The organism is Roseivirga ehrenbergii (assembly GCF_001593005.1).
In the GTDB taxonomy this organism is placed as follows: domain Bacteria; phylum Bacteroidota; class Bacteroidia; order Cytophagales; family Cyclobacteriaceae; genus Roseivirga; species Roseivirga ehrenbergii.
In genome coordinates this window covers 115,344-173,014 of the sequence record NZ_LQZQ01000049.1, presented here as the reverse complement: position 1 = coordinate 173,014, position 57,671 = coordinate 115,344, and the positions used below count along the sequence as shown (strand labels likewise).

The window sequence follows — 57,671 nt, the reverse complement described above, 5'->3', positions numbered from 1 at the left end:
CGCCTTATATGAAAGTAACACACCAAAAGCTTTGGCTTCAGGGTCGTTAGGAATTCCAGTAAAAGAAATAGAATTCTGATGCTTTTCTGGCTGGTTATAACTTGGCAAACCATAAGTAATCACTCCAGCAGCACCATGCTTTTTCACTGCTTCATTAAAGGTTCGGCTAGGACTGCCTTCCGTCATTACCACCTTGCCTTTTAAGTCCATTCCGTTCAGACTTCCGGCAGAAACCTTTTCAACATACACCACTTCGTATTCCTTTTCGCCACCAGTGCTATACGAATAGGAAGCAATCATATTGAAATTGGTTTTAAGATTGAGCAACTCCTGATTTCCAATTTTCAAAGAGCCTGAAACAGGTTCCCAAGTAGGACGCGACATGGCTCGTTTCTCAATTCTATAGGTAAGCCGATCGGTAGATTTTGCATTTTCTTCTAATACATAACCCGCCTTTTTTAGCTTTTCTACTACATGGTAGATACTGTTGTTAAAACCTTCGTTTCCGGCCAATCGCCAGTATTGCTGCACGTAATCTACGGTCTGAAAAGCCGATTCTTGATTAAATTCGGCATCGGCCATGTTGTAGTAATTTTCTACAAACGAGTCTAACTGTTGGGCATTTGCCTGAAATACAGACAGCATGAGCCCCAAAAACAAAATCAGTGTTTTTTTCATTTTCAATTTATCAAATACCACTCTTGGTAAGGTTGTCTAATCAATAAAGCCCCAATCATCGAGCTTATTGTATATCTCTAAACAAATCCATGCATCGGTAGCGGCATAACGGATTTGCTTTTCGGTTAGCTGTTCTACTTCCCAATTAGAAGTTTGAGCAGACTTCGAAATACGAATTCCCATAATCATGCCTGCTAAGTTTCTTGCGCCTACATTTTCAGCACCAATATCAGCGAACTTCTTATTCAAATCTAAAAAGCCCTGTTGATTGAAAGGTTGCAAATTATTCAATAGGTTGAAATCGTCTTCCAAACCAATTCCAACTTTGGTAATATTAGGATTCTCCATAAAATCAACAATACAAGGCAAAAGCCCTGAATGTAATATTCTAAGCAGATATACCTTTTCGGGCGTTCCTATTTGAATAAGAGAAATTCTACGAATCTGGCCTTTTTTAAAGGTAGGTTTGGCCTCTGTATCAAAGCCTACTACATTAAACTGATTAATTTCATCCATTGCCTCCTGAATGGATTCTTCTGTGCTTGCAATGACCACTTTTCCTTTATAACCAGAAAGCGGCAATTCCATTAGCTCAGCCTTGGTTATTGATTTAGTAAAACTCATTCCGCTGCTGGTTCTTCTTCGGTCTCTTCAACTTTTGAAGGATCTATTTTTTTGATTTTAATATTGAGGTAAGCAAAAGCTATTGTCATCAATGGGCTTATTAAATTGAAGAAAGCGTAAGGTATATAAGCCCCAGTTGCAACACCCAATACGCTTGAATGATAAGCTCCGCAGGTGTTCCAAGGAATAAGTACCGAGGTTACCGTGCCCGAATCTTCTAAAGTTCTTGAAAGATTTTCTGGCGCAAGCCCTTTTTGCTTATAAATATCAGCATACATTCTGCCTGGCACTACAATGGCTAAATACTGATCTGATGCCGTACCGTTAAAGAATATGGTAGTTCCAGCTGTAGCGGTAACCAATGAGCCCGTAGAACTTACTTTTGAAATTACTGCGGCTGCAATTCGTTTTAATAAACCGGTTCTTTCCATTACTCCTCCAAAAATCATGGCCGAAATAATTAACCACACTGTATTTAGCATACCCGCCATACCTCCAGAGGTTAATAACTCATCCACCATTGCATTGCCTGTAACTACACTGATATCTCCGTAAAGAGATTTCATAATACCTACAAAAGTAACTTCCCAATTAGCACCTTCCCATCCAGCAACCGATGTAACTACTTCAGGTTGAAAAATCAACGCGAAAATAGCGCCCAAGAGTGCTCCAATCAGAATGGCCGGAATAGCGGGTACTTTCTTTAAAATCATTGCGATTACAGCCAAAGGCACTAAAAATAACCATCCGTTAATATTAAAACGTGAAGAAATGGCCGTTAGAATCTCACCCGTTTCGTTTATATCTCCACTTGCAGAACTGGTAAAACCTAAAATCAAAAACAGGATTAATGCAATGATAATTGACGGCACGGTAGTTAATGTCATGTATCTGATATGGGTAAACAAATCCGTTCCTGCCATGGCCGGAGCTAAATTGGTAGTATCTGATAATGGCGACATTTTATCTCCAAAATAGGCACCTGAAAGAATCGCCCCGGCAACCATACCTTCATTCAAGCCCAAAGCTTGACCTATGCCAATTAGTGCAATACCTACAGTAGCTGCGGTGGTCCAAGAACTACCAGTGGCCATTGAAACAACAGCACAAATAACACAAGCAGCAAAAAGAAAAATAGTAGGATTAAGAATTTGTAAACCATAATATATCATGGCAGGTACAATTCCACTCAAAAGCCATGTACCAGCCAAACAGCCAATCAACAGTAAAATAATGATGGAGGCCATGGCCGAACTGATACTTTTAACAATACCGCTTTGAATAGTGTCCCACTTAAATCCCAACTTAAGCGCCACCAAAGTAGCCACGCCAGCCGAAAGGATTAGAATTATTTGATTTGAGCCATCAAGAGAGGAATCTCCAAAGATTCTAACATTGATAAAAAGGGCTACTACTAAAAAGATAATTGGTATAAAAGCCTGAAAAAGAGTAGGCTTACTGTGAGTATTCGTCATAGTTCTTTTGAAGTCAGGATTTGAAGATAAGAAGATTTATTTTATTCGAGCATTAGAGATGCTAAACGCTGTCCAACTTTGCTTCCAATGGCAACTCCCATACCGCCTAGTCTAACTCCCAAAACAATATTTTCGCTGTGTTTTTCAACAATCGGTTGCTTGGTTTTTCCAAAAGCCATAATGCCTGCCCAAGCCATATCTACCTCGAAATTTTGGTTGGGAAGAATAATGTTCTTCAAATCTGATTTTAGTTTATCCAAGATCAATTCCCTCACCTCAAACTCGGTACTTTCTTCCCCCTCAATATCTAGGTTTCTTCCTCCTCCAAAAATGATTCTATCTTCATAATTACGGAAATAATAATAGCCTTCCTCGTAATGAAAAGTACCTTTAAAGGGGAGATTAACTATTGGCTTTGTTACCAAAACCACCCCTCTACCCGGTTTCAGTTCTGTTTCTGGTAATAATTTTCGGGTAAACGCATTGCTACAAATGGCCAGTTTTTTGGCTTTAAAACTTACCTGAGGTGTACTAACTGTTACGCCTTCTGAAGTTTCTTCAAAAGAAAGCACTTCACAATTAGTAAACACTTTAATGCCCAATTGTTGTGCGAAACTTTCGAGGGCTTTCATCATTTTACCGGTGTCGATTTGCGCCTCCAATGGGTTTTCAATAAGGGATTTAACACGAGCCTGATTAAATCCAAAAGTTTTGATCAGGTCATATCTTTCCGAATAGACCTTCCTATTAAAAATCGGCTTTAATAAATGATTTACTTTTTCAACAGCATCTAATGCCAATAAATCATTTTGAAAGAGCAATTCATAGCCTCCGTAATTTTTGAAGCCAATATTATCGTCACCTAAGCGCGAACGCAGAAGCTCCAAACCCTTCCAACGGAATTCAACAAGCTCTTGAACCTCTACCTCTGTCATTCCCTTCAAGTCATTCATAATTTCGGTAAGGCTACCAAAACAGGCAAAACCAGCATTTTTGGTGCTTGCACCAGTCGGGAAAGTACCCCGTTCTAAAATAGCTACCGACTGCTTTGGGAATTTCTCCTTAATGGCTACGGCTGTGGAAAGCCCCACTATTCCCCCTCCTATTATTATATGATCGAAATTTATAAATGATTGTCTTTCCCAAAAACTGAGCATATTCTGTGTATTTAAAGAAACTTGCCTAAATTAATTGAAAAATGTAAACCATGTTCGATCCCGCCCAACTCTTAGAAAAAGCAAAAAATTCAAAACGTCATTTATCACTTCTTAATTGGGGGCTTGCCCGAATGATTCCTTTCAACAAACCTCATGGAATTAAGATCGTATCTATTGGCGATAAATCAGTAAAAACTCTATTCCCCTACAAGCGAAGCAACTTCAATCATATTAAAGGCTTACACGCTTGCGGCTTAGCTACTGTATCTGAATTTACAACCGGTATTGTTTTACTTTCCACCTTAGATGCCAAGCAATACCGCATTATTATGCAGAAAATGGAAATGAACTATCATTACCAAGGTAAAATGGATTCGTTTGCTGAATTTTCTGTAACCGATGAGTGGCTAGAAAATGAAGTAATCCAGCCATTAAAAACTCAAGAATCTATCGTGGTGAATTGCGAAGTAAAAACGCATGATAGCGATGGCAACCACCTTACCACAGGCAATATCTATTGGCAAATTAAAGCATGGAACAAGGTTAAAACAAAAGCTTAACCACTGGTATAAAGGAAGTTTGCGACACTCTGGCTTTCATCTATCTTTCTCAAGATAAAAATTTGACAAGCCTTATGAAAAAGTTACTTCTTGCCTTATTAGTTACATCGGTTATTGTTTCCTGTAAATCCCCAAACACTTCCAACGAAGCGGGATTTATCACTTTATTAGGAAATGACACCCTTGCCGTTGAATCATTTACGAAATCGGATGATTTGTTTTCCGCAAAGGTCGTATTGCGCTCTCCTAGCATTTCTTTAAGAAAATACGATCTAACTTTTGCAAATGGCGACTTTTCAACTTTAGAAGTCACGGACTACGATCCTACTCAAGGCTTCAATGGCGCTGGAACTTTGGTTCAAAGAATGACCAGACAGCAAGACAGTTTGATAGTAGAGTCTGAAGGTAGAGAAGGAATGACCTCTAGAACAGTAGCTTTCGAAAAAGACATGCTTCCGTTTATAGATATGGTGCACTGGCCTTACGACTTAGCTTTTAATAAAGCGGTTCAAAGCCCTAACGATAGCATTAACCAAAGACTTTGGACAGGAAGAAGTTTTTCGACTTTTATAATCGCCAAAGAAGGAAGTGACAGCCTTACAATCCGTCACCCTTCTCGAGGAGTTATGGGTGTTGATATTCTTGAGAATGGAGACATTCAATTGTTAGATGCAGGGCTCACTACTAGAAAACTAAAAGTGCATAGAGTAAATACTGTAGACATAGACAAGGTTGCAGCCTCTTTTGCTGAAGCTGACAGAAATGGAAAAACCTTTGGCGAACTTTCTGGAGCTCCAGAAGAACACTTTGAATTTAAAGGTGTTGAATTTGAGGTGTCTTATGGTTCACCACAAAAAAGAGGCAGAGAAATATTCGGAGGAATTGTGCCTTGGGGACAGCTTTGGAGGACTGGTGCCAATAGAGCCACACATTTCAAGACCTCTAAAGACTTGAAAATTGGTGATCTTAATGTGCCTGCTGGGGAATATACCTTTTTCACGATCCCACAACCCGATGGCGGAACCTTAATTATCAACAAGCAAACTGGGCAAAACGGTCAGTCATATAACCAAGATCGTGATTTGGGACGTGTTCCAATGCAAATAAGTCAGCAAACAGAGGTTACAGAGCCATTCACCATTAAAGTAGAAGAATCTGAGAACGGTGGAGTTATTAAGTTAATCTGGGACCAAACAGTTTTCTCAATTGACTTTGTTATCCTCTAATGGATAGGAGGCCGAGAAATAAAAAATTAACAAAATTCAATATTATTTACACATTCAATTTTTCGGTTTTCACAAGCAAAACGAAGTTGTAAAATTACTAAAAGGGGCGCTAAGGCGCCTTTTTTTAATGATTTAGTAACGCTTACTATTTTGGAAAAGAATAATATTCTTTGTTAATTTAAATCGGCTCTTCAACCAAAAGCGCCAATTACTTGACCTAAACACCCGTGTGATGCAATCATTGAAGTTGAATCCCCTTTTTGGAGGTTTTTTCATGTTACGCAATAAAAGCCAGCGCTACAAAGTCAGCAAAAGCGATTTCTATGAAGGAAAGAACTTTTTAGCAAACCAATCCCGCCTCCTCAACCTTACTAAAAACCTAAGAAACACCAACGAATTAACTACGGATAAGAGTATCCGTTTTTACGGCATAAACTTTGGCCAGACGATTAAAGATGCTGTTCAACATTTGGGGAAACCAAATTATATTTCACGTAAGAAATCGGTATTAAAAAACCATAAAATACTCTTCTACAGAATCACTGTTTGTAATGTTAATTGTATATTACAATTCCATTTTTTAAAGGATGAGTTTTTCTTGGGTGTAATTGAGGTAAAAAACACTTCTGTTCAAATCCACAAAGAGATTACAGACTTAGTCCGAAAAAAATACAATGTAAAGCAAGAGGACTGGGTTGGAACTTTAATAGACAGCGAAGGCAATACCCTTGAAATTCAGGAAGGAATGATACAACGAATGACTTATTTTTCAGGAAGTCAGTCCATTCGAAATGAAATACAATCGCAAGTAGCAAAAATACATACATTAAAAGAAAAGCACGGTCAGTTGAATCATGACGTGATTCTTAAAATGATCTAAGAAACTTACACCTAAACACTACTCATTAAAAGAGCTGGGAGATTTTCTGGCTCTTTTTTCTTGCCCCATATTTGGGGAATGGTATTAAGCACCTATCTTTAACTTTCGGGAAAACACATTTTTTTGAATGAAAGCCAAAAAACGTAGAAGTACGCACTGTAGTAATTGCGAGAGTGCGTTGGAAGAAAGTTATAACTTTTGCCCTACCTGCGGACAGTCCAATACCGATAATAATATCACCTTTTCAATTCTGATCAGGGAGTTTTTAGATAATTACCTTGGGGTAGATTCAAAGATGGCTAATAGTATTATGCCGTTTTTATTCAGCCCCGGTAAACTCACTAACAGGTTTCAAGATGGTAAAATCAAGCATTTTATACATCCGGTAAGACTTTATTTAGTACTCAGTGTATTCTATTTCTTTGTTATTTCATACCTGCTCAGTTTCGATCTTAGAGAACTAGGTGATGATAGTTTTAGTATTCCCGCTAGGGCCGACATAGAGGAACTCCGCAACGACCCGGATTTTGCTATTCTTACAGATTCACTCAAAATAGAAGCCTTAAACGACTCGCTGGTGAGGCAATTTACTGACATAAGCAACTTCAACGTACTCTATGATTCCCTCGTAAGTAAGTATGATTCTGCTATTATAAATAGCACCCAAGTAACACTAAATGTAGTAGATCTTATTGCTACAAACGAGAATGAACATTTTCTTGATAAAACAAACCGATGGGCTAGAGATCGACACATGAGTGACGATGCTTTTATGGATTCATTAATGGGAGGAAAAGGTCGTTATAAGATTTTTAATATTACTGATACTACGAGCGGTGAAGATGCTCGACACCTTAAATCGCAAGTGAGAAAGGTTTTTAAGAATGAAGAAGGTTTCAAAGGCTTTATTCTTGGCAACCTTCCCATTATGATGTTTTTACTTATCCCACTTTTTGCGCTAGTACTTAAAGTAGTTTATGCAAGACGTAACCACCTTTATATAAAGCATATTGTACATGCGCTTCATGTACATTCCTTTGCCTACTTTATTTATGGCATCAGTTTATTAGTGATGTTCAAGCTATTGGTAGGTCACTCCGGGTGGCAAGTCACCGTTGGAATATTAACCTTTATTGGAGTAAGTACTTATGTATATATTTCCTTCTTAAATGTGTACAAACAAGGCTGGTTTAAAACCCTAGTTAAGTTTAACATTGTAGGCTTTATTTACATTATACTCTTACAGATTTTCTTCAGCTTCGAAATCTTTATGAGCTTCTGGTACTATTAATGAATAGCTTTTAAAGACTTGTAATTGGCTTCAATAATTTTATCGGCTAGTTCTTCGGTAATTGAATCAGAAATAAAGAGTGTTTCGAACTGAGATGGAGCCAAATAAACGCCATTATTAAGCATCTCTCTAAAGTATTTGCCAAACATAGTCGTATCACAAGTTTTCGCAGAATCAAAGTCGGTAACCTTCTGATCTGTAAAGAAAATACTGATCATGGAGCCAATTCTATTCATAGTATATGGCAACCCTAACTCATCAAGATTCTTCTGAAAACCTTCTTCTATTCGCTGAGTAATTTTTGCCAAACGATCATACAAACCACGCTCACTCTTAATGAGGTTCAGCATAGCTAAACCAGCAGCCATTGCTACGGGATTTCCTGAAAGTGTTCCAGCTTGATAAACTGGCCCTACTGGAGAAACAAAATCCATTATTTCTCTTTTGCCGCCATAAGCCCCCACTGGCATTCCACCACCAATAATTTTCCCTAAAGTGGTTAAATCGGCTTGCACATCAAAAACACCTTGTGCTCCTGACTTTGACAAACGGAACCCAGTCATCACTTCATCAAAAATGAGGATAATTCCATACTGGTCACACAATGTTCTCAAACCTTGTAAGTAGCCTTCTTTAGGTAGAATACAACCCATATTTCCAGCCACTGGCTCAAGAATAATTGCCGCAACCTCATTCCCTACTCTATTGAGTAAATCTTTGACTTTTTCGAGGTCGTTAAAAGGAAGGGTAAGTGTATCCGCTGCGGTTCCCTTGGTCACTCCCGGACTATCTGGAGCTCCCATCGTCATTGCTCCAGAACCTGCAGCAATCAAAAATGAGTCACCGTGACCGTGATAACAGCCTTCGAATTTAATAATCTTATCTCTACCCGTGTACCCTCTAGCCAAGCGCACGGCCGACATGGTAGCTTCGGTACCAGAGTTCACCATTCTCACTTTTTCAATGGAAGGAAACATACTGCAAATCATTTCCGCCATTTCTATTTCAGCATTGGTAGGTCCACCAAAAGAAAGCGATCCTTTCACTGCTTCAATTACAGCTGCTTCAATTTTCTCATTGGCATGACCGAAAAGCATTGGTCCCCAAGAATTAATAAGCTCAATAAAAGCGTTATCATCCTCATCGTACATGAACGCTCCTTTTGCTCTTTTAATAAAAAGCGGGTTTCCTCCTACAGATTTAAAAGCACGAACTGGAGAATTTACACCACCTGGAATAGATTTTTGAGCTTGGTCAAATAGCCTTTGACTGCGAGAACTGTTGAGCATGAGAAATTAGTTATTTGATTTTTTTACTTTCGAATCGACCATTCTTAAGATCGGAGTATACCTATTGTCGTTTGAGAGCTGATAGCTAAAGCGCTCTGTTAATTCACCTGGTACCGTTTTTACGGTTTTTAACCCTAGTTGAAAGTACTTACCATATTGATTTAGCAATCTGCCATAAGTAACCATAATATCGTAACCGATGTAGGCATCGCCTAGTCTGTCTTCTTTTTTAGGTACCGCAGAGAACCTTTTTAAATAGCGTTCCCTAAACTCCTTTACGCTCGCTTTATCATAATCAATCCAGTTAGAGCCTGTAAATACAGCTTCTACCCTTTCTAATTGTTGAAACGAAATGGATTGTTCTGAACTTAACCAGCGAGATGAGCCTACATAATAGATGGTATCTTCTCTAGCATCTATACCACTAATTACACTTGCAGAGAGCGAAGGGATATCGGAAGCGATAAAGATATGACCAATACTATCGGGCATAATACCCAATTTTTCTTCTAGAAAATCATCTCCAGAGTACTTCTCCCATTTTTTTACGCCAGCATTTAAGAGTGAGTCCATTTCAGCAACCATTCGAGCACGCCTAGCAGAATCTTTATCAACCTTGACTTTCTCTACCAACATTTGCTGAATTTTGGCTGATTCATTTGGCCTTACCATTTGTTCAATTACCACATTGAATGTATCCTTTTCTATCAACTTTCTATAAAGTTGAGCCCTTGGCTTATCTGCTTCGCTGGCATAGAATATCGCCACATTCTTATTCTTAGTCAGGTATTTTCGGGCATATTCTGCTGCACTAATGGCCAAAGACTCGTTGCTCGGGTAATACAGAAAAGCAAATGGGTTATCGATCAAGATTTCGCCATTCGAAGATAACGGGTTAATAAAATTGATCTTATTCTCTTTGGAAAACCTAACTACTTCACCAATTGGTCCTGGGTAAGCAGGACCAACTATTAAGTCTAGTTCTTTAAGCTTCGGATCAGCCAAAATAGCACGGGTTGTTGTTGCGCTCGTTTTGGTATCGAAGGTCATCAAATTGATATTGATGTTTTCTTCCGCCAACTTCTCTAAACCTAATTTCATTCCTTGGAGAAAACGAACAGGCCAATCATTCATCATTCGGACTAGACTGATAGAGTCTGATCCGTATTGAAAAGGAAAAAACAAACCAATGTTATAGACATCCTTTTTAGGAGAGAAATCTACTCCGTCAATATTTGCTTCGGGATTAATTTTGAAAGTAGTAATGAGACTATCAATCAAAACAAAGTTTCGATCCATCACATTTTCTGAAAGTAACGAAGTCAATAAGTTAGAAGCAATAATAGGATCTGGATGGTCTTTAAGCAAAGACTTTAACTGATCTCTGTCTTTTAACTTAGCTAGGTGCTCAATCTTAAGAACCTCAATTTCTTCCTTGAAATTATCATCATTTATCGATGCTAAACGGTTCAATCCAGTTTCGAACTCTCCACTTTCTAAAGCAATTTTGGCCTGCCAAAAATTAATCTCATTGGCCGACTCTGACCAATTTGGATACTTCTCTTCCAACTGTGCGAATAGCTGTTGTGCCATTGCTGCATCACCTGAATGATAAGCCGAAATGGCTTCGTAAAAACCAGCATACCTCACTAAGTCATTATCCTGATCGAGAGCAGTGATTTGCTTAAACCTCCCCATTGCCAAAGCATACTGATCTCGGTCCAACAAAGACTTTGCTTCGTCAAACATGGATTTAATATCTTGAGCGAAGGCTGAAGAACCAACAAACAATAAGAAGGTTAATACTATAAAACAGCGAGTCTTAATTATCATGTTTATTCCCATTCTATCGTAGCCGGTGGTTTAGAACTGATATCATACACCACTCTGTTTACTCCTTTTACTTGATTGATAATTTTATTCGAAATATCCTGCAAAAACTCATACGGTAAATTACACCAATCGGCTGTCATACCATCTACACTGCTTACTGCCCTAAGTGCTACCACTTTTTCATAGGTACGCTCGTCTCCCATTACACCTACCGACTGAACTGGGAGTAGCATTGCGCCTGCTTGCCATACATCATCGTACAAACCTGCTTCTTTTAAGCCATTGATAAAGATGTAGTCCACTTCTTGCAGGATAGCCACTTTTTCAGCGGTAATATCTCCCAAAATACGAATACCTAAACCTGGCCCTGGGAAAGGGTGTCTGCCTAGAATATTTGGATCGATCTCTAAAGTTTTTCCTACAAGTCTTACACCGTCTTTGAAAAGCGTATTCAACGGCTCAACTACTTTCAAGTTCATTTTATCGGGTAAACCTCCAACGTTGTGATGCGACTTTATTGTAGCCGATGGGCCGTTTACCGAAACAGACTCAATAATATCTGGGTAGATGGTGCCTTGGCCTAACCATTTTACGCCTTGAATTTTCTGTGCCTCTTGATCAAAAACTTCAATAAACACTCTACCGATGGCTTTACGTTTTCCTTCAGGATCAGAAATTCCTTCAAGGGCTTTGTAGAACTGATCTTTGGCATTAACGCCTTTTACGTTTAAGCCCATTCCTTTGTACGACTCTAAAACGCTTTCAAATTCGTTCTTTCTTAAAAGTCCGTTATCAACAAAAATACAATGTAGATTTTCGCCAATAGCTTTATGAATAAGTACGGCAGCTACCGAAGAATCAACACCTCCTGAAAGACCAAGCACTACTTTATCATTTCCTAGTTTTTCCTTAAGCTCAGCTACAGTAGATTCTACAAATACATCTGGTGTCCAATCTTGACTGCAATGAGCGATATGCACCACGAAATTTCTTAACAGCTCTTTCCCTTCAGTAGAATGGGTTACCTCTGGGTGAAACTGAATTCCGTAGGTTTCTTCATTACGGATTTTATAAGCGGCTACCTTAACACTTGGTGTGCTGGCAATTATATCGAAGTCTGCTGGCAGGTCGGAAATGGTATCTCCATGCGACATCCACACTTGTGAACCCAAATTGATTTCTTTCATCAAATCGGAATGCATGTCTACATGATTCAATTTAGCACGACCATATTCTCTGATTTCGGAAGGCAATACATTGCCTCCAAATTTCTGAGCCATAAGTTGAGCACCATAGCAAACACCTAATAAAGGCAATTTACCTCTGAACTGACTAAGGTCTAAATCAGGGGAACCTGCATCTCTTACAGAACAAGGACTCCCTGAAAGAATGACTCCTTTAATGTCGTCTGTAATGGGTGGAATATTATTAAAAGGGTGGATTTCGCAATAGACATTGAGTTCTCTTACTCTACGGGCAATTAGTTGAGTGTACTGAGAACCGAAATCCAGAATAAGTATCTGTTCAGCCATGCGCAAAAATAATACTCAAGTCGACTAATCACTAATAAATGACAAGTAATTGTGTCGCATCTTTTAAGTAGAAAAGATTAAGATAAAGATGAACCGTCCGTATTGCCAATTGGAAACAACTTCCATAACTTGAAACTGATGACACCACATTAAATTCTATTCAACACTACAAAATAATGAGCGGATATTCTGGCACCCCACTGGCTAAAAAATTAGGAATTAAGGAAGGCTTCAAAGTCATGCTCGTAAACCCACCTGACTATTACAATAGTCTATTTGAAAGCCTACCTGCTAACATTGAGTTTATTGAGGATCAAAGTGAAGTTCAGGTCGATTTTATTCATTTTTTCACCAAGTCTGAAGAAGAACTTTCAAACAGAATCTTAGCCCTAAAATTAAGACTTAAACCCAGTGGGGTGTTATGGATTTCTTGGCCTAAAAAAGCCTCAAAGGTTTTCACCGATATTAACGATAGTGTAGTCAGAAGAATTGGTTTAGAAAGCGGTTTGGTGGATGTAAAGGTTTGTGCCGTTGATGAAGTTTGGTCGGGGTTAAAGTTTGTTTTTCGTTTAAAAGACCGAGACTAATTTGAATTTTAAATTTGGCCAAACGGCCATTTTACCAAATGATACTCAACCAGTTCAATTCATACATTAATGAATCCTATCTCGATCAAACCATTCATGTAATCTTTGCACCCGTTTTTTGCCCACGGTCTAAATTGAAGTAATTTAACACGATTCAAATCAATAACTATGAAATTTAGATTTACAAAAAACATTAAGATCGCTAGCTTTTTGCTTGTCTTATTGTGCTTTGCAGCTCCGTTTGCCCAAGCGCAAAAGATTCCGGCCAATGTAGCCGACAAAATTCATTTTAGAGACATTGGCCCCACTCGACAAGGTGGACGTTATGTGGATTTTGCAGTAGTAGACAAATCAACCAAAATTATCTATGCTGCAACGGCATCGGGTGGTGTATGGAAAACTGTGAATAACGGAATTTCATGGGAGCCAATTTTTGACAATGAGAATATTATTTCTGTAGGCGCCATTGCCGTAGACCAAAAAAACAATGATGTAGTTTGGGTAGGTACAGGTGAAGCCAACAACTCTAGAAGTTCCTACTGGGGAAATGGTATCTATAAATCTACTGATGCAGGAAAAACTTGGACCAACATGGGACTTCCTGAATCACATCACATCGGTAGAATTCTTATCGATCCAAAAAACTCAGACGTAGTTTATGTAGCCGCACTGGGTAAGCTTTATTCAGATAACCCAGAAAGAGGCTTGTACAAAACTACCAACGGTGGTAAAACATGGACTAAAGTTCTTGAGGTTAAAAAAGATGATGGAAAATTCATTGGTGTAGTAGATGTGGCCATGAGTCCGAAAGACCCGAACACACTAATTGCAGCAGCTTACGATAAAATCAGAACGCCTTGGACTTTTAATGAAGGTGGTGAAGGTAGTGGAATCTATAAATCAACTAACGGTGGTAGAACTTGGAAAAAACTAACCAAAGGCCTTCCAGGTGGCTTCTTAGGTAGAATAGGTGTAGCCTACGCACCAAGCAACTCTAAAGTTGTTTATGCAAACGTTGAAAATGTAAACGTTAAGGGCATTTCTACAGAAGAGAGAAGAAAAATGTTAGAGATTGGAATTCCTTTAGAAAGAGGTCAATCTGTAGACGGAACAGAAATGTATCGTTCTGACGATGGTGGAGAGTCTTGGAAGAAAATCAGCCCTGATGGAGTAGACATTGGTGGTGCCCCTTCTTACTACTACCAACAGGTAAGAGTTAATCCTAAAGATCCTGACCATGTATATGTAATTGGTATTGGAATGTGGGAATCAAGAAATGGCGGAGAAACTTGGGAAACTCCTTTTAGATTCGGTGGAGATAACCACGCGATGTGGATTGACCCTGCAGACCCTGAGCATATGCTATTAGGTTACGACCACGGAATGGGAATTACTTATGATGGTGGTAAAACTTGGTATCACCCTGATGAAATTCCATTGGCGCAGTTCTATGCTGTTGATGTAGATATGGCTTATCCTTACAATGTATATGGTGGTTTACAAGATAACGGTTCGGTAAGAGGCCCAAGCTCTAAAAGAGGTGGTTCTTCCATTGGACTAGAAGACTGGAACCGTACAGGTGGTGGTGATGGTATGTACAATGTTGTAGATAGAACAAACAACCGTTACTTATACAACGAATCACAATTCGGTCCGCTTTCAAGACTAGACATGGAAACTGGCGAAAGCAAAAGTATCCGTTACACTGGCGATCGTAATATGCGTTGGAACTGGAACGCTCCAATTGTAGTATCACAACACAATAGCGATGTAATCTATCATGCTGGAAACAAAGTAGTTAAGTCGAACTTCAGAGGCGAAAGCTGGACAGAAATCAGTGGTGATTTATCTAAGAATGACGCTGTTAAAGCTAATGGCACAGGTAATATTCAATACGGAACCATTACTACTTTAGAAGAATCTCCAATTGATGCCAACGAGCTTTGGGCAGGTACAGATGATGGAAACGTACATGTTACACGTGATGGAGGTAAAACATGGACCAACCTAAACGCAAATATTCCAAATAACCCTGAATACTGGGTAACCAGAATTGAAGCTTCTGCACACGTTCCAGGTACTGCCTACCTTTCTTACAATGGAATGCGTAGAGATGTTTTCACTCCTTACCTTTACAAAACAACAGACTATGGAAAAACATGGACTTCAATTGCTGCTGGTCTTCCAACTGAACCAGTAAACGTAATTCGCGAAGACCACAAAAACCCTAATTTGTTATTTGTAGGTACAGAACTTTCTGTGTACGCAAGTATCGATGGTGGTAAAAACTGGGCAAAGCTTAGCAATAACTACCCTACTAACCCAGCCTACGATATGGTGATTCACCCGAGAGAAAATGAGCTTGTGGTGGCTACACATGGTAGAGGTATTTTTATTGCGGATATTAGCCCACTTCAAGGCTTAACTGCAGAGGCCATGAATTCAGATGTTACATTATTTGATGTACAGCCTGCGGTTCAGTGGGTACGTGGTTTAAGCAATACTTCTGCATACACTAACTTTGACGGAGAAAGCCGTGCAGATGGTGTTCATATCAATTTCCACGCAAAGAACGCTGGCAAAGCGACCATCAAAATCCTTAAAGGAACAAGAGAGATTTACAAAACTGAGGTGAACGCCAAAGCTGGGTTAAATCAGATGATTTGGGGAATGGACGAAATTGTAAGCGAAAGATCTGAAGCTCAATTAAACCAAATGAGAGAGCGTTTTGGCCGATTTGGCTTGAGTGCAGAAGATTTGGAAGAAAGAATCGCTCAATCGAGATACATCACCAAATCTACCCAACCAGGTGAATTTACTGTTGTACTTGAAATGAATGGCAAAAAACAAACTAAAGAAACCAGAGTACTTCAAGACATCTGGTATAAAAAGTAATCGTTTTTAATTTTGATTGTATGAAGAGGTTGATCATCACAGATCAACCTCTTTTGTTTTAACCCCACTGATATCTCACCTATTAGTAATCCCTTAAAGATTTAACAAGTCTTAAAACAAAGAAAACGGATTGCTCAAATAATTTTGTTTACTTCGTGATCTCAAAAATCAGTATTCAATGCGCATTAAAATTATCCTTTCAGCCCTTCTTGTTTTCGCGGTAACAGTAAGTTGTAAAAAAGAAAGTGTCCCTCAAAAACCATTAGATTTTAACTTTAAGGTTAAAATGTCTGACAAGATTAATGATGCAACAATCATAAGTGGTTTTTATGGTCATCTGAAAAAATTCGAAGGTTTAGATAGCGTAGGAGTACCTGTTCAGAATAACATACTTCTGTATGACATTGAACATAAAGAAGCCATAGAGGGTGTGGCCTACCAAAGTGAAGGAACCACTTTCTACGATCTCAAAAAGCTCAATAAAATGGATATTGAGCCAAAGCTTACTGTGATTCCAAATAAAAACGGCTTTTATCAATTTGATTTAGGAGACTTAGAATACTGTGTTCTAATAGAAGTAAAGAAAAACACAGGCTACTACAGAGGTGGAATGCAAGTATTTAAAGGAACTTCTGATCAATTGAACGACAGAGAACTTCGTATTGACTACAAGTCTACACGATAATTCTACACAGAAAATGGATTAAAAAACAAAGGCCGAATGATTAACTCATTCGGCCTTTGTTTTATCTGAAGTTGTGTTCCTTTTATTGTTTAATCCATTCCAAGGCAACTTCTTCGTTTGAGAATAAGCGAATATCTTTAAAGCCATTGTGGAAATTAAAATTCTCCCAGACCTTATAATCCTTAATATTCTCTGAAATCAAGATTGCTCTTTTATAGCTGAAATCAACCCCAACCCCTCTTAATTCTTTAGCCATAATTTCTAGCTCCCTTCTTGTGGCAATCAGTTGAGCATCTCTAAGATCAGTAAATACCCTATAGCAGTTATGCTCTTCGGCCACTTTAGCCACTTTTGAAAAATAACTACTAGCAATATCCTTAGTCAATTCTCCTTCTATTTTCCCAAAGACGTAGTCCATCTCATCTTCGTACCCCACAATCAACAACATAGTGACTCCTTATTGAAATTAAGGGAGCAAATATACATCTAATCAGGCATAAACCAATCATTAATTACTCACTATCAGATAGTTACAAATAATTCTAATGATCAGAATAAATACGAAACTATACTTAGGTAAACTTCAGATCCACCAAATATATGACTGACAATCAACCATTCAAACTAAATAATCAACCGTTCAAATAAACAAAAAAGTAACTGGTTTCACATCTGGTTTAGTGTAAAAAGCCTATTCCACTTTGCACATCATACAACGTATACTGCCTCCTCCGTACTTCTCAATAGTAGGTATCTGCACCCATAACAGCTTTGAATATTGCTTTATACTTGATTTTTGGTCTTCCGATAAAGAATCAAAAGCAGATTTAGACATGACCAACACCGACTCACCTTCATTATTGATTACCTCCAACATATTACCCGCAAAAGCATACATTTGATCCATTGTAATCTCTATTACCTCGTGATTTGTACGTTCCAAAGCACTTATAACATCTTCGCGTTGAATAAAAGGAATTGCATCTAGGCAAATCACGGCATACTCCGCAGCCAAGCACATCAACACATTAGTATGGTAGATAGCCTCATCTGTTTTATTAAAAGCTTCAAAAACAATAGGTTCATAGCACATTAGTTCACAAAACTTATCTAATACAACTGGATGCGTGCGAGTAGAAACACAGGCGTAAGCAAGTTTATAATCGTAATCAAGAATTACACTTCCGGTACTTTCTAAAAATTTATCCTCCTTCTCAAATACCGAAAGATCAACTACTTCATTAATCTTAATTCCTTCTTCAGAAAGCTGAGTCAATACCTCATCTCTTCTTTCCGACCGTCTGCTTTCAGTCATCATAGGGTAGAGCACCACTCTCCCATCGTCATGAAAAGAAACCCAGTTATTCGGAAAAACAGCATTGGGCTTAATAGGATGATCGGTATCATCTAAGGCAATCACATCAATCCCTTCTGAACGAAGCTTAGACACAGCCCCTTCAAATTCCAGTTTAGCCTGGTTTTCAATTGTGCTCGTTTCATTTGCTCCTTCTCGGTTCTGGAATGAGTTTGAACGAGCGGTCGAAGGATCGAAACCAAAATGCTTCGGCCTCATCATCATGATTCGTTTGGCGGCTTGTTTAGACATGCCGCAAAGAAACATTATTTCTTGAGAATCCGAGTGGAAAACCCCAATCCAAAAATAAAATCTGTCTCTCCAAAGTTATTAGTTAAATCGAAGCCAGTGTACACATCCAATTGAAGATTGTTGTTCACTAAATAAGTTACACCCATATCTACATTATGAGTATTTACCCAGTCATTTCGTAGGGTACCGAACAACTCAAGGAATGCTCCCCAATTGGGTTGAAAAGCATATGAACCTACCATGGAATACTCTAAATAAAAAGGACCATTTTGGGTAGGAACGAAGCCCCCAAGACCGTAACCCAAAGTCAGTTTCTCGCTTAAAGTGTTGGAAAAATTGAATCGAAGATTTAACAAATCCTGCCCCATATCCTCATCAAAAATATCGGTAACATACTCTGCTAAAAACGAGGTTTTAGGAACAAATCCATCTTCGTTTAGAACATGAAACTTTGCACCTATCCAAGTTGAAGCAAATTGAACATCCCGTCTATTAATTACATCCCCATCAAACTTTATACGATTGATGTAAACGTTTTGAGCCAGCCTTAACTCCAACTTATCACTAAGCCCATACCTCAATTGTAGGAAGTTCAAAGTAAAGTTTTCGGATGCATAATCCTCAGGAAGGTTTACAGCATTTGCAATAGAATTTGAGAAAGCAGCCCTTGAGTACCCGATCCCCGACTCAATTTGAAAAGCACCTTTTGGCACCACAAACGAGGAGTAAGTCTGTGTAGGACGATCCGTAATTATTGAACCCATAGCTCCTTCGTTCGCCTCTTGTGCGAAAACTCCATTGGCCATCAAGCTGAAAGCCAACATGGCAAAAATTACGCTCCTTTTCATTTTTCGACTCATCTAAAAATTTCACATTAAAAATTATAAATCAGATATTTATACACTTTCTACTTATGTCTTTCTTTAAGAATTGAGATTACATCTTTTAAAGCGTAACCTTTGGCTTCCAAGAGCACCATATAATGGAATAACAAGTCCGCACCTTCATTTAAAAACAGTGATTCATCGTTATCTTTTGCTTCAATTACCAACTCTACTGCTTCCTCTCCTACCTTCTGCGCAATCTTATTCATGCCCTTCGAAAACAGATGAGATACATACGATTCTTCTGGCGTTTTTGTTCTTCGCTCTTTAATCACTTGCGTTAACTGATCTAAGAACTCAACTCCAATTTCGTTACTTTCTTCGAAACATGTATCATCTCCTTTATGACATGTTGGGCCTTCTGGTTTTGCCTTGATTAATAAGGTATCGCTATCACAATCGATCAAAACCTCTTCCGCATTAATATAATTATTTGAAGTCTCACCTTTTGTCCACAATCTGTTTTTAGAACGACTAAAGAAAGTCACTTTACCTTCTGACAGCGTTTTCTCCAAGGCTTCAGCATTCATGTAACCGAGCATCAATACCTTGTTAGAAACTTGGTCTTGAATGATAACGGGAACCAGTCCATCCCCTTTTGAAAAGTCTACTTCGTTTATGTTTTTTAGTACTCTCATTTTTCTATTCTTACCGGGATATTATAGCCCTTTAAATAATTTTTTAAATCTGGAATTGACACCTCTTTGAAGTGAAAAATACTGGCTGCCAAAGCAGCATCGGCAAGGCCGATTGTGAAGCTATCGAGGAAGTGTTCTTGGTTGCCCGCACCTCCTGAAGCAATGACAGGAATGGACACTGAGCCCGAAACTTTAGCCGTAAGTTCATTCGCGAAGCCAGCTTTGGTTCCGTCATGATCCATAGAAGTGAGGAGTATTTCACCCGCCCCTCGCTCCTCTACTTCCTTCGCCCAAAGTAAAGTTCTTCTTTCGGTAGCAATACGCCCTCCACTTACATGCACGATGTGTTCGCCCTCTACAAAGCGAGAGTCGATAGCGACCACCACGCACTGACTTCCGAATTCACCGGCCAGTTCACTAACCAATTCAGGACGCATCACGGCAGAAGAGTTGATCGAAATCTTATCTGCCCCTGCATTCAACAAAGCCGATACATCTGCAATGGAAGAAATACCTCCACCTACAGTAAACGGTATATTGATTTCGGCCGCCACACGCTTCACCAATTCTATCAGCGTCTTTCGCTTTTCCACCGTAGCGGTAATATCCAGAAACACCAATTCATCGGCTCCTTCTGCAGCGTATATAGCGGCAAGCTCTACGGGGTCGCCTGCATCACGTAAGTCAACAAAGTTGACTCCCTTTACGGTGCGCCCATTTTTAATGTCGAGACAGGGTATTATTCGTTTTGTTAACACCTTTTTGGTTTTAAGTTCTTAGTTTATTCAAAAGAGGCCAGTTCCTCTAGGCTAATTCTTCCTTCATAATAGGCCTTTCCTACAATGGTTCCGAACATGCCAGCTTGCTCTAATTTCTTTAGGTCATCCAGTTCAGCCACTCCTCCGCTCGCAATCAGCTTTAGCTTTGGGTAGCGCTTCAGAATATCATCATATAAATCAAATGAAGGGCCTTGTAACAGGCCATCTTTGCTTACATCGGTACATATCACGTATTCTATTCCTGCGCTCACATAGTCTTCCAGAAAGTTGAAAATATTCATTCCCGAACCTTCTTGCCAACCGTTAATACGCACTTCATTGTGATGCACATCGGCACCGAGAATAATTTTATCCGGACCATATTTCTTAAGCCAACTCAGTACCAAAGCTTTGTCTTTCACTGCAATACTTCCTGCTGTAATCTGTGCTGCGCCAGCTGCAAAAGCCGTATCAATCGCTTCATCCGACTTTACACCACCGCCAAAATCTACATGCAAACTGGTATTTGAAGCGATTCTCTTGAGTGTAGGCTCATTTACGATCTTGCTAGCTTTAGCGCCATCTAAATCGACTACGTGAAGTCGTTTGATTCCTGCGGCTTCAAATTTTTGAGCTACAATAAGCGGATCGGAAGCGTATTCGGTCTTTTGAGCGTAATCGCCCTGCGTGAGCCGAACGCATTTTCCATCTATAATATCTATGGCTGGTATGATGTGCATTGTTTCTGGTATTGGGTCAATAGTCAATAGTCAATAGTCAATAGTCAATTAGGAAAAACTCAAATCCAGAGATAGGGTTATCTTTCTTTGCTGATTCCCTGTTTCCTGATTTCCTGCCCCACTGTTTCCCTGATCAACCGATTCACTTGATATCAAGAAAATTCTGAAGGATGCGCTCTCCTACTTTTCCACTTTTTTCGGGGTGGGCCTGTAAAGCATAGAAGTTATCCTTGTTCAGAGCTGCACTAAACGTATTCACGTAATCAGTGGTAGCAATGGTATACTCACTGGTTTCTGCATAATAGCTATGCACGTAATACACATAACTATCAGCTTCTATTCCCTTAAACAAAGGACCAGTAGTATGCTCTAGATTATTCCAGCCCATCTGAGGCACTTTCAGCGTAGGCTCAAACTTCTTTACCTGTACATCGAAGATGCCAAGGCAATCGGTGTTGTTTTCTTCGGAATGAGCGCACATCAGTTGCAAACCTAAGCAAACACCAAAAACAGGTTGCTTTAAGTCTTTAATCACTTCATCCAGCTTTCTTTCTTTCAGAAATCGCATGGCAGTACTGGCTTCGCCCACGCCTGGAAAAATGACGCGGTCTGCAGAGCGAATCACTTCCGGATCGGCACTGAGTACAGGAGAAACGCCCAAACGCTCTAAAGCATAGGTAACAGACTGCACATTGCCCGCATTATAATCTACAATAACTACACTCATATGTTTGAATGAAAAAAGCGGTTTAAACCACCGCTTCTTTTCTTTGTTTTAATTTCGCTTCAATTTTAGATTTAATCTCTGGCAGAGAATTATACAATTGCTCATACGACTCAATAATAAAGTAATTCTCTTGCATTTTATCCTTTCTGTAAGGTGTTTCTAAGATTTTATCTACATCATACTCAAAGTGGTTGGGCTCATCGCTCAACGAGTATTTAGTTTCGCCCGCAGACGATAATATTCCTGCTCCGTATATTTTCACTTCACCCTCTTCTCTGATCAAACCAAACTCAATGGTATACCAGTAAATCCTTGACAATAAATGAATTGCCCATTCGTCTTCAATCCATTCGTGACCAAACTGACTGATGGCCTGAAGGAAGTCTACAAAAGCCTGATTGGTGAGCAATGGAATGTGAGCAAATACATCGTGAAACATATCAGGCTCTTCCAAATAATCCAACTGACTCATTTTTCGCACCCAGGTAGTAGCAGGAAATTTCTTATTGGCCATAAGCTCAAAGAAAAGACCATCTTCCACAATTCCGGGCACTGCGTAAATCTCCCAACCTGTTAAACCACGAAGTATCTCATTGGTTTTCTCGAAGTTTGGAATTCCTTCATTGGTGAAGTTCACCAACTTTAAACCCTTGGTAAATTCGGTAGTTGCGGCTTTAGGCAAACTAGGAAACTGTCGGTCGAAGAGGATACCCCATACTTTCTGGTCTTCGGCTGTGTAATTCTCATAAATCTGTTTCATTCTTTCCTTGTTAAAGACTCCGCTGGAATGGGCTAAAAAACAAAAAACCCGATTCTTGCGGAATCGGGTCTTATATGTTTGATTAATTGTTTCTATACAATTTACATAGCGCTGCCGTTCCGATCGTTCGGGTAGTAATAGTAATAATGATGTGCGCTGCTATGTAACATTGCCCCAAAGGTAAAATGCATTTCCGAATTGGCAATCCTTTTTTTAAAAAAGAATTGAGTGGAGTGAAAACCTGTTTAGGGTTTATTGTTTAAAGTCTAATAAAAGCTACCTTTTGCATGTTCTCCGTTTCATCTGCCCTTTGGCATAACCTGTGACGCTCTATGAACCAAAGGACTCTGTCCGTTAATGCTGTAAATCCATCTTGCAAGTCATTCCGTAGGAATCCTTTCACGCCTCACAAGTCAAACTTTTCTGTGTTTCTGAAAAAGATCCTTACAGGATGACTTCAAGTGGACTATTGGTGCTCTACAATCGCTTGGCTTTGCCGAGTGACTACTTAAATTAAAAAGCTAACCATCACTCGGTACAACCGAGCGATTGAGGTATAGTATACATTCTGCGTTACTTAGTGTCCTTCGCGGTTAAAGATGCCCTACCTGTTTCTTACATTTTACTTAACTTCTGAATACCCTCTAGTAATCGGTCTACATCGGAAGTTGAGCTATATAGATTTGGGGTTACGCGGATGCCTTCTTCATTCTCTGGTAGATTCCTTTTTACGGTAAATACGCCAAAGTCATCATACAACCTTTTGATTACTTCATCGGCATCTAGGTTACGTAGTTTGAAGGTAGCGATGGCACAGCTTCTTTTTGCTTCGATAGGCGTAAGCAACTCCGCATTAGCAATCCCTCCTATTTCTTTTGTCCAGTAGTTTTGCAAATACCGAAGTCGTGCTTCTTTCACGGGGATGGTCACCATATTATTAAATTCTGCGGCCTTGGGCACCGTAAGTAAAGTAGGGAATGATAGCGTTCCGAAGTGGCCCAATTTGTTAATATTATCTTCGCGCTGGCCTACATCACCAAACATTGGACTGAGGTCTTTGATTCTGTTTTTCTTCACATACATTAGCCCCATGCCTATAGGCGCACTGAACCACTTATGCAGGTTGACACCCACAAAATCACAGCCTAAATCTGGAATTTTGAAATCTAGATGCGCAAAACTGTGTGCAGCATCCACAATTACCTCCACTCCTTTCGGCCTGGCCATATCTGCAATGGCCTTTACTGGCATAATCTGTCCTGTTAAATGAATTAGGTGAGTGACTAGAATACAACGTGTTTTGTTAGTCACGGCCGCTTGGTATAAGCTTACAATTTGTGCATCACTCTCTGGAATCATCGGCAGCGCTATACGCTTGATGATAATACCCTTTGTTTTTTCAAGCATTTCAAAAGCCTCAATCATGCTTGGGTAATCTTGTTCGCTAAAAATCACTTCATCACCTGGTTGAAAATCGATGCCTTGAATCAGAATATTCAGCGCCTCCGTGGCATTTCTGGTAATCAGCAATTCTTCACGTTCTGCTCCCGAAAACTCAGCCAAGGTGTCCATAACAGGGCCGAAATCCTGCTGATTAAAAATTCTTCGCGCATAGGCCGAACTTTCCCTATTTACTTTTTTAATGGACTCTACATAAGCGTCTACCACCATTTTTGGCTGTACCCCAAAATAACCGTTCTCAAGATTGATCCACTTGTCGCTTACATCGTAGTGAGTTTTCTTAAAGTCTTTCCAAAATGCTTCATCCTGAGTTTTGGTCAGATCGAACTCTCCCTTCCATTCTGCAATACTCTCTTTAGGTAAGTATTCGTCTAAGGAACGACCAATGAAGGGCAGTGAAATTGCGCCTATTGCGAGTTTTTGAAGTAGGGATCTTCTTTTCATCTCAAAAAATTTTAATGGTGATTTGGCTTCTAAGTTAGTAAATCATGCCGTTGTCAAATTTAAAATCAAAAAATCATTCAATAGCTTGATCAAGGCATTTCATTTCTAAACCTCATTTATTTTATGATTATTGCAACACGATATTTTTGAAGATACTCAACATCATTTGTATTCTTAACCCATTGCCTTTATGCAATCATTAATTCACTACTTTTTGCACTTCGGTTTTCCTTTGGTGATTGCTCTGGTATTTTTCAAAAAGGACTGGAAGAAGACTTACTTGATTTTACTGGCGACTATGCTTGTAGATTTAGATCACTTATTCGCCAACCCAATTTTCGACCCCGGCCGATGCAGCATCAATTTTCATTTTCTGCATACCTATTATGCCATGGGCTTTTACGTTGCGCTCCTCTTTCTCAAAAAACCCTTCAGAATTATCGGCATAGGTTTACTCTTTCATATGCTTACTGATTATATTGATTGCTTAATGATGTAGTGACGCATCCAAGGTTGACAAAGCTAATTTTGCAGAAACATTAAAATTTAAAACAAATGCGAAAAATATCTCTTTTCATTGCCACAAGTTTAGACGGTTACATTGCAAAACCCAATGACGACCTTAGTTTCTTAAAGCTAGTAGAAAAGGAGGGTGAAGACTATGGTTATGAGCAATTTACAGAAACCATTGACACGCTGATTATTGGCAGAAAAACCTATGATTATGTAATAAAAGAAATCGGTTCATCTCATTACGACAATGGACAAAGAGATGTGTATGTCATTACAAGAACTCAAAGACCAAGTGTTGGAAGAACCACCTTTTACACAGGAAGCTTGACGGATTTAGTTAAACAACTAAAATCTGAAAACGGTAAAAATATTTATTGTGATGGAGGTGCAGAGGTAATCAACGAACTTCTAAAAAATGACTTGATTGATGAGTTTATTATTTCAATCATTCCAGTTTTGCTAGGAAATGGAACAAGGTTATTTAAAGATGGGCGCCCCGAACAACTGCTTGAATTTGTAACTGCTAAAACATTTGACACGGGGTTAATTCAGTTGCATTACAAACGAAAAAAACATAACGAACTACTGACATAGGGTTGTCACTTCTTGGGTATAGATTTGTGTCAACGAATCTTTAACGCTGATCATAAAGCAATAGACCAGAAAGTGAATGAAATGAGTAACAAGGAAGCAGAAACCTATTGCCCTAAAAGCCGAGCAGATTGGCGCGCATGGTTAGCAAAAAACCATGCGTCTGAACAGTCTGTTTGGCTGGTTTATTTTAGGACATCCACAAAAGTTGCTTCTATTACTTGGAGCGAAGCCGTAGATGAAGCCCTTTGCTTTGGGTGGATAGACAGCACCAAAAAGACCATTGACGAAGAAAGGTACATGCAGTATTTCAGCAGAAGAAAGCCGAATAGCATGTGGTCTAGAGTAAACAAAGAAAAGGTAGAACAGCTCATTCAAAACAACCAAATGACCGAAGCGGGTTTGGCCAGTATAGCGACCGCAAAACAGAATGGTTCTTGGACATTCTTAGATAAAATTGAAGCCCTTGTCATTCCAGAAGATTTAACAGCAGCATTGGCCAATCACAAAGGCGCCACAGACTACTTTGATGGCCTAAGTAAGTCCGCTAAAAAGATTTTATTGCACTGGGTAATCTCTGCTAAAAGACCAGAAACAAGACAAAAGCGAATTTTAGAAATCGCAGAAAACGCCAGTGAAAACTTGAAGCCAAAACAGTTTAGGTAGAACGGCTTTCATCGCCAACATTATTGGTATGTTATCAGGAAGTTTTGATAAATTAGATGATATACAAATTATGTACATGGCCGAAATGTAACCTAAGCAAAAATTGATGAGTGAAAAATTTACTGAAATTGATATCCAAACGCAATACGCCTTAATTGGAGAGTTTGTTGTACGATTTGAAGACATTAACGATTGGCTTAGATTCTTAATTCCAAAAATTATTTTCCCAGATAAGCAGTCAAAACTACAAACTCAAAACATAGGCTCTTTGATTGAAAACATTACAGCTGACCCTTTGAGGTCAAAGTTTGATTCCCTTATTTCCGACAGCTTTACAGCCTATCCTAAATTAAGCCAGTTAAACCTTAAGCTCTCTTCCAAAATAGTTGAGTTACCACAAATACGAAACACTATTGTTCACGGGGCATATAGGCTTGGTTGGAAAGATTTTGAAGGAAATTTATCTTCTGACACTCTCTCTGTTCAACATAGTAAAGCAACAAAAAAAGGTTTTGAAAAACGCTCAAAAATAATTTCCACAAAAACACTTGAGAACTTGAATCGAGATATGATTAAGGTTTCAAAGTCTTATAACTATATAGGTGCAATTATCGACTGTTTGAATCATCACAATTTGCCAGAACAGGCAGATAAATACCTTATTTTTCTAGATAAAGAGATTGATTCATTTAATAAAATGAAACTTGATGAAATTCTGACCTTAAATTAAATTTTGTTCACACCAGTTAAGGTAGCAACCTCCTGTCGCAGGTTCTCCGATTTATCTGCCAGTAGGCAGAACCTGTGTTAATTTATTAATCAAGGACTCTGTCCGCTTTATTTAGCACCTCCTTTCCAAACCAACAGACTCTCGCGGTTTTTTCGTGCCTCAAAAACACTCAGAGTGACGGTAAGTGATGGAACTTTGCGCTACTTAGCGCACTTTGCGGTTTCATCAAAGCACCAATAAGCCATAATCGTTCAAAAAGAGCACTCTCCCTTTGATTCATAATTATCGAAAACAGTTATCTTGGAAAGTAAGCACTACAAGCCCGCTCAACGGTAGGCATAAGTGTCCGTAACCTGAATTAAGAAGCTTATTTTAAATAAATATGAAACAGATTATTTGTCTATCCATATTACTTAATGCCGTAATACTACAAGCGCAAGATTTCGGTAAAGACCTTGAGCATTTAGCAGAAACAAACCAGAAATGTTTAGACAAGGGCAGGTTTATGCTTGACTGTGAAAGAAACTATTATACTCAAATTGACAGTATGCTGAATGTGGTATACAACCATATTAGAAAACCCATGACCGAAAAGCAAAAAAGCGATTTAAAAACGGCTCAGTTATCATGGTTAAAAGCAAGGGACAAGAAATTCAACGAAATTAATAAGGAAGATATCGGGTTAGGCGGGCAAGATGGAATGATGTTTAAATATCAAAGGAAAGCTACTTATGTTCTCGACCGAATTAATTATTTCATCAAGCAATATTTGAATAAAGACGAGTAGCGGAATTAATTCTAAAAGAATGAACAAACCCTTACAGGCTGAAAGATAGTAAACCTTGAGCTACGAGGCTTCGGAGCGTCTGTACTTAGCACCTCCTCTCCGTACAAACAGACTCTCGCGGTTTCGTTTTTCAAACTCAACCTCAGAGTGACGGTAAGTGATGGGGCTTTGCGCTACTTAGCGCACTTTGCGGTTTCACTACACCACCAATAAAAGCAAAGAGACCTCCTCGCGGTAGTCTCTTTTGGATTAGACAGCAGTCAAACACATCTGACCCAGTCTCTTCAGTGATTTCAGCCTTCTACTTACCCCCTTCAATTATAGCTAGAGTTTGTTCTACCCAGTCTTTGTTGGCCCCTAGCTTAATTTCAGGGCCAATTCCTTCGTTTTCATAGGGAAGAAAAGAAGCTTGACGCATATCGGTTGGTGCATAAGTGAACATCCCCGATGGCGAAGTGTATGTTCTACCGTAATTAGTACCATAGCCCAGCGCACCATAAGTGGTTTGTCCTAAATGAACCGTGTTCTTCAATTTTCTTAAGCGTCCTGTAGTGAGTTCTCCGTTACTGCCCGTGTAGAAGTTCGTCAGTACATACACCTGCGCTTTGCTCTTCTTTATGGCTTTTATAATCGGCTTAGATATTTTATCCGAGCCGCCCACATTGTTTCTCAAATCAACAATCAAGTAAGGCGAGTTCAGTTCATTTTCGATTTGAGTGACTAATTGGTCTCTGTTTTTCCTCATAGTGCTTCTGTTAAAACTGTTCATCCAAACGTATTGCACATCATCATTCAAGCGAGTCAGCTTGAAGCTTTCAGCCTCATCGGAAGTTACGTTTACAATATCATAGGCCTCATCCTTCGTTTCTTTTCGGGTAGTAGAAAACAACTGCCCATTTTCAAAAAGCTGCTCTTCAGCAAAAACCAAGTTCTTATACAACTGACCATAGAAGACAATATTAAAACGTGAAGGCGAGTCGGTTTCCTTGATGTAAGCATAGATCTGTCCCGGCTCCCAAATACTGATCTGGGATTCTAACACCACTCCCACCAAGCTATCTGTATCAATACGATAAACACCTAATTTCATTCTGCTGCCCGCATTGTAGATGCCTTCAATACCCGATGCTGGTTTAGATTTCAATTGGGCTTTCAATTGCGTTAAATCCAGGCCCACCTTGGGGTGATTTTTGAAGGCATCGCTGGTTCGGTAGCTTTTTATAAATGTAGAATCGAAGATATCGTCCATCGTATAATCTGGTCTCGGCTCGTACACTTCGGCATGCTTATCATTCACAAAATGCTCTAGCTGATTGAGCTTCCAAAAGCAATCGACCTTGGACATTTCATTGGCCATTTCGCCACGAAGTTGTTGGTATAAATTCTCGAATTCAGTTTTCTTATTTCCTTTTACCTGATGCTTAAATGAGTTCATCTTCTTCATCTGCGCATAGACAAAATCAAGCTCGGGTTTGCAGTCGCAATTGGCTTGTGCCGAAAGGTTAAAACTTAAAGTAATAAGGAAAATTAGGGTCAGTAAATTTTTCATTTCTGTTTGTTTATGCCCCGAAGCTTCGGGGGGACTGGTTCAAACGTACAAACAGAAATCGGCCTTTAAACCTATTTAATAAGGCTTGTGGCGAAATCACACTATTCTGTGGTGGAATTGACGGCTGTTTCTACTGCAGCCTGATAAGTTTTTGAAACAGGTACTTCAATGTCGCCTGTAAGCATCACATTCACTTTACGATTTCCGGTCTTCCATTGTCTAAAATGATAAGCATTGATCAAAAAAGAGCGGTGGGTTCGGATCAATTCTGGCCGTTGCTCCTCCACGGCTGTCAGCTTATTTCTGATCAGCTGTGTCTTTAAATTCCCTCCTTCATTAAAAGTCACTTCTACATAATTATCAGACGACTGAATACAAATAAGATCGTTCAATTGCAGGCGCAAACTCTCGTAATTTCCAGTGCCTTTAATTTCGATTTTATCATTCTCTAAACGCTTCTCTTTGTACTTACCGAAAGACCAACGGCCAATGGCCACGATAGGGAAAACGGTGAGTGCCGCAGGCAAATAAATGGCAGTAGCAAAATAGGAAATGGTGTAAGCGTATGGGTCAGAGTCCACCACCAAATAATAGTACACCAAGCGGGTAGCCACAAAACCGATGATGATGACGAAAGACATAAAAGTGAGTTCCGCCCAAACAGGCCACTGCCCTACTTTTTTAGACAACCAATGCTGAAAGGGCAAGCAAATCAGATAACAAATGGAGCCAAAAAGACCGTAGAGCGGCAGATAAGTCAACTTCTCATTCAAGTAAAGTTGACCTACATCGAGCGGTTCGGTAAAGAACAGAAAAACGAATACCCAAACCGCCAAGCCCAATGCAATTAGTACATGATGTTTAATGGAAGGGTCGAATGGGTAATGCTGCTTTAACATATCTGGCTTTGGCTTACAATGATATTGGAAAAGCCGCTCTTTTCAAGGTTGAAAAATAGAAAACATAAAAATTTATGCTCTACTGATTGATCGAAAATCTTACTACAGTCGCTTGGCTTTGCCGAGTGACATCATAAATGAAAGAAGTAAAACCAACTATCACTCGGTAAAACCCAGCGGTTGAGCCAAAAATGCACTCAATCAGCATTTAAAAACCACTTTTGCAGAAACTCTTCAAAAGCCGTAGTATGCTTAAGAAAATAAATTTCAAAAATGCTGTCATATTTTTTAAGGCCTTGTCACTAATATTAATAGACAATGGAAAACTTCGAACATCAGCACAATGCGCCAATGACTTTTGAACAAGTGCTAGAAAGCAACAAGGAGAAAATCTATAGGATCAGCCGTGTTTATGCCGTTGCTCCTTTAGAGCCGCAAGATTTGTTTCAGGAAGTGGTTTATCAAATCTGGAAGTCCTTTTCCACCTTTAAAGGCAATTCAGGCATTGATACTTGGGTCTATAAAATTGCGCTGAATGTTTGTCAGCGATCTAAACTGAAACTAGACAAAGGCAAAGAGAAAACGGTAAGGCTAGACTCCTTGCAGTTTGTTCTGGCAGAAGTTGGCCCAGACAAAAGTCAGCAAGAAAGGTACAAGGCACTTCACGACTGCATTGCTACATTAAACGAAGCGGATCAATCCTTATTAGTATTACTGCTCGAAGGCCTTCCTTATAAGCAAATTGCTACCATTACTGGTTTGACTGAAAACCATGTAGCCGTAAAAATGAAACGTATTAGAAAATTATTATTCGACTGTATCACCCCAAAATTGGCATAAGATGACAGAACAAGAACTAAAAGAAATATGGATGAGCTCTTCGCAGGCCGAGAGAATCCAAGTCGATTTATCAAAATTGGTGATGGAACTCAAGAACAAACTGAATCACATTGAAAAGGTAATCAGGAACAGAGATATCCGTGAGATTATAGCTGCATTCATCACTATCCCGATGTTTGCCTATTTCGCTTATGACATCCCCTTTCCCATTACCCGAGTCGCAAGCATACTCACGATAGTATGGTCAGTTTATGTGATTTATCGCTTTAGAAAACTTCAGCTTAGCAAAAAAAACGAAGACCTTACATTGCCCTTCAAGGCTCAGTTGGAACACCAAAAAAGCAATATGATGGCGCAGCACAGGTTTTTAGACACCGTATTGTACTGGTATGCTGGCCCTCCTTTTCTACTGAATGTCGCATTTATATTAGGCTTAGGCAATCCAGATATTTTTGGCTATTCCTCTGGTTTGAAGGAACATTTGCCCTTTGACTCGGGAAGTAAAATCACATTGATTGTTTTATTAGCCGCCTTCTACGCCTTTGTGGTATGGTTAAATAAACGGGCGGTAAAGAAAACGCTTAACCCACTCATTGCCGATATCCAACGTATTCAAGACCAACTGGAAGAAGAATAAACACATAAGGAACTCAATTATACAACACATGAAAAAACTAATCGCATTACTCATCATTTTTGGCATTAGTACCATGACTTTCGCACAAGGAGAGAAGGAGATTTCACAAAAAACTTCTTCTGCATTCAAAAAGTATTTCAATCAAAATGAATACAAGGCCATTTTTGATATGTTTTCACCCGAAATGAAAACCGCTTTGCCTTTAGATCAGACTTTAACCTTTCTTGAAAATGTAAAGTCACAGGCTGGCACACTCAAAAATTTAGAATTTGTTAAATACGAACAAGGTACGGTGGCGCTATACAAAGCTCAATTCGATCGGACCATACTCGGTCTAAACCTTTCAACAGACCAAAACTCAAAAATCAACGGTTTACATTTAAAGCCCTATCAAGACGATAGTCAACCGATATTGGAGCGTAACATTTCGAGTTTAATACTACCCTTCAAAGGTGAATGGACAGTTTTCTGGGGAGGTGATACCGAAGAACTGAATTACCACGTAACCACTCCTGCACAAAAAGGAGCTTTTGACTTCTTAATCATGGATGAAAATGGTAAATCCTTCAGCGGTGACGGAAGTAAAAACGAAGATTATTATGCTTTTGGTAAAGAGCTATTGGCACCTGCGGCTGGCGAAGTAGTTTTGGCAGTGGATGGAGTTAAAGACAACAAACCAGGCACTATGAACCCTTTTTTCGTGACTGGTAATACTGTAATCATTAAAACGGCCAATAATGAATACCTCCTGCTCGCTCACTTCAAACAACATTCAATCAAAGTAAAACAAGGCGACCAAGTAACCCAAGGACAGGTGTTGGGACTGAGTGGAAATTCAGGCAATTCTTCTGAACCGCACCTTCATTTCCATATTCAAAACATGGAAGAAATGAGTCAAGCCACTGGGGCTAAAAGTTATTTCAAAAGCATTAAGGTAAACGGAAAAGTAAAAACAGACTACTCTCCCATTAAAGGCGATCGCATTTCAAATTAAGAACATTTAACTCGGATTGAAAACGGGGATTTGGCTAAAGCTGAAACCCCGTTTTCATCACCAAATAAAGTGATTTTCTATCCTTATTTCTTTGTGGGTATATAGTTTGACGGCAGCATTTCATACACGCCTTTATTGCCCAAATAGCCATAAGTCATAATAGAAAGTGGGTCTTTCAGCACACCGTTCGGATAAACAATGGCCCTTGTTCCAATGACTTTTATGTAACTCAAAGGAGTGGTTTCTAATTCTTCAGTTCCAGGTCCCACATAAAAAACCTCAATTACGCCATCAAAGCTCAACTCGTAGAATTCCTTTTCTTTATGATAGGTTAAATGGACATTTCCTTCTGAATACCCTGTTGAATCGATTCGAATCACTTCGGTCTTTCTACTCATTTTTTTTGAATCGAATGACGAAGGGTTATAGTTGGTAAGGCTTGCTAAAAAATTCTCTTCTGCCACTTTATTCTCTATCAAACTACGCAAAAAATGCGTTAATGAACCGTTGTAAGCTTTTTCTCTATTAGTCTCCCACTGCTCTTGTTGTTCCTCATTTTCGGGCTTCATTTCTGTAAAAACAGGGTAACCAAAAAACGATTTCGCTCTATCGGCCATATAAAATGCAAAATTGTAGTAGTCAATCTGATAGCCAAGGTGCTGATTAACAAAATTGAGATCATAGTTTGCGCTATAGATCGTGCTTTTAGAAGTCAAGTCTTTTAGGTCGATGATTTCTGCATTTGTAAGCTCAATATCCTTGTCATCATAGCCAGTGCCTAAAACCATATTGTAAAAGTCGCCTATCTCTCTCCGTCTTTTCCGTGCAACTCTACCTTTGCCCTTCGTGCTTATCTCAACTTGATCAAGTTCAACTACTGCTGGATCGAGCTTTATAATTAAGGATTCAGGAAGCCTTTTCGGGTCATACACCAATATTCTATTTTCATAAGCAACGTGAGAAACCACAATATTGAGGCTCTCATTGGGCAGGTCTTTAATCTCAAAATAGCCGTCCTGATCGGATATGCTTCCCAAAGATGTACCCACTAAAGCAACCGTACAATAGCTGATGGGATTTCCACTCTCTTTCTCTACTACCCTACCTTTCAGTACTCTAATTTGGCCAAAGCCTTCTTGTGAAACTAAAGTCAAGCTGCTTATAATAAGCATTAAGCTGAACAAGAATCTAAATCTAACCATGTTTATTTCTTTTCGATTTTATAGCTTTTCACCAAATGAAAGGGTTCACCCGACATTGAAAGTCCTTGAACGTCAATCATCACTTCTGTATCCGTATCGCTATTCCAAAAGTCAAATGAGATTTCACCGTCTTCAATCAGTAACATCGGTTTCCAAAAAAGCACTACCCTACGGTCTGGCTGGTTATGTGTTGGTTCCTTCACATCGTATTTTGGAGCATAAAACTCCCTTGGTTTATCATAACCATTCTTTAGCTTTTTGGTGATCACATTTTTGGCTCCCTCTTCTTTAGAATAAAAAGCCAATACCCAACCTAATGGTTGCCCTCCAATGACAGTTTCTTCAAAGTAAGCCTCCACACGATCAATCATGCTTGGTGACATGGAAACTATATGATCATACATTACCAGTTTATCATCCAACAAAAGGCGCGGCATATTATCATTCCCTGTAGCCCCCTTTCCCTCTTTTGCATTTCCCCCAGGATTTCTGATACTAACGTAGTTAGTCATACGTCCAGCTCCATCGAATGTGGCTAGATTATCCTGACTACCATTATTACCAGCAATATTGGTTCTAAAACCAGGGATTCTAAGTTCTAATACATCAAATGGGTTAATATAGGTCTTTATATTAATGTCGTTGAAATTAATCACATAATTACTAGGTCCATAAACACTAGTTGCCATTCGAGAAACGGTTTCTCCTCGCTTTTTTCCTTCTACAGTTACAGAACCTAGGTCCCTGAACATAAGGGAGTCAAAACCATAGGTAACCACATAGGATTTGCGGAAGTTACTTTTTTCTGTATAGCTTGTAATCTCTTCTGGTTTAATCTCTTGTGTTTCAAAACGTGATTTAAAGGCCGAACTGAGCGCAGGTGTATTCGTAGTGCTGTCCAACACAATTTTTACATATTTATCTCCTTTACGCCCCATACCACGCAAAATCACATTATCGGTATTAGAATATCTAAGATTATTAAAACTAAACTCCCCTTCTTCATCTGTCTGAGTTGTATTGAATAGTTCCATATTGTCTGTTTGACTGATCATGGTGATTTCACCCTCTGCCTGTGGTTTCTTTCCTGATGAATTCATCAACCTTCCAGATATAGACAGCCCCTTTTCCACTTGGTATTCTGGTTCGGGCAAACCTTGTAAGATTTCATCCCAAGAAAAACGTGTCCAGCCATGACTCATCATTACCAAATCCAAGTGTGCTTTTGCCTTTTCATTGTTGGGGTCAAAGTAATACATCGGGTTATCGATGTAGCCCTTAAGGTCAGAAGTGAGGAATAAATCAGAATAAATGGTTTGGTGGGGTGCTCTGTCGAGCGTTTGCCCCAGATCCAAAACACTTACAGAAAATAAACCTTCAACAGGCATTCCGTTCGATTCTTTTACATCAATTTTGGCAGTTACTTTACTTCTGGACTCATAAGTTTCCTGATCGGTACTCACCGTGATTTTTCCTTTGGGATTATCCACAAAAATCAGTCGTTCCAAAACAACATTCGATTGGCTATCGAATAAAGTAATGTGCGAAATACCGTTAGGAAAGTGGATTTTAGGCAAGGTAATCAGGTTCTCATTTTCTGTAAGTTTGAGCTCTAGGGCATAAATTAACTGACGCTTAGCATGAATGATTAAGCTATAGTTTTGCGCTTTGTTCGTGTTTTCATTAGATCGCAATTTCAGCTTTAAAAGGTTCATATTACTGTTGTCTACTTCAATAACAAAACCTCTATCTTCCACCGTTTGCAAAGGGAAACTTGTTGAACTGCCTTCAATTTTAGCACTGTACTTCTTCCCTATTTCTGGTGTGAATGAAAAAGTCCCCATTCCGTCATGCTCTGTTTTAAACTCTGTAATTTCGTTACCCGACTCGTCAGTCACCTGCCCCGTAACCGAAACACCTCTACCAGAAATATCAATGGCTTTAAAGGCAACTCTGCTCTTTACGTTATCTACCAAGTGGCCGCCTTCTGGAAAAAACTGAACGTCTACCTCACTACTATTTACTTGGGTTGGCGTCCATGAACCATCCATCACCACCAATTTCTTTTCGAACATAAAGGCCTCATCGAAATTCTTCATCCAGTTGGTGTAGGCTTTTAAAATATAAACCCCTCCTTTTAAATCGCTTGGTAATTTAATGTCGCCATTACCAAAACCGCCATTCGAATATATTTTCCGCTGCGCCAAAAGCTTATGTTCCGAATCATACAGATCGACCATAATGTTCTCACTCAATCCAGAGGGTTCAAGCGTTTTTCCATCAACCAAATAGGCTTGAAGCCACACCATTTCACCAGCCGAATAGTACTTTCTATCGGTATGAACATAGACTTTCTCGAAGGGAAAAGAGGTATCGTAATTTTCCAGCGACTGGCTAATCTCTTCAATGCCCGAAGCCTTTTGAGCGAACACCAAGCAACTCTGGCAAATTAGAATGAAGCAAATGGTCAGTTTGGATTTCATAAGGGTTAGATAAGGTTGAAAACAAGAACTACACAAAAAATAAAAACAACGTATAACTTAGTTCAATGTATTGAGTTACAGCATTATTTCAAAACCATAAAACACTTTATAATAAGAATGACCTTATTATGGTTAAATTTTTTATTACTAAAATTAATTTAAACTACTGAAACTCTAGAGCTAAAATGAACAATCACATTACTTACTAGAAAGTAGAACATATTAAAATTTGTTTTGTATGTTTGTTCTACAATCTAGTAAGTTATGAAAGAAACACGCTTAGGAGACTTTGAAGAAACACTTCTGCTCTTGGTTGGCATTTTAGATAAAGAAGCCTATGCTTTTAAAATTGCCGAAGAGTTTGAATCGCAAACTAATAGGGCCGTGTCCATTGGGGCGGTGCACTCTACCCTCAATCGATTAACAGAGAAAGGATTTCTGGAATCGGAAATGGGTGAATCTACTGCTGAACGTGGTGGGCGCAGAAAACGAATTTACACCATCACGGCTTCTGGTCAGACAACGCTACAAGAGGCTAGAGATTTTAAAATTGCTTTATGGAATCAGTTTCCGGCCTTTGCTGGTAGTAAACTAAACTTTAATGTTTAAGCCCCTTGCACTTCAGACCGTCATTGCGAGAAACAAGCTTCGCGGTAGCGGAAGTTTGTGACGAAGCAATCTCGAGATAACGATTATGAGATTGCTTCGGTCGCTCCATTGCTAGCGCAAAAGGACCTCTCTCGCAATGACGATTCATAAACAATGAAAAACACCAAAAACCATATCAGTCCTCCCCGATTGGCTGAAAAGCTGCTCAACTGGTTTATCAAAGATGAACTGGCAGAAGAGGTTTTGGGCGATTTGGACGAGAAATTCTATTCAACATTAAAACAACATTCAGCCCGAAAAGCAAAGCGCAATTATTGGTTTCAGGTCATTAACTATATGCGCCCCTTTGCTTTTAAATTCTTCAAAAACAAAAACTCATTTAACAACAACGCCATGATTAAGCACAATTTTAAAGTCAGCTTTAGACAGCTGATCAAAAACAAAGGCTACTCTTTTATTAACATATTTGGTCTTGCCATGGGTATAGTAGTGGCTATGCTCATCGGTTTGTGGGTTCAGGACGAACTCAATTACAACAAGTACCATAAAAACTATCAGCAAATTGTTCAGGTATTGCGGGCAGAAGACAACGGAGAAGGAGGTATTTCAGTAAGCAATTCGCTGACAACTGGAATGGGTACACTTATTAAAGAGTCCTTTCCCGATCAGATTGAAAGCCTGTTTATGGTCAGGTCGAGAACTCAAGCACCAGTAATCGGAAATGGAGAATTGAAATTTAGGCAGATCGGTGTTTTTCTTCAGCCAGAAGGCCCAGAAGCCTTAAGTCTAGAAATGATTTATGGAACAACTCAGGGGCTCAAAGAGAAAAGATCGATTCTGCTTTCTGAGTCATTATCAGCAAAACTATTTGACAATGAGAATCCCGTAGGAAAAAACGTTCAGATCAATTCTTCTGCCGACCTCTTGGTAGGCGGAGTTTATAAAGACCTGCCAAAAAACTCCAAGTTCAGTAATGCCACCTTCTTTTCCCGTCTATCATTATTACTTGGAGAAACACCAGAAGCATTCAATGTTTGGAACAATTACAATATTGATGTCTATATTCAGCTAGCCAACAATGTTGACCAAGATCATCTTTCAGCGCTCATTGCTGAAAAAGTAAAGAGCCATTATGATGATTGGGCTAAAGAATCAGGTCAAACCTTGTTTCTCCATCCAATGAAAGACTGGCATTTAAGGTCGGAATGGGAAGATGGAAAGCAAGTATTGAGTAGTGAAATGAAATTTGTGAGGCTGTATGGCGCCATCGGTATTTTCGTACTGCTTTTGGCTTGCATCAACTTTATGAATTTGAGCACCGCTCGCTCTGAAAAAAGAGCCAAAGAAGTGGGGATTAGGAAAACGTTAGGCTCAATGAGAAAACAGCTCATTTCTCAATTCTACATTGAGTCATTACTTTATACTTTGGCGGCCTTCTTAATTTCACTTTTACTACTTAAAGCATTACTACCTTGGTTTAATGAAACCGCAGGAAAAGCTATTGTCGCCCCTTGGAATATCGCTGAGTTTTGGTTGTTTGGTGTTGCATTCATAATCTTCACAGCACTCGTTGCGGGCTCCTACCCTGCCGCTTATCTTTCTAGTTTCAAACCACTCAAGGCGCTTAAAGGTGGACTTAAGTTTGGGAAAAGCGCATCCATTCCTCGTAAGGTGCTTGTAGTGTTTCAGTTCACTATTTCAATTGCTTTAATCATTGGCACCATAACCGTGAACAACCAGATTCAGGCAGCCAAAGATAGACCTATCGGATATTCGCCCAAAGGCATGATTACCTTAGCGCCAGCATCTCCTAACTTTAGAAATCAAAAAGAACTATTAAAGAAGGAAATTCTTAACACAGGTATGGCCGAAGCTGTCGGTTTCTCTGATTACTCGGTAACGAGCACCTTTGGCTGGAACCATGGTTTTTCTTGGGAAGGCATGGATCCCAACTACGATAAGTCATTCAACACAATTACCATTTCAAACGGATATGCTGATGCAGTAGACATGGAGTTTATTGCTGGGCGCGACTTCGACCCAAATTTAGAAACGGATAAAAATGCCATCATTATTAATGAGTCTGCTTTGAAGGAAATGAACCTTGATAACCCTATCGGAACGATAGTTAGGTACAACCCTGGATGGAGAGAAGCCAAAAATTACACAATTATTGGCGTGGTAAAAGACATGATCAAAGGTTCTCCTTTTCAGCAAACAGATCAATCGGTCATGTTTTTAGATCAGGAACAAGACTATATGAGTTATATGTTTATTAGGCTCAACCCAAATGTAAGCGCTAGCCAATCATTACCGGCAATTGAAAAAGTCTATAATGAAATACTTCCCGAAGCACCATTCGATTATCATTTTGCCGATGACGATTACAACAGAAAATTTGAGGCAGAATTGAGAATTGGTAGTCTGGCAAGCTTTTTCACATTGCTAGCGATTCTTATAAGTTGCTTGGGGTTATTCGGGCTTTCGGCATTCGTTGCGGAACAACGCACCAAAGAGATTGGCATTCGAAAAGTACTTGGTGCCAGTGTAATCAACCTATGGAAATTACTCTCGAAAGACTTTACCTTACTGGTTATAATCTCCTGCTTTGTTGCTATTCCAATTTCTTACAATGTTCTCCAAGGCTGGCTTGATGGCTACGAAGTAAAAACCCAATTGTATTGGTGGGTGTTTGCCATAGCTGGGGCTGGAGCCATTTTGGTGACTATTGTCACCGTGAGCTTTCAGGCCATTAAAGCAGCCATAGCAAATCCCGTAAAAAGTTTAAGGTCAGAATAACCATACTTACTTCTGGTCAGACTAATTCGTGTGGTCTGACCAGTGTTTTTTTCTTTTAATGACTGGCGTTACATTTCGTAACCTTTTGCCTACGACACGGTTTAAACATAAGACAGAACACAACCTCCACCCATGGCCTAATAATTGCTTATAAAAACACCTATGTTCAGATTTAAGAAGCGTACATTCCTATTATTAGTCACTTCAGTGTCTTGCTTCTTTCTTACTTCTTGTCGATATGAGGAACCTCCTATAACACATATCACAAATCCTGATTTTTTTACTACTTGGGTTTTTACAGAAGAAGAAGCCGTCTGTAGTCAAGGCAGCACCTATCCTAGCCGTAGTCAAGAAGAGCATATTGAATTAAAAACACTGATAAACTCAAGCTATGAATACACCGTAAATGGTGAACTCGTACAAAAAGGTACTTTCATAGCCCTAAGCGAAAAAATAACTTTTAGCCCTCCCATTTTCCCTAACAGTATTGACATCAACTCTACATACGTATTAACCGGACCCAACTTAGTAATTACAACCACAGAGCTTCTGAATTCAGGAAGCACCGAAACCTGTACGGTAAAGCGGAAATACAGCAGAAAACGGTAAGAGTTCTATTCGTCTGTCCAACTTTTTTTCTCCATAGCACTAGTTTTTCTTTCGGCCGTCATCCAATAGAAAAAATAGCAATATGACTTACAAAATCATTTCAGGATTTTTCGTTTCAGTGGCCATCATCGCTGGACTTTGGGTGAATAGAAGCAAACCTCAGGTCGTAGAAACTCAACTTCCACCTGCCTTCGAAGAATTTGACAAAGACAACACCACTATATACATTGATGGAGAGAATGTGGTTATCGAATCGAACGGGATGCCCAAAAGAACAAGGTACTTAAATAAAAACTTAATTATTTTTCAAAAGACCACAAGTTTTAGAAGACAATAGCATCCAATAGAAAAACAATCATTATGAATTATAAAACAGCATTCCCAATCTTTTTAATGACTTGCTTAGCATTAAGCTGCGGCAACTCTGACGACTCAGGCGATACCGAAATTGATGCAGAATTATCAACCGCTTTTGCAGAATTTGACACAGACAACCTGACCATTTATATTGACGGAAGCAATGTGGTGATCGAAACCAATGGTTTACCCAATCACACCTCTCCTTATTGGTCCAATACCACGGCAAGAACTACTGATGGGATTTCAACCTCTGCGGCATCGTCAAACCATGCACTATTTGTGGAACCAACCGTAACCTCATTTGCGCAAATGGCTCCTGGTAATATCGATGATTTCAATGGTTCTTACACTTTGAGAGTTCCAGCCAGTCCAACTAAAGCCAGTAGTAGTTCTGCCACTGGTTTAGGAGCTATCGGCATTGCCATTAGTGGCGCTGTAATTTACAACGATCAAGAAGGCCCTAATGTGCCGCTTGACAATGCTGCGCCCTCATTAGACTACACAGGAGCACATACTGGTCCACAGAGTTATCATTATCATTTGGAGCCAAAAGCCTGGTCTAATGATGATGAGAAGCTAATTGGGATTATTTCTGACGGCTTCTTTTTATATGGAAGAAAGTGTAACTCCATAGATACCTACCCTACTGATTTGGATGCTTCAGGTGGACATACTAGCACAACCCAGCACCATTCAGAGGCGGTATATCATTACCATACTCAAAATGAATTATACTTAAACCAGTACTATATTTTATTCCCTGGCAATTATCAAGGCACTCCAAATGCGATCAATTAAAATCATATTAGGACTATTGTTTCTCACTGCAATCTGCTCTTTTGGGTTTCGTAAAAACCTTGAATCAAAAAGGACAACCCTGAAAATCAATAGTAAACTTCTGGTTTTAGATGCCAATCACGGATTATTCCTTTATAAGGATTCTCCTTTTAGCGGAACAGCCATAAGCTATTCCGAAAATGGTCTTGAATCCGAATTAGCGAATTTCTCGAAAGGGAAACGTGATGGACTTTTAACCAAATACTTTCCAGATGGATCTAAAAGTTTTGAGGCTAATTATACTGATGGGCTGCTTGAAGGTAAAAGCTATTCTTGGTGGAGCAACGGCAATCTAAGATCAGAATCCACCTATTTGAATGGGGTATTACACGGTGTCCAAAAGAAATGGTATCAGTCTAGTGTATTGTTTAAGGAAACCAATCTAGAAAATGGTAAAGAAGTAGGTATTCAAAGGGCATGGCGTGAAAATGGAAAAATCTATGTGAATTACGAAGCGAAAAACGGACGCATATTCGGTTTACAAAGGGCCAACTTATGTTACCAATTAAACGATGAAACCCTGACCTATGAAGACTAAACTAGCCATACTAAGCCTTGTCATTTTCTCTTTTGCTTGTTCAAAAACAGGAACAGAAGAGACAGAAGTAAGCAGCAGAACGGAAACGCTGCCTTATTATCATGAAGCCACTTTTACACCCGATTGGATTGAACCGGGAAGCGACTCTCTTAAAAACTATCACCGAATTCCAGGTTATACTTTAATCAATCAATTAGGCGACACGGTTACAGAGAAAACGCTAGCTGGTAAAATATACGTTACCGACTTTTTCTTTACTACCTGTCCAGGTATTTGCCCTAAAATGACTTCCAATATGGAATTGGTGCAACAAGCCTTTATAGACGATGATGAAATCATGCTGCTTTCACATTCAGTTACTCCTGAATGGGATCAACCCGAAGTGTTAAAGGAATATGCTGAAACCAAAGGGATCAATTCAGACAAATGGATTTTGCTCACAGGTGACAGAAAAACCATTTACGATTTAGGTAGAAAATCATACTTTGTTGAAGAAGACCAAGGTATTGAAAGAACAGAGGATGAATTTCTTCATACTGAAAACTTTGTTTTGGTAGATCAAAACAGACACATCAGGGGCATCTATAACGGCCTGAACAAAGTAGCTATAAACCAATTGATTGCCGACATTAAAACACTGAAAAACGAAAGTAGTTTGCCTTAATCAATGCGTGGCCACCCAAACAAAACGGTTTGATATTAGACGTATAAATAGTTAATATCAAACCGTTTTTCATTTATCACCTTTGCCAAATCTATGATCAAGCTCAGAGCATATTCTATTTCCTTACTCGCCTTCCTTATCTTCACCGGTTGTTCTCCTAAAAAAGAAGAGCCAGCAAAAACAGTAGTAATTCAAGGAGAGCTTATCAACTTCGATAACGCCACCAAAACCCTAAGCGCCAGAGGCAGCCTAGCAAGTTTAACAGGCATTCAAAACGTTGAGCTTTCTGTAGATGCCAACAATCGTTTCTCTACTTCTTTTGTATTGGAAGAAGAAGGTTATTTTAGTGTGGGAAGAAATCAACTCTACTTAAGCCCTGGTGACAGCTTGGTGGTGAGTCTTGATTATATGGATCCGAACAAGGCTATTTTTGAAGGCAAAGGTGCAGAAGTAAACCGCTATTTAATGGACGTTCCCTTTCCGAAAAGCGGTTCCTACCTTTCGGGCGGAAGAGAGGTTAAATCTCCTGATGTGCAAGACATCGTCAAACTGGCCGAAACAGAAAACACGACCCGGTTAAGCAAACTAGAAAACATGAAAAATGCTTCCGCTAAGTTTATAGAATTTGAAAAACTTAGACTCGATTTAGATTACATCAACACTTTAGAAAGCTTCCCGATTTACGCCAGTTTTAAAGATTACTTTGAGTTTAGTGATGAAAATTGGATTAAGGCCATGACACCTGCCAAAGAAATTCTGAATGAAAAAACAGCCAACTTAGACCAGAATAAATATATGGAACACCCTAATTTCAGAGATATGCTAGGAGTATTCGCTAAGGAAGAATTCAGAAATAGTGGCTTTTTTACTGATTTCACCCTAACACCAGAAATGAAGGAATTCCAAAAAACAGAGTCCTTTCTATACTCTCTCAAAAATGCGGGTTTAGTAGATAGTATTGTAGTTCAATCGAAAACCGTAATGGCCGAATTGAAAAACCCGGACTACCAAAACGCCATTGAATACACCCTGTCTTCTTACAATAGCCTCGACCCCGGACATGCCGCCTATGATTTTGTAATGAACACCAAAAACGGTGAAAAGCACCCGCTTTCTCAATACAAGGGCAAAGTCATTTATGTCGATTTTTGGGCAACATGGTGCGGCCCTTGTATAGCGGAAGAACCAGCCTATGAAAAACTCAAAGAAGATTATAAAGAAAAAGACATCGAGTTTCTTTCTGTTTCCATTGACACGAACGTTAAGGCCTGGGAAAACTACATTCAGAAAAAAGGATGGACGGAAAAGACCTATTTAATCAGTCAGGCAAAATTGGCCGATTACAAAATCAACGGCATTCCACGCTACCTTCTTATTGACGAGAATTTTAATATTGTAACCGCCTTTGCTCCTCGCCCTTCAGAAGAGAAAGTACGCACCATGATAGACGAGCTGCTCTAAAAGATATTCATCACCACAACCAAAAGGGAACTGCTTAGGTAGCTCCCTTTTTTTATGTCTTGTCGTCACCATCTTCAAAATCATTTTTATATATCGAGAATTATAGATATGTTTGAGTCATGGATTTAAAGCTAGCGACTGAAATAGCAAAATGCCTTTCAAACCCAACGCGGTTACAGATCATGGAATGGTTGAAGGAGCCAGAAACTCACTTCCCCCCACATGAAACATTACAGCATTTTAATGATGGAGTATGCGTAACCTACATTCAAGAAAAGGCAGGTCTCTCTCAGTCAACCATTTCGACTTACCTAACCAATATGGAAAAGTGTTCTTTATTGGTTTTAACACGTCATGGTAAATGGTCATACTTTAAACGCAATGAAGAGACCTTAAAAGAGTTCTCCGAGTTCATTTTATAAAAAATTTTAATTATCAAATCTATATATAGAGATATGTAAATGCTATGAATATCGTGTATGACATATTAGGATGGACCGGGTCCGCACTAATAATTTCTGCCTACGCTTTGACTTTAAAGGAACAAAACCGCTGGTTGAACCTCGGGAAATACCTCAACCTACTGGGCGGCCTTTTAATTGCCATCAACTGTTTCCATTACAATGCAATTCCCCCATTTGTAACTAACTTACTATGGAGTGTGATTGCCACTTTAACTATTTATAGATCAAGAAAGAAAACACTATTAAAAAGTTCAGTTCAAACGAAATTATAAGAGATGAAAATTTTAATCATAGGAGGCAATGGTACAATCGGAAAGAAAGTATCTGCCCATTTTAGAGAAAAGAACGAAGTATTTGTTGGCGCAAGAACCAATGGGGATGTACAAATTGACATTGCTGATATTGCATCCATTACATCTGCTTTAGAAGGTTTAGGAAAATTAGACGCCATTATCTGTATTGCTGGCGAAGCCAAATGGGCCAACTTCAATGAGCTTTCAGAAGAAGATTATTATATCGGATTAAGAAGCAAATTGATGGGGCAAGTCAACCTTGTCAGAATTGGTCAGAACTATCTAAACCCAGAAGGTTCGATTACACTTTCAACAGGTATTTTAGCCGATGATCCGGTCATCAAAACTACGAGTGCGACCATGGTCAATGGCGGAATTCACAGCTTTGTACAAGCGGTTGATCTAGAAATGGAAAATGACATTAGAGTAAACGTGGTCTCGCTCGGTATGGTAGAAGATGCTTACGACAAGTACAAAGACTATTTTCCTGGCCATAATCCAATTCCGATGAACAAAGCCATCAACGCTTATGTAAGAAGTGTAAATGGTAGAGGTCGTGGCGAAGTGATCAGGGTTTATGAATAGCAGTATTCACCATCTAAAAAACTCCACTAGCAATTCTCTGAATTCTTCTTTTCATTTAAAATACCTATACTCATTCGACCCTATTTATCGAAAAACACTATGAAAAACCTATTGCAAAAAACCACCTCCTTACTTGTACTCACTGCTGTACTTTTTGCCTGTAAGCCAGAAGTAAAAGTAGCACCCGATAGCTTTACTGTAACTGGAACCATCGAAGGGCTCGACACTGAATACATGTCGAGAAGCTATAAGGATGCCGAGGGAAATAGAGTTTCTGACTCCATTTTTGTGGAGAATGGAAAGTTTACCTACACCGCAAAAATCAGTGAACCGGAATTTATTGTTTTTTGGCCGAATGTGGAAAATACCATCAAAAGAACCGACAGAGGCTATTACCCAGCCAAATCTTCTCAATTTGCTTTTCTAGCAGCTCCCGGAGATTACATCGAGTTTAAAGGAGAGGTAACCGATTTTGTAGACGCCTACCCTACCGGAACTCCAGCTAATAACGATTTGGCGAGCATCAACAGTGAAATTTTTCCGCTATTGAATCAAGCTGTGAACATGCAGTTAGAGCAAAACAAGCTAGAAGACACCGACCCACGTTATCAAGTGCTTACCGATTCGATGAACCTACTGAATGAGAAAGTGGACGAAATTAAAAAAGAGTTTGTGGCCTCTAACCCAAAGTCAGAAGCCGCTGCTTGGTACTTGTCAGATATGATGGTACGCAGTCAGGTATCACAAGATGAGGCAATAAAAATCTTTAAGTCTTTCGATAAAGGCTTGGCAGGATACACTTACTACGAGGCTGTAGCGCAAAGAGTAGAAGGAATTGAATCTACTATGGAAGGAAAAATCATTCCGAATTTCACCAGTAATGCCACACCAAATGGCGAGACTTTTGAGCTTTACAGTTTAAAAGGAAAATATGTATTGGTAGATTTCTGGGGAACATGGTGTGCGCCTTGTATTGCAGAAATGCCAACCGTAAAAGAGTACCAAGAGAAATACAAAGATCAGTTAGTCATCTTGGGCATCAACAGCGGAGACAGCATGGAAAAGATGATTCAGTTTCTTGATAAATACGACTACGATTGGCAACAGGTATTGGCCCAAAACGAAACCGAAGATCTTGTGCTAAAACTAAATGTAGCGGGCTTCCCTACCAAATTCATTTTAGACCCCGAAGGAAAAATCATTAAGCGCTTTGTAGGTAGTACCGAAGAGGCTTTTGATGTTTTAGATGAGATTTTGGAATAATATTTCAGAATAATATAGAGCATAAGAAAAGGCCATTCTAATGATTAGAATGGCCTTTGTATTTCATCAGCCTCCAGAGGCTAATTACTATTATCAAATAGTAAGCTTACTTTAATGGCACCAAGTGTGCTTTCCAATTAGCGGGAATATCATCAATTCCATATACATTCAATCCAGCTTGAGAAGCACTTGCTGATGACCGAAGAAGTGTTTCATTAATGAATTCACTTTCCAGCTTATACATGGCTCCAGTGGCAGGGTCTACTATCAGCATACCTACTACTCCACCCAGTAGTAAATTACCCCAATACCAACCATCAACTTTAAAAGTTATAGGTACAATTTTTTCATCATAACCTGCTTTTGAGAACTTTACTTGGTAAGCCGCTCTTTTAAAGAATCCATCGCCCGACTTCAGCACTACTGTTGCGGGTGTATTGCCTTTGTAAATTTCTGTGCCCCTTGCATCCGTTACTGATATAGTAGAAGCTGGATTACTATTGATGCTAACAGGATAAGTACTTCGACTTAAGATACTAGCACAGCTCGATAAAACCACGGTCATTACCATGATTGAGAGTAGAGATAATTGTTTTTTCATTGTGTTGTATTGTGTTGTTATGTTAAAAAATAATTGAGTTTTCAGTTTGAAATAAGAATAGTCAAAAAAAAATGAGTCTTGAATTTAAACGATGCAAACATAAAGCCAAAGTTGACTTATCGGTAAGTTTATACATGCTTTTTACCCGATTGAACATCATTTAAATCATTCACATTAGAATATGAGATAAAATCATTCATTGACAAAAAGGTTTTGACTGTCCTCAATTGCTGTAAATTAAAAAGTCCATCTCGCATTGCTGCAAAATGGACCTTCTATTGCTACAAAGTATCTTAGGTTAAAGTTAACTAATTCCAACCACCGCCTAGCGCCTTATAAATATTGACCATGGCGTTCATTTGCTGCATTTTAGTTTCAACCAGTTCAAACTTCGATTCTAAAGCATCGCGCTGTGTCAACAATACTTCCATATAATCTGCCCTTGCCGATTTGAAAAGGTCATTTGAAATATTGATCGACTGTGAAAGCGCATCAACTTCTTTCGCTTTCAAGTCATAGCTCTGTTTTAAATTTTCAATGTTTGAAAGCTGATTGGCTACCTCAACAAAAGCACCTAAAATCGTTTTCTCATAATTAAAAACAGCCTGAATTTGCTTTGCATTGGCATTATTATAAGTCGCCTTAATCTCATTCTTATTGATCAAAGGTGCCATAAGATCACCCGCCAATGAGTACAGTAATGACTCCGGGGCTTTTAGCAAAAAGCTTGGGTTAAAAGCTTGAAGTCCAACACCAGCACTAATTCCTACAGAAGGATAAAACCTAGCCCTGGCTACTTGCACATCCAATTTCGAAGCTTCTAGCTCTAATTCTGCCTGTCTAATATCAGGTCGGTTGGCTAGCAATTGCGAAGGAATTCCTGAATGAATTTGTTTAGGCAACAGATCATTGAAAGTTTTAGAGTCCCGCTCAACTGATTGAGGGTATCGTCCCACCAAAAAGTTAATTCGGTTCTCCGTTTCAATGATTTTCTGCTGAATATCAAATTGTAAACTACGAGTATGGTATACCTCAGCTTCGAATTTACGCACCGCCAGTTCTGTAACTCTAGCAGCTTCTTTTTGCAGCTTTACTATTTTCAAAGCCCCAGTCTGAATTACAATGTTCTGTTTGACAATGTCTAACTGATTATCCAAAGCCAATAACTCATAATATGAATTAGCAATTTCAGCAATAAGATTAGTGACCATGAAGTTCTTCCCATCAACAGAAGAGAGGTAACGTGTTAAAGCTGCCTTTTTAGAATTACGCAGTTTACGCCAAACATCCACTTCCCAAGTGGCATAAGCGCCAACCATAAAGTCGCCTAGCGGTTCTGGAAATTCTCTACCTGGTTCGATATCCGTATTCGCCTCTAGCGCACCATTACGAGTATATCGTCCTACTTTGTCTACTCCCGTTCCCGCTCTTAAATTCACCGAAGGCAAGTATTCCCCTTTCTTCGCACTTACCTCGTTTCTTGCAATCTCAATTTCTTGAAGAGTAATATTCAATTCTTGATTATTGCTCAGGGCAGTATCAATTAATGATACCAAGTAAGGATCGGTAAAGTATTCTCGCCATTGCATATTGGCGGTGTTAGTGGTATCCTGATCGCTGTAATAACGATCAGGCACATCTGTATTAGCCACTTTTTGCGCTAATTCTGGAGCCGTACAAGCCGAAAAGGCCATTAACAAACTGGCTACGACTATGTATTTATATTTCAATCTATTACGCATTTTTAAATCGTTCTTCGGTTAATGGTCTGTCGTGTTCATCTCTAATTAATTGACGGCCTTCTGCCATTTTCGCAAAAATGAAATAGAGCCCAGGTATGATTATTACCCCGAAAATTGTTCCGAGCATCATACCCCCTAATGCCGAAGCGCCAATTGTTCTGTTTCCAATTGCACCGGCTCCAGTGGCTATTACAAGCGGAATCAAACCAGCCACAAAAGCAAATGATGTCATTAAAATTGGTCGGAAACGCGTTTTTGCTCCCTCAATAGCTGCTTCAAGAATTGTAAACCCTTGCCTATGTTTCTGCACAGCAAACTCTACAATTAATACAGCATTTTTACCCAGCAGACCCACCAACATAATCAGACCGATTTGAGCATAGATGTCGTTATCTAAGCCCATCAATTTGAGCAATAGAAACGAACCAAATACCCCCATTGGAATTGATAGAATAACCGCAAGTGGTAAAAGGAAACTTTCGTACTGAGCTGCCAAAACAAAATACACAAAGGCCAAAACAATGATGAAAATATAAATGGCTTGGTTTCCACTACTGGCCTCGTCATATGACAGTCCTTCCCAAGCAATATCATAACCCTTAGGTAAGGTTTCCTTGGCCACCTCATTGATTGCCTGAATAGCATCTGCAGTAGTATATCCTTTTGAAGGTAAGCCCCTGATAGAGGCTGAATTATACATATTATAACGGGTTACCTCATTTGGCCCTTGCTTCTTCTCAATTTTCATAAAAGCTGAATAAGGCACCATTTCTCCATGATCGTTTTTAACAAAGAGTTTTAACACATCTGAAGGAAGTTTTCTGAATTCAGGGTCTGACTGAACATACACCTTGAAAAAGCGCCCAAACCTAATAAAACCCTGTTCATAAGTACTACCGATGAGTATGTTGAGGTTTTCCATGGCATCATTAATAGAAACCCCTTTTTGCATTGCCAATTCATTGTCTATCACCAATTCGTATTGTGGGTAATTGGCAGCAAAGAATGTAAACAGACCTGTCAACTCTTCGCGCTTGCCCAAATCCTCAATAAACTGCTTATTGATTTTATCAAATTCCTGATAGTCTGTATTGGTAGTTTTATCTAACAAACGCATAGAAAAACCACCTGAAGAACCGAAACCAGGTACCGCTGGTGGCTCGAAAAACTCTACCACGGCACCGAGCCCTTTCGACTTTTCTTCCAGCTCTTCCATGATCTCCTTTACAGATTCTTCTCGATCTCCCCAAGGCTTGAGGTTAATTAGACAAGTGCCTGCATTAGAGCCTCTTCCTTCAGTCATAATTTCATAACCTGCCAATGAAGAAACCGATTCTACCCCGTCAATTTCTTCACAGATTTTCTGAAGTTTTTGAGATATCTGATTGGTTCTTTCCAAGGTAGCCCCCGGAGGAGTTTGGATAATCGCATAAATAGTACCTTGGTCTTCGCCCGGAATAAATCCTGATGGAAGTACTTTGCTTTCTAAATAAATGCCCGCACAAAATGCGATCAGAATTCCGAAAGTCACTACTCTTCGGTTTACAATTCGCCTTAACAAGGAGGTATACTTCCCGGTCATTTTTTCAAAGCCATTATTGAATCCATCGAGGAGCTTGTTCATTACCGTTTTTTTCTTGGGCTTACCATGATTGTTCTTTAAAATCATGGCACAAAGCACAGGCGTAAGCGTAAGCGCCACCACACCTGAAAGTACAATTGCCGAAGCCATGGTAATAGAAAACTGCCTGTAGAAAATACCCACTGGACCAGTCATAAACGCCAACGGCACAAAAACGGCTGTCATTACCGCAGTAATGGCTATAATAGCGCCACTGATTTCATGCAACACTTCTTGCGTAGCCACATAAGGAGAAAGGTTTTTCTCTTCCATTTTGGCGTGCACTGCTTCCACCACAACAATGGCATTATCGACCACTATACCAATGGCCAATACCAGCGCAAAAAGCGTAATTAGGTTAATGGAAAGACCGAAAAACTGCATAACGAAAAATGCACCAATCAACGAAACAGGAACGGCAAGTGTAGGAATTAATGTAGATCGCCAGTCACCTATAAATAGGAAAACCACCACAGCAACCAGAATAAAAGCTTCGCCCAAAGTATGGAGTACTTTATCAATTGATGCATCTAAAAATTGAGATACATCATAGCTAATTTTGTAGTCCATTCCGGGAGGGAAATTGGCTTTCATTTCCTGCAGTTTAGATTTCACCTCCGCAATTACATCACTGGCATTACTTCCATAATTTTGCTTTAATACAATAGCGGCAGAAGGATGCCCATCTAAATTAGAGTAGATATCGAAAAACTCACTTCCCAATTCAGATTTGGCTATATCCTTTAGGTGAATGCTTTCCCCTTCAGAATTAGCCCTAATAATGATATTATCATACTCCTCAGGTTTGTTAAACCTACCTTTATAGGTAAGTACATACTCCAACGATTGGGCTGCAATACCAGAGCTTTGGCCAATTCTACCTGGTCGACCAATAATACTTTGCTCTGCCAAGGCTTCCATTACTTCCTCTACAGAAATATTATAAGCGCGCATTCTATCTGGGTTCAGCCATATACGCATAGCGTAAGTACGGCTACCCAAAATCTGTGATCTGGCAACCCCTTTAATCCTGTTTATTTCGGGGATCATCTGAACGTTTGCGTAATTGTAAAGGAACTTCTCATCCATACTTTCATTGTCCGCATACAGGTTAACATACATCAGCATACTTGGCTGAATGGGCGTAATGATTACCCCTTCCCGTTGCACTAATTCAGGCAACAACGGCATTACTTGGTCTACCCGAGTTTTCACCCGGATAACCGCGAGATTGGGGTCTGTACCGGGTTCAAAAACCACGTTTATAGTAGCCTCTCCAGCACTTGTAGCATCTGTGGCCATATAGCGCATGTCTTGAACACCGTTGATTGAATTTTCTAAAGTGATGAGGGTAGACTTTACCAAAACATCGGCACTAGAGCCAGGGTAAGCAATAAATATACTAACCGTGGTTGGTGCTATTTGGGGAAACTGAGAGATAGGCAGCTGCTTAATGGCCAGCCCACCTATGAAAATGATAACGACCGAAATCACAATTGCGAAGACGGGTCTGTGTAATATTTTATTAAACATTTTTTCTGATTTTAAGGAGGTAGATTATTCAGCGTATAAATTCAGATTAGACAGTACTGCCATTGGCTGCACAAAGTCATAGCTGATCTCATCGTTTTCCCTAACCAAGCGTAGGCCTTCAAGAAGGATTTTATCGTTTTCTGACAAACCTTCTGATACCGCAAATACATGGGGCATTTCAGCAGCAATTTTGATTTCTCTAGACCTAACTACATTGTGTTCGTCAATCACGAATACATATCTTTTGTCTAGAATTTCGAATGTAGATTTCTGAGGAATTAGCAGTGCGTTTTCTATTGGAACGCTCATTAATACGTTGCCTGTTCCGCCATGGCGCAATAGGCCATTTGGGTTGGGGAATGTTGCTCTGAAAGCAATATTTCCTGTTTCGTTATTGAAGTCAGCTTCAATAGTTTCGACAACTCCGGCCTGATCGAATTGCTTATTATTGGCCATTAATAGCTTTACGTTAATCGCCTCAATACTCTGTATTTGAGATTTATAATCTAAGTACTCAGCCTCTGGCACATTGTAGTACACCCACATTTGGCTATTATCAGAGAAGTTTGAAAGCAGTTCGCCTTCTTCTAATAAGCTTCCTTCACGAACATGAAACCTATCGATGATTCCATCAAAAGGAGCTCTAATTTCTGTGAACTGTAAATGAACTTGGGCTAATGACAATTCGGCCTTGGCCTTTTCTAGAGTGGCCTGTGCTAAAGCCAACTCATTTGGAGCTACCACATTGCCATCGGCCAACTTTTTAGTATTCTGGTATTCTATTTTTGCAAAATTGACCTCAGCTTGAGCCTTTTTTAATTCGGCTTCATAAAGCTTAGGCATAATCTTAAATAGCAGTTGACCTTGCTTTACAGACTGACCTTCATCTACATAAATTTTCTGCAAGTAGCCTCTTTCCTGAGCACGTAACTCAATATGGCGAATTGACCGAATTTGACTTACATAATTTTTGGTTATGGAAGTGTCCATCCGAGCAGGACTAGTTACTGAAAACTTGGTTTCAGTTTCATGAACTTCCTTTTTTGATTCACAGCTTGTGTATAGCAACAATGCACACAAACTCGTAAGCATGAGAATTTTCTTCATCACAATTTTGGGATTTAAAAACAATAAGATTTTAAGGGTATTTCTTTTGAGATTAGTGCAAACAAGCACAAAATGATCTCTTGTGACTTTTATAGGTCACTTAGCTATAGAATTTTAGACCAGGCTATTTAACGAAACCTAACCTATTGATAATAAGTATTATATACGAAAAACCTGATATACAATATACCAGTGACGAGAAGTTAAATAGGAAAAACGCTGTGTAAAAGTTGCTTTTTTAACCCTTCGGCTAGAGAAAAACCCAAGCAACAGTAAGCATATAATAGCAGCCATATATGTGCTACCTGCAAGGTGCTTTTTTGAAGAAGTTAACTCTTCCTCAATTTCAGTTTCAACAACATCAACATTGAAAGTTTTTTCAGAATCTGACAATGGAGCTTCTGAAAGAAAAAACTGATGATCTTGAGCAACTAGAGGTATAACTTCAGTGCTTTCACTCAGCAGTTCGGAACACGTTGCAGAATCCTGATTTAATTGTGCGTATGGATAGCCCCAGACATTCAATACCAGAATTCCTATTGCTAAAAAATACCCTAAACGCAGATTTTTCATTAGGCGCCAAAGCTACATTACCGTAATAATATAGCCAAATACAGATTTGTTAATTTTTCATTAAATATCAAAAATTAAAAATGCTCTGCTTTTGAGGAAGCATCGAGGTTAATCTAAAGCGCCCATTCATAAAATGCACCACTTTGTGGCTCATATTTATCCCCTTAAAAAGATTGTAGAACTGACACTAGAATAAAAATTGAGTTGATTGAATTTTGAATTTAACTGCAAAAAAGACAGAGAGTTGTAAAGAGGGAATAACCCAACGAATCATAGTTTGCAACTAAAGATACCTCGTACTTTCAGGGCTCCCTCTAATCATCGTTTACAACGAGGATTTTCGCTACTGTCAATACTCTTCACCAGCAGATCTACTACATTAGCCCATTATTCGCACACTACTTTTAATCCTACCCCCAGGAACGAAAGATATTCGCCCTTACAGGGCTTATTTGATTTTATACTTTACAGGGAACGGGCTACGCCCGTCCTTACAATATCTCGCCCTTTCAGGGCTTTCAGTTCAAAACATCTAGCCTCTTAGAAGCGACAAAGAGCAAAAAAATACTGCCTCTCACAGCCCTGAAAGGGCGGAATACCCAAACGAAGGGTGCAGCCCTTCGTAAAAAGCACCTCTTCTACTTAAGCCCGGAAGGGGCGAAATAGACGATTATCTTCAATTTCCTCAAAACATTACTTACATTTGATAGTATCATATGATACTATCATGAAGCCACCTTACGAAATAACTAACTTTATTTTAAAGCTCATTTCCTCCATTTCGGAGCGAATTGGTGAGATCAATGCTTCACATCTAATTAAACCACAAACTGAATTAAGGAAGAGGAATAAAATCAAAACCATTCAGTCATCTCTTGAAATTGAGGGAAACACACTAACGGTTGAAAAAATAACAGCCCTACTAGACAACAAAAGGGTAATTGCTCCCGCTAAAGACATTACCGAAGTAAAAAATGCCATTACAGTTTACGATAGCATTCAGGCTTACAAGTTTGACTCCATCAGCGACTTCAAAAAAGCGCACAAAACATTGATGTATAATTTGATTGATTCGACAGGCGAGTTTAGAAAAACAGGCGTTGGAGTGGTCAAAGGATCAAAAGTTCAACATTTAGCACCACCAGGCCCAATTGTAAATGGTTTGATGAACGAGCTCTTTAAATACCTCAAGCAAAACGATGACATCCCCCTGATCAAAAGCTGTGTTTTCCATTATGAACTAGAGTTTATACACCCTTTTGTAGATGGAAATGGAAGAATGGGACGCTTATGGCAAACCGTTATTCTAACCCAGCATAACCCCTTATTTGAGTTCATCCCCGTTGAATCAATCATTAAAGAAAAACAAGATCAGTATTATCTATCCCTAAACAAGTCAGATAAATTGGGGCAAGCCACTCCTTTTATTGAGTTTATGCTAAGCGTAATCCATGATGCGCTGGCCATTGTTTTGGACAGTCAACGGCCGAGCCTTTCAAATCATGATCGATTAATGATTTTCAAAGAGAAATTTTTGGGATCAGAGTTTTCTAGAATAGAGTACCTCAAACATTTCAAAGAGATCTCATCCGCAACCGCCAGCAGAGATTTAAAACTTGCTGTGGAAAAAGGCATCCTACTTAAGCTTGGGGATAAAAGGCTTACTAAGTATAAGTTTAGTTGAGCCACTTCTTCTACTCAAAAAACCGTCATAAGGATTTACCGCAAAGGACACAGAGAGTCACAAAGAGGAATACATAATCCGTAGAAATCAGGCAGGCTCAAGGAAAGAAATGAGGAACCCACTAATCCTCGTTTGCAACGAGGATTTTCACCACTGTCAGTATTCTTCACCAGCATATCTACTACATTAGTCCGTTATTCTCACACTACTTTTCATCCTGATTCCGATCGCTTCGTGGGAAGAAAAATGTATCCCGCCCCTACAGGGCTTATTTAATTTTGTGCTAAACTAGGGACGGGCTGCACCCGTCCCTACAATATCTAGCCCTTACAGGGCTTTCAGTTCAAAACATCTAGCTTCTTAGAAGCGACAAAGAGCAAAAAAATACTGCCTCTCACAGCCCTGAAAGGGCGACATATCCAAACGAAGGGTGCAGCCCTTCGTAAAAAGCACCTCTTCTACTTAAGCCCTGAAGGGGCGGAATAAGTCAGTGAAAAGTTTCACTAAAGTGAAACTTTATTTCTATCTTTGATAGGTGACCAAGATACGTACAGTAGTTTTCTACAAGAATTACTTCGAAACCTTCTTTATCAAACAAACCGATAAAGTCAAAAAGAAGATAGTTTGGACTTTAAGCCTAATTGAGGAAGTACAAACCGTTCCAGAAACCTATTTAAAACACTTAAAGGGAACGCAAGGCTTGTATGAAGTGAGGGTACAATCTGGAAGTAACATTTACCGAGTTTTTTGTTTTTTTGACGAAGGCAAAATTGTAGTTATCATGAATGGCTTTCAGAAGAAAAGCCAAAAGACACCAAAGGGCGAAATTGAAAAAGCCTTGAAAATCAAGAAAGAATATGAGCAAGAGCAAAAATAATATCACAAGCCTAGATCAATTCAAAGACAAGCATTTTGGAGAAGTGGGTACATCCAGCCGCACCGAGTTAGAAGATGGTTATGAGAACTTTAAGATTGGCACTTTAATCCATGAAGCCCGTTTAGAAAAAGGCCTTACTCAAGCGCAATTGGCAGAAAAAGTAGGCACTACTAAATCATACATTTCTAAAATTGAAAACAACATTAAAGAAGTGCGCCTTTCTACCCTTAAGAAGATTGTGGAACTGGGTTTAGGTGGAGAAATTGAGTTATCGATAAAGTTGTAATTAAAGCAGTAAATCAGGCTAATTTATAATGGGTATAAAAAACAATGGACGAGAATTCGAAAAACTCACGGAATCAATCTTCAGAAAATTTGTCAAAAACCCTAGTTATGAAAAGGTAGAACATAACGTAAACTTAAAGGGAATAGACGGACCAAGACAGATTGATGTCTTGGTCAGCTGTAAAAGTTGCGGAATAAACTTTGTTACTGTAGTCGAATGCAAAGATTATAATAGTAAAATTTCAGTTGGTACTATTGACGCATTCCACTCTAAGCTTCAAGATGTAAAAGCAAATAAAGGGGTTTTGGTTGCTAAGAGAGGATTTTCCTCTACTGCAATTTCTAAGGCGAAACGACTTGGTATTACGTTATGCACTGCGGAACAAGTTCTAAATAAACAATGGTCATTGGACATTGACTTCCCCATATTGTTAGAAGTAACTAAGCCAATTAGCTTTGATTTTGAAGTAAGTGCTGACTTAAGAGAAGGAGATAAAATAGATCTAGATTCATTAATTATTAATGGCATTGATTTAACTGAACTG

General features: G+C 39.2%; 56 protein-coding genes (2 of these 56 cut by a window edge). 31 read left to right on the top strand and 25 right to left on the bottom strand.

Annotation, left to right across the window (positions count from 1 at the left end; all coding sequences use genetic code 11):
- The 4 genes in view from MB14_RS15190 to MB14_RS15175 are tightly spaced (at most 41 nt apart) and all read right to left on the bottom strand, a layout consistent with a single transcriptional unit that may run on beyond the window.
- On the bottom strand, positions 1 to 678 hold the start of the coding sequence (locus tag MB14_RS15190) for a M28 family peptidase (protein ID WP_062593068.1). 1,038 nt of this gene lie to the left of the window's left edge; only the first 678 of its 1,716 coding nucleotides appear in the window; its start codon is at positions 676 to 678; its stop codon lies beyond the left edge, outside the window.
- 36 nt (positions 679 to 714) lie between these two features.
- Positions 715 to 1,302, bottom strand: coding sequence for a 3'-5' exonuclease (locus MB14_RS15185; RefSeq protein WP_062593066.1), 588 nt, complete (start codon positions 1,300 to 1,302; stop codon positions 715 to 717).
- A complete protein-coding gene (nhaC, locus tag MB14_RS15180; protein WP_062593064.1) occupies positions 1,299 to 2,777 on the bottom strand; it encodes a Na+/H+ antiporter NhaC in 1,479 nt (492 codons plus the stop codon). The genes MB14_RS15185 and nhaC overlap by 4 nt, the downstream gene beginning before the upstream one ends.
- Before the next feature lie 41 nt (positions 2,778 to 2,818).
- Positions 2,819 to 3,934: an NAD(P)/FAD-dependent oxidoreductase gene (locus MB14_RS15175; RefSeq protein ID WP_062593063.1), complete on the bottom strand. Its 1,116-nt coding sequence runs from the start codon at positions 3,932 to 3,934 to the stop codon at positions 2,819 to 2,821.
- A 50-nt stretch (positions 3,935 to 3,984) separates the two neighbouring features.
- On the opposite strand from MB14_RS15175, the gene MB14_RS15170 reads away from it, so the two are divergent.
- From MB14_RS15170 to MB14_RS15155, 4 genes are all read left to right on the top strand, one after another.
- Complete coding sequence (locus MB14_RS15170) at positions 3,985 to 4,494, top strand: DUF4442 domain-containing protein (RefSeq protein ID WP_062593061.1); 510 nt, start codon at positions 3,985 to 3,987, stop codon at positions 4,492 to 4,494.
- A gap of 74 nt (positions 4,495 to 4,568) precedes the next feature.
- Positions 4,569 to 5,720 carry a DUF2911 domain-containing protein gene (locus MB14_RS15165; RefSeq protein ID WP_062593060.1) on the top strand — a complete coding sequence of 384 codons (1,152 nt, stop codon included), beginning with the start codon at positions 4,569 to 4,571 and terminating at the stop codon, positions 5,718 to 5,720.
- A gap of 274 nt (positions 5,721 to 5,994) precedes the next feature.
- Positions 5,995 to 6,600, top strand: a complete 606-nt coding sequence (locus MB14_RS15160; protein ID WP_132643963.1) for a hypothetical protein — start codon at positions 5,995 to 5,997, stop codon at positions 6,598 to 6,600.
- Between the two features lie 127 nt (positions 6,601 to 6,727).
- Positions 6,728 to 7,891, top strand: coding sequence for a DUF3667 domain-containing protein (locus MB14_RS15155; RefSeq protein ID WP_062593055.1), 1,164 nt, complete (start codon positions 6,728 to 6,730; stop codon positions 7,889 to 7,891).
- On the opposite strand, the gene hemL is transcribed toward MB14_RS15155, so the two are convergent.
- The 3 genes from hemL to guaA are packed head-to-tail and all read right to left on the bottom strand — an operon-like array spanning position 7,888 to position 12,545.
- Positions 7,888 to 9,180: a glutamate-1-semialdehyde 2,1-aminomutase gene (gene hemL / locus MB14_RS15150; protein WP_062593053.1), complete on the bottom strand. Its 1,293-nt coding sequence runs from the start codon at positions 9,178 to 9,180 to the stop codon at positions 7,888 to 7,890. The two genes, MB14_RS15155 and hemL, sit on opposite strands and share 4 nt — an antisense overlap.
- A 6-nt stretch (positions 9,181 to 9,186) precedes the next feature.
- Positions 9,187 to 11,013, bottom strand: a complete 1,827-nt coding sequence (locus tag MB14_RS15145; protein ID WP_157716602.1) for an ABC transporter substrate-binding protein — start codon at positions 11,011 to 11,013, stop codon at positions 9,187 to 9,189.
- Positions 11,014 to 11,015: 2 nt separating this feature from the next.
- Positions 11,016 to 12,545: a glutamine-hydrolyzing GMP synthase gene (gene guaA / locus MB14_RS15140; RefSeq protein ID WP_062593049.1), complete on the bottom strand. Its 1,530-nt coding sequence runs from the start codon at positions 12,543 to 12,545 to the stop codon at positions 11,016 to 11,018.
- Between the two features lie 176 nt (positions 12,546 to 12,721).
- On the opposite strand from guaA, the gene MB14_RS15135 reads away from it, so the two are divergent.
- From MB14_RS15135 to MB14_RS15125, 3 genes are all read left to right on the top strand, one after another.
- Entirely contained in the window at positions 12,722 to 13,132 is a 411-nt protein-coding gene (locus MB14_RS15135; RefSeq protein WP_062593047.1) for a DUF3052 family protein, read from the top strand.
- A gap of 168 nt (positions 13,133 to 13,300) precedes the next feature.
- Positions 13,301 to 16,027 carry a WD40/YVTN/BNR-like repeat-containing protein gene (locus tag MB14_RS15130; RefSeq protein WP_084376103.1) on the top strand — a complete coding sequence of 909 codons (2,727 nt, stop codon included), beginning with the start codon at positions 13,301 to 13,303 and terminating at the stop codon, positions 16,025 to 16,027.
- A gap of 178 nt (positions 16,028 to 16,205) precedes the next feature.
- Complete coding sequence (locus tag MB14_RS15125; protein ID WP_062593045.1) at positions 16,206 to 16,712, top strand: hypothetical protein; 507 nt, start codon at positions 16,206 to 16,208, stop codon at positions 16,710 to 16,712.
- Positions 16,713 to 16,794: 82 nt separating this feature from the next.
- Here the strand turns inward: MB14_RS15125 and MB14_RS15120 are convergent, their stop codons facing one another.
- The 9 genes from MB14_RS15120 to MB14_RS15080 form a co-directional block, all read right to left on the bottom strand.
- On the bottom strand, positions 16,795 to 17,160 hold the full coding sequence (locus tag MB14_RS15120; protein ID WP_062593043.1) for a hypothetical protein: 366 nt from the start codon (positions 17,158 to 17,160) through the stop codon (positions 16,795 to 16,797).
- Between the two features lie 243 nt (positions 17,161 to 17,403).
- Positions 17,404 to 18,318, bottom strand: a complete 915-nt coding sequence (ctlX, locus tag MB14_RS15115; protein ID WP_062593444.1) for a citrulline utilization hydrolase CtlX — start codon at positions 18,316 to 18,318, stop codon at positions 17,404 to 17,406.
- 14 nt (positions 18,319 to 18,332) lie between these two features.
- Positions 18,333 to 19,166, bottom strand: a complete 834-nt coding sequence (locus tag MB14_RS15110) for a transporter (protein ID WP_062593041.1) — start codon at positions 19,164 to 19,166, stop codon at positions 18,333 to 18,335.
- Positions 19,167 to 19,225: 59 nt separating this feature from the next.
- A complete protein-coding gene (gene hisIE / locus MB14_RS15105; RefSeq protein ID WP_062593039.1) occupies positions 19,226 to 19,840 on the bottom strand; it encodes a bifunctional phosphoribosyl-AMP cyclohydrolase/phosphoribosyl-ATP diphosphatase HisIE in 615 nt (204 codons plus the stop codon).
- A complete protein-coding gene (gene hisF / locus MB14_RS15100; protein ID WP_062593037.1) occupies positions 19,837 to 20,598 on the bottom strand; it encodes an imidazole glycerol phosphate synthase subunit HisF in 762 nt (253 codons plus the stop codon). Before hisF ends, hisIE begins: the two co-directional genes overlap by 4 nt.
- 23 nt (positions 20,599 to 20,621) lie before the next feature.
- Positions 20,622 to 21,338: a 1-(5-phosphoribosyl)-5-[(5-phosphoribosylamino)methylideneamino]imidazole-4-carboxamide isomerase gene (hisA, locus tag MB14_RS15095; protein WP_062593035.1), complete on the bottom strand. Its 717-nt coding sequence runs from the start codon at positions 21,336 to 21,338 to the stop codon at positions 20,622 to 20,624.
- A gap of 142 nt (positions 21,339 to 21,480) precedes the next feature.
- A complete protein-coding gene (gene hisH, locus MB14_RS15090) occupies positions 21,481 to 22,065 on the bottom strand; it encodes an imidazole glycerol phosphate synthase subunit HisH (protein ID WP_062593033.1) in 585 nt (194 codons plus the stop codon).
- A 22-nt stretch (positions 22,066 to 22,087) separates the two neighbouring features.
- Positions 22,088 to 22,825: a phenylalanine 4-monooxygenase gene (locus tag MB14_RS15085; RefSeq protein ID WP_062302229.1), complete on the bottom strand. Its 738-nt coding sequence runs from the start codon at positions 22,823 to 22,825 to the stop codon at positions 22,088 to 22,090.
- A 615-nt stretch (positions 22,826 to 23,440) separates the two neighbouring features.
- On the bottom strand, positions 23,441 to 24,730 hold the full coding sequence (locus MB14_RS15080) for an aminotransferase class V-fold PLP-dependent enzyme (RefSeq protein ID WP_062593031.1): 1,290 nt from the start codon (positions 24,728 to 24,730) through the stop codon (positions 23,441 to 23,443).
- A gap of 190 nt (positions 24,731 to 24,920) precedes the next feature.
- On the opposite strand from MB14_RS15080, the gene MB14_RS15075 reads away from it, so the two are divergent.
- From MB14_RS15075 to MB14_RS15055, 5 genes are all read left to right on the top strand, one after another.
- Positions 24,921 to 25,229 (top strand): DUF6122 family protein, encoded by a 309-nt coding sequence (locus tag MB14_RS15075; protein WP_062593029.1) that lies wholly within the window; start codon positions 24,921 to 24,923, stop codon positions 25,227 to 25,229.
- A gap of 56 nt (positions 25,230 to 25,285) precedes the next feature.
- Positions 25,286 to 25,837, top strand: coding sequence for a dihydrofolate reductase family protein (locus tag MB14_RS15070; RefSeq protein ID WP_062593027.1), 552 nt, complete (start codon positions 25,286 to 25,288; stop codon positions 25,835 to 25,837).
- Positions 25,838 to 25,918: 81 nt separating this feature from the next.
- Entirely contained in the window at positions 25,919 to 26,500 is a 582-nt protein-coding gene (locus MB14_RS15065) for a YdeI/OmpD-associated family protein (RefSeq protein WP_062593443.1), read from the top strand.
- A 106-nt stretch (positions 26,501 to 26,606) separates the two neighbouring features.
- Positions 26,607 to 27,230, top strand: a complete 624-nt coding sequence (locus tag MB14_RS15060; RefSeq protein ID WP_062593024.1) for a hypothetical protein — start codon at positions 26,607 to 26,609, stop codon at positions 27,228 to 27,230.
- Positions 27,231 to 27,612: 382 nt separating this feature from the next.
- Entirely contained in the window at positions 27,613 to 28,017 is a 405-nt protein-coding gene (locus MB14_RS15055; protein WP_062593023.1) for a lysozyme inhibitor LprI family protein, read from the top strand.
- A gap of 301 nt (positions 28,018 to 28,318) precedes the next feature.
- Here the strand turns inward: MB14_RS15055 and MB14_RS15050 are convergent, their stop codons facing one another.
- Both MB14_RS15050 and MB14_RS15045 read right to left on the bottom strand, forming a co-directional pair.
- The gene (locus tag MB14_RS15050; RefSeq protein WP_062593021.1) at positions 28,319 to 29,566 is read right to left on the bottom strand and encodes a S41 family peptidase; all 1,248 of its coding nucleotides are present in this window, start codon (positions 29,564 to 29,566) and stop codon (positions 28,319 to 28,321) included.
- A 101-nt stretch (positions 29,567 to 29,667) separates the two neighbouring features.
- Positions 29,668 to 30,465 (bottom strand): LytTR family DNA-binding domain-containing protein, encoded by a 798-nt coding sequence (locus tag MB14_RS15045; protein WP_062593019.1) that lies wholly within the window; start codon positions 30,463 to 30,465, stop codon positions 29,668 to 29,670.
- A gap of 318 nt (positions 30,466 to 30,783) precedes the next feature.
- Between MB14_RS15045 and MB14_RS15040 the strand changes: the two genes are divergently transcribed.
- The 3 genes from MB14_RS15040 to MB14_RS15030 are packed head-to-tail and all read left to right on the top strand — an operon-like array spanning position 30,784 to position 32,936.
- Positions 30,784 to 31,305: an RNA polymerase sigma factor gene (locus MB14_RS15040; RefSeq protein WP_246032560.1), complete on the top strand. Its 522-nt coding sequence runs from the start codon at positions 30,784 to 30,786 to the stop codon at positions 31,303 to 31,305.
- A gap of 1 nt (position 31,306) precedes the next feature.
- Positions 31,307 to 31,942, top strand: a complete 636-nt coding sequence (locus MB14_RS15035) for a hypothetical protein (RefSeq protein ID WP_062593017.1) — start codon at positions 31,307 to 31,309, stop codon at positions 31,940 to 31,942.
- 28 nt (positions 31,943 to 31,970) lie between these two features.
- Positions 31,971 to 32,936, top strand: coding sequence for a M23 family metallopeptidase (locus tag MB14_RS15030; protein WP_062593015.1), 966 nt, complete (start codon positions 31,971 to 31,973; stop codon positions 32,934 to 32,936).
- Positions 32,937 to 33,019: 83 nt separating this feature from the next.
- Here MB14_RS15030 and MB14_RS15025 read toward each other — a convergent pair whose 3' ends face one another.
- Positions 33,020 to 34,138, bottom strand: coding sequence for a carboxypeptidase-like regulatory domain-containing protein (locus MB14_RS15025; protein WP_062593013.1), 1,119 nt, complete (start codon positions 34,136 to 34,138; stop codon positions 33,020 to 33,022).
- A gap of 2 nt (positions 34,139 to 34,140) precedes the next feature.
- On the bottom strand, positions 34,141 to 36,621 hold the full coding sequence (locus MB14_RS15020; RefSeq protein WP_062593011.1) for a hypothetical protein: 2,481 nt from the start codon (positions 36,619 to 36,621) through the stop codon (positions 34,141 to 34,143).
- Positions 36,622 to 36,885: 264 nt separating this feature from the next.
- Here MB14_RS15020 and MB14_RS15015 point away from each other — a divergent pair, with 264 nt between their 5' ends.
- From MB14_RS15015 to MB14_RS14965, 12 genes are all read left to right on the top strand, one after another.
- On the top strand, positions 36,886 to 37,230 hold the full coding sequence (locus MB14_RS15015; protein WP_062593010.1) for a PadR family transcriptional regulator: 345 nt from the start codon (positions 36,886 to 36,888) through the stop codon (positions 37,228 to 37,230).
- A gap of 153 nt (positions 37,231 to 37,383) precedes the next feature.
- Positions 37,384 to 40,029, top strand: a complete 2,646-nt coding sequence (locus tag MB14_RS15010; protein ID WP_062593008.1) for an ABC transporter permease — start codon at positions 37,384 to 37,386, stop codon at positions 40,027 to 40,029.
- 162 nt (positions 40,030 to 40,191) lie between these two features.
- Complete coding sequence (locus MB14_RS15005; RefSeq protein ID WP_132643962.1) at positions 40,192 to 40,638, top strand: hypothetical protein; 447 nt, start codon at positions 40,192 to 40,194, stop codon at positions 40,636 to 40,638.
- An 82-nt stretch (positions 40,639 to 40,720) separates the two neighbouring features.
- A complete protein-coding gene (locus MB14_RS15000; protein ID WP_062593004.1) occupies positions 40,721 to 40,975 on the top strand; it encodes a hypothetical protein in 255 nt (84 codons plus the stop codon).
- Between the two features lie 23 nt (positions 40,976 to 40,998).
- On the top strand, positions 40,999 to 41,796 hold the full coding sequence (locus MB14_RS14995) for a YHYH protein (protein WP_062593002.1): 798 nt from the start codon (positions 40,999 to 41,001) through the stop codon (positions 41,794 to 41,796).
- A complete protein-coding gene (locus MB14_RS14990) occupies positions 41,783 to 42,373 on the top strand; it encodes a toxin-antitoxin system YwqK family antitoxin (protein ID WP_132643961.1) in 591 nt (196 codons plus the stop codon). The genes MB14_RS14995 and MB14_RS14990 overlap by 14 nt, the downstream gene beginning before the upstream one ends.
- A complete protein-coding gene (locus MB14_RS14985) occupies positions 42,363 to 43,037 on the top strand; it encodes an SCO family protein (RefSeq protein ID WP_062593000.1) in 675 nt (224 codons plus the stop codon). The genes MB14_RS14990 and MB14_RS14985 overlap by 11 nt, the downstream gene beginning before the upstream one ends.
- A gap of 93 nt (positions 43,038 to 43,130) precedes the next feature.
- Positions 43,131 to 44,498: a TlpA family protein disulfide reductase gene (locus MB14_RS14980; RefSeq protein WP_062592997.1), complete on the top strand. Its 1,368-nt coding sequence runs from the start codon at positions 43,131 to 43,133 to the stop codon at positions 44,496 to 44,498.
- Positions 44,499 to 44,617: 119 nt separating this feature from the next.
- Positions 44,618 to 44,920: an ArsR/SmtB family transcription factor gene (locus MB14_RS14975; protein WP_062592995.1), complete on the top strand. Its 303-nt coding sequence runs from the start codon at positions 44,618 to 44,620 to the stop codon at positions 44,918 to 44,920.
- A 44-nt stretch (positions 44,921 to 44,964) separates the two neighbouring features.
- Positions 44,965 to 45,234, top strand: coding sequence for a CBU_0592 family membrane protein (locus MB14_RS19260; protein WP_084376101.1), 270 nt, complete (start codon positions 44,965 to 44,967; stop codon positions 45,232 to 45,234).
- A gap of 3 nt (positions 45,235 to 45,237) precedes the next feature.
- Positions 45,238 to 45,840 (top strand): short chain dehydrogenase, encoded by a 603-nt coding sequence (locus MB14_RS14970; RefSeq protein ID WP_062592993.1) that lies wholly within the window; start codon positions 45,238 to 45,240, stop codon positions 45,838 to 45,840.
- 99 nt (positions 45,841 to 45,939) lie between these two features.
- Positions 45,940 to 47,103 carry a TlpA disulfide reductase family protein gene (locus MB14_RS14965; protein WP_062592991.1) on the top strand — a complete coding sequence of 388 codons (1,164 nt, stop codon included), beginning with the start codon at positions 45,940 to 45,942 and terminating at the stop codon, positions 47,101 to 47,103.
- Between the two features lie 106 nt (positions 47,104 to 47,209).
- Here MB14_RS14965 and MB14_RS14960 read toward each other — a convergent pair whose 3' ends face one another.
- From MB14_RS14960 to MB14_RS14940, 5 genes are all read right to left on the bottom strand, one after another.
- On the bottom strand, positions 47,210 to 47,704 hold the full coding sequence (locus MB14_RS14960; protein WP_062592990.1) for a hypothetical protein: 495 nt from the start codon (positions 47,702 to 47,704) through the stop codon (positions 47,210 to 47,212).
- Positions 47,705 to 48,012: 308 nt separating this feature from the next.
- Entirely contained in the window at positions 48,013 to 49,446 is a 1,434-nt protein-coding gene (locus MB14_RS14955; protein WP_062592988.1) for a TolC family protein, read from the bottom strand.
- Positions 49,439 to 52,600 carry an efflux RND transporter permease subunit gene (locus MB14_RS14950; protein WP_062592986.1) on the bottom strand — a complete coding sequence of 1,054 codons (3,162 nt, stop codon included), beginning with the start codon at positions 52,598 to 52,600 and terminating at the stop codon, positions 49,439 to 49,441. The genes MB14_RS14955 and MB14_RS14950 overlap by 8 nt, the downstream gene beginning before the upstream one ends.
- A 24-nt stretch (positions 52,601 to 52,624) precedes the next feature.
- Positions 52,625 to 53,707 (bottom strand): efflux RND transporter periplasmic adaptor subunit, encoded by a 1,083-nt coding sequence (locus tag MB14_RS14945; RefSeq protein ID WP_062593438.1) that lies wholly within the window; start codon positions 53,705 to 53,707, stop codon positions 52,625 to 52,627.
- Positions 53,708 to 53,866: 159 nt separating this feature from the next.
- Complete coding sequence (locus MB14_RS14940) at positions 53,867 to 54,280, bottom strand: hypothetical protein (RefSeq protein WP_062592984.1); 414 nt, start codon at positions 54,278 to 54,280, stop codon at positions 53,867 to 53,869.
- Positions 54,281 to 55,007: 727 nt separating this feature from the next.
- Between MB14_RS14940 and MB14_RS14935 the strand changes: the two genes are divergently transcribed.
- From MB14_RS14935 to MB14_RS14920, 4 genes are all read left to right on the top strand, one after another.
- Positions 55,008 to 55,964, top strand: coding sequence for a Fic family protein (locus MB14_RS14935; protein ID WP_172796118.1), 957 nt, complete (start codon positions 55,008 to 55,010; stop codon positions 55,962 to 55,964).
- 535 nt (positions 55,965 to 56,499) lie between these two features.
- A complete protein-coding gene (locus MB14_RS14930; RefSeq protein ID WP_062592980.1) occupies positions 56,500 to 56,841 on the top strand; it encodes a type II toxin-antitoxin system RelE/ParE family toxin in 342 nt (113 codons plus the stop codon).
- Entirely contained in the window at positions 56,822 to 57,127 is a 306-nt protein-coding gene (locus MB14_RS14925; protein WP_062592979.1) for a helix-turn-helix domain-containing protein, read from the top strand. Before MB14_RS14930 ends, MB14_RS14925 begins: the two co-directional genes overlap by 20 nt.
- A gap of 28 nt (positions 57,128 to 57,155) precedes the next feature.
- A protein-coding gene (locus MB14_RS14920; protein ID WP_062592977.1) for a restriction endonuclease crosses the window boundary here: on the top strand, positions 57,156 to 57,671 show its 5' portion. 396 nt of this gene lie beyond the right edge of the window; the window shows 516 of its 912 coding nt (coding positions 1–516); the start codon lies at positions 57,156 to 57,158; its stop codon lies off the right edge, out of view.

What these genes read in the sequence shown, in the direction of transcription:
- MB14_RS15175 (WP_062593063.1), bottom strand. Translation starts at nt 3,934, where the DNA reads ATGCTCAGTTTTTGGGAAAGACAATCATTTATAAATTTCGATCATATA.
- MB14_RS14975 (WP_062592995.1), top strand. Translation starts at nt 44,618, where the DNA reads ATGGATTTAAAGCTAGCGACTGAAATAGCAAAATGCCTTTCAAACCCA.
- MB14_RS14995 (WP_062593002.1), top strand. Translation starts at nt 40,999, where the DNA reads ATGAATTATAAAACAGCATTCCCAATCTTTTTAATGACTTGCTTAGCA.
- MB14_RS15000 (WP_062593004.1), top strand. Translation starts at nt 40,721, where the DNA reads ATGACTTACAAAATCATTTCAGGATTTTTCGTTTCAGTGGCCATCATC.
- MB14_RS19260 (WP_084376101.1), top strand. Translation starts at nt 44,965, where the DNA reads ATGAATATCGTGTATGACATATTAGGATGGACCGGGTCCGCACTAATA.
- MB14_RS15145 (WP_157716602.1), bottom strand. Translation starts at nt 11,013, where the DNA reads ATGATAATTAAGACTCGCTGTTTTATAGTATTAACCTTCTTATTGTTT.
- MB14_RS15060 (WP_062593024.1), top strand. Translation starts at nt 26,607, where the DNA reads ATGAGTGAAAAATTTACTGAAATTGATATCCAAACGCAATACGCCTTA.
- MB14_RS15010 (WP_062593008.1), top strand. Translation starts at nt 37,384, where the DNA reads ATGAAAAACACCAAAAACCATATCAGTCCTCCCCGATTGGCTGAAAAG.
- MB14_RS15155 (WP_062593055.1), top strand. Translation starts at nt 6,728, where the DNA reads ATGAAAGCCAAAAAACGTAGAAGTACGCACTGTAGTAATTGCGAGAGT.
- MB14_RS15035 (WP_062593017.1), top strand. Translation starts at nt 31,307, where the DNA reads ATGACAGAACAAGAACTAAAAGAAATATGGATGAGCTCTTCGCAGGCC.
- MB14_RS14965 (WP_062592991.1), top strand. Translation starts at nt 45,940, where the DNA reads ATGAAAAACCTATTGCAAAAAACCACCTCCTTACTTGTACTCACTGCT.
- MB14_RS14950 (WP_062592986.1), bottom strand. Translation starts at nt 52,600, where the DNA reads ATGTTTAATAAAATATTACACAGACCCGTCTTCGCAATTGTGATTTCG.
- MB14_RS15085 (WP_062302229.1), bottom strand. Translation starts at nt 22,825, where the DNA reads ATGAAACAGATTTATGAGAATTACACAGCCGAAGACCAGAAAGTATGG.
- guaA (WP_062593049.1), bottom strand. Translation starts at nt 12,545, where the DNA reads ATGGCTGAACAGATACTTATTCTGGATTTCGGTTCTCAGTACACTCAA.
- MB14_RS14955 (WP_062592988.1), bottom strand. Translation starts at nt 49,446, where the DNA reads ATGCGTAATAGATTGAAATATAAATACATAGTCGTAGCCAGTTTGTTA.
- MB14_RS14940 (WP_062592984.1), bottom strand. Translation starts at nt 54,280, where the DNA reads ATGAAAAATCTGCGTTTAGGGTATTTTTTAGCAATAGGAATTCTGGTA.
- ctlX (WP_062593444.1), bottom strand. Translation starts at nt 18,318, where the DNA reads ATGTCTAAACAAGCCGCCAAACGAATCATGATGATGAGGCCGAAGCAT.
- MB14_RS15135 (WP_062593047.1), top strand. Translation starts at nt 12,722, where the DNA reads ATGAGCGGATATTCTGGCACCCCACTGGCTAAAAAATTAGGAATTAAG.
- MB14_RS15120 (WP_062593043.1), bottom strand. Translation starts at nt 17,160, where the DNA reads ATGTTGTTGATTGTGGGGTACGAAGATGAGATGGACTACGTCTTTGGG.
- MB14_RS14935 (WP_172796118.1), top strand. Translation starts at nt 55,008, where the DNA reads ATGAAGCCACCTTACGAAATAACTAACTTTATTTTAAAGCTCATTTCC.
- MB14_RS15160 (WP_132643963.1), top strand. Translation starts at nt 5,995, where the DNA reads ATGTTACGCAATAAAAGCCAGCGCTACAAAGTCAGCAAAAGCGATTTC.
- MB14_RS15125 (WP_062593045.1), top strand. Translation starts at nt 16,206, where the DNA reads ATGCGCATTAAAATTATCCTTTCAGCCCTTCTTGTTTTCGCGGTAACA.
- hisH (WP_062593033.1), bottom strand. Translation starts at nt 22,065, where the DNA reads ATGAGTGTAGTTATTGTAGATTATAATGCGGGCAATGTGCAGTCTGTT.
- MB14_RS15065 (WP_062593443.1), top strand. Translation starts at nt 25,919, where the DNA reads ATGAGTAACAAGGAAGCAGAAACCTATTGCCCTAAAAGCCGAGCAGAT.
- MB14_RS15045 (WP_062593019.1), bottom strand. Translation starts at nt 30,465, where the DNA reads ATGTTAAAGCAGCATTACCCATTCGACCCTTCCATTAAACATCATGTA.
- MB14_RS15075 (WP_062593029.1), top strand. Translation starts at nt 24,921, where the DNA reads ATGCAATCATTAATTCACTACTTTTTGCACTTCGGTTTTCCTTTGGTG.
- MB14_RS14980 (WP_062592997.1), top strand. Translation starts at nt 43,131, where the DNA reads ATGATCAAGCTCAGAGCATATTCTATTTCCTTACTCGCCTTCCTTATC.
- MB14_RS15050 (WP_062593021.1), bottom strand. Translation starts at nt 29,566, where the DNA reads ATGAAAAATTTACTGACCCTAATTTTCCTTATTACTTTAAGTTTTAAC.
- MB14_RS15030 (WP_062593015.1), top strand. Translation starts at nt 31,971, where the DNA reads ATGAAAAAACTAATCGCATTACTCATCATTTTTGGCATTAGTACCATG.
- MB14_RS15040 (WP_246032560.1), top strand. Translation starts at nt 30,784, where the DNA reads ATGGAAAACTTCGAACATCAGCACAATGCGCCAATGACTTTTGAACAA.
- MB14_RS14960 (WP_062592990.1), bottom strand. Translation starts at nt 47,704, where the DNA reads ATGAAAAAACAATTATCTCTACTCTCAATCATGGTAATGACCGTGGTT.
- MB14_RS14925 (WP_062592979.1), top strand. Translation starts at nt 56,822, where the DNA reads ATGAGCAAGAGCAAAAATAATATCACAAGCCTAGATCAATTCAAAGAC.
- MB14_RS14945 (WP_062593438.1), bottom strand. Translation starts at nt 53,707, where the DNA reads ATGAAGAAAATTCTCATGCTTACGAGTTTGTGTGCATTGTTGCTATAC.
- MB14_RS15055 (WP_062593023.1), top strand. Translation starts at nt 27,613, where the DNA reads ATGAAACAGATTATTTGTCTATCCATATTACTTAATGCCGTAATACTA.
- MB14_RS15005 (WP_132643962.1), top strand. Translation starts at nt 40,192, where the DNA reads ATGTTCAGATTTAAGAAGCGTACATTCCTATTATTAGTCACTTCAGTG.
- MB14_RS14985 (WP_062593000.1), top strand. Translation starts at nt 42,363, where the DNA reads ATGAAGACTAAACTAGCCATACTAAGCCTTGTCATTTTCTCTTTTGCT.
- MB14_RS15025 (WP_062593013.1), bottom strand. Translation starts at nt 34,138, where the DNA reads ATGGTTAGATTTAGATTCTTGTTCAGCTTAATGCTTATTATAAGCAGC.
- hisIE (WP_062593039.1), bottom strand. Translation starts at nt 19,840, where the DNA reads ATGAGAGTACTAAAAAACATAAACGAAGTAGACTTTTCAAAAGGGGAT.
- MB14_RS15130 (WP_084376103.1), top strand. Translation starts at nt 13,301, where the DNA reads ATGAAATTTAGATTTACAAAAAACATTAAGATCGCTAGCTTTTTGCTT.
- MB14_RS15020 (WP_062593011.1), bottom strand. Translation starts at nt 36,621, where the DNA reads ATGAAATCCAAACTGACCATTTGCTTCATTCTAATTTGCCAGAGTTGC.
- MB14_RS15185 (WP_062593066.1), bottom strand. Translation starts at nt 1,302, where the DNA reads ATGAGTTTTACTAAATCAATAACCAAGGCTGAGCTAATGGAATTGCCG.
- MB14_RS15070 (WP_062593027.1), top strand. Translation starts at nt 25,286, where the DNA reads ATGCGAAAAATATCTCTTTTCATTGCCACAAGTTTAGACGGTTACATT.
- nhaC (WP_062593064.1), bottom strand. Translation starts at nt 2,777, where the DNA reads ATGACGAATACTCACAGTAAGCCTACTCTTTTTCAGGCTTTTATACCA.
- hemL (WP_062593053.1), bottom strand. Translation starts at nt 9,180, where the DNA reads ATGCTCAACAGTTCTCGCAGTCAAAGGCTATTTGACCAAGCTCAAAAA.
- MB14_RS15165 (WP_062593060.1), top strand. Translation starts at nt 4,569, where the DNA reads ATGAAAAAGTTACTTCTTGCCTTATTAGTTACATCGGTTATTGTTTCC.
- MB14_RS14990 (WP_132643961.1), top strand. Translation starts at nt 41,783, where the DNA reads ATGCGATCAATTAAAATCATATTAGGACTATTGTTTCTCACTGCAATC.
- MB14_RS14970 (WP_062592993.1), top strand. Translation starts at nt 45,238, where the DNA reads ATGAAAATTTTAATCATAGGAGGCAATGGTACAATCGGAAAGAAAGTA.
- hisA (WP_062593035.1), bottom strand. Translation starts at nt 21,338, where the DNA reads ATGCACATCATACCAGCCATAGATATTATAGATGGAAAATGCGTTCGG.
- MB14_RS15080 (WP_062593031.1), bottom strand. Translation starts at nt 24,730, where the DNA reads ATGAAAAGAAGATCCCTACTTCAAAAACTCGCAATAGGCGCAATTTCA.
- MB14_RS15170 (WP_062593061.1), top strand. Translation starts at nt 3,985, where the DNA reads ATGTTCGATCCCGCCCAACTCTTAGAAAAAGCAAAAAATTCAAAACGT.
- MB14_RS15015 (WP_062593010.1), top strand. Translation starts at nt 36,886, where the DNA reads ATGAAAGAAACACGCTTAGGAGACTTTGAAGAAACACTTCTGCTCTTG.
- MB14_RS15110 (WP_062593041.1), bottom strand. Translation starts at nt 19,166, where the DNA reads ATGAAAAGGAGCGTAATTTTTGCCATGTTGGCTTTCAGCTTGATGGCC.